A 57,671-nucleotide genomic window follows, 5' to 3' on the forward strand; every position below is an offset into this window, starting at 1 on the left:
CCCCTACAGAATTTTTTCACAAATCCTACACGGATTGCTATATATAAGCTGTCCCAACTACAAACTTTTAGACCTGAAATAAAATTGAAATCGCTGCTGCATTTGTTCAATTGAAAGCTTTTGTGTCCAATATTCCACTAACGCATGACCAAAAGCCCAAGCATTTTTTTCGGGGGGATTGGGATTTTCTAACAGTAACGGCCAGAGAGCCAATAAATCAAAATTAATCGAATCAGATTCTCCTGAATTTAATAACATAAACAAATCATAAGCCATTTGCAACTTACCAATCACAACGGGTAATTGTTCGACGGGAATTTGTTCTGCAAGTAATAAAGCTAAGGTAGGAGAACCTGTTGTTAATGTGGAAATAAATCTGAGAATTGGACTTTTTAATAATGCCGTTAATCCTTGAGTTGTTGCCATTTGAAAGGTATAATGATCAATAATTTTAGCCGTTGCTAAAATCCGGGCTTCTCGATTTTTCAAAAACCGGGCTAAACGCAATTGTTTAGCCGGATTAATCGTATCTAAAAGGGCAATCGATAACCCATCAATTCCCCAAGCTTGACGCTGAGTTTGACGATCTTGGGTGACAATCGGTAAAACGCGATCGCAATAGTCTCCTAATTGTTCAATCCGATATTCTGTAGCTTCTCGAATTGCTTTTTCCTTGGGGCGATTTCCCGATTTCCAATCATAGGGCGGTTGCCATTCTCGCATCGGACGTAAGCGATCAACTTGAGTAACAATGATAATAATGGGTAACTCTAACCCCTGCTGTTTAATCTCCTTCAAAAAATCCCCATCCATTTGTAAAGCGGGATCAAGGGCTGGAGTTACTAATAATAACAAATCTGCGTTGGTTGCATAATCTAAAACTTGTTCTCGCAACTCAGGACGATTCACTTGTTCATAACCCGGAGTATCCCATAAATTCAAGCTTTCTCCCGTTTCTATTTGCCACTGATAATTTTGAATTTTATCGGTACTCGGTAACACATCCACAAGGGCTTTATCCGTTTGAAATAGCGTATTAATTAAACTACTTTTTCCCGCGCCTGTGCGTCCCACTAACAGCAAATTAACAGGTTTTTGTTTTAACGTTTCAACGGATTCAGTTTGGGTTAAAATCTCTCGTAAGGTTTGGGTTTTAGCTTGGGGAAGGGAAGGATTTGTAACCGCAAATTCTGTTACGGGTAAAGTATTTCCACTGTACAGAATAATCGCTTGACGACACAAGTTTCTTAAGGCTGATTCTCGTAAAGATTGACCTAAATTAACTAATAATTGTTGTGTGGCTTGATTAGTTGATTTTTGAGTGGTAACTCGCGCTAAAGCAACCGTTGGATTTAATAGCCATTGCGCCCAATTCCACACCCGCCAAAGTTTACGGGCCGAGGGTTCTAATTTCTGATAAACTTGATAAGCTTCATAGCCTTGTCCAACGGTAACTTGATTTAAAACTGGAGATAATTTTTCCATCCATTGATCTAAATCATCCACAGTTCCTCGCATTAATTGATACGCTTGAGGAATATAAATACTGAGGAGAGGATATTTGACTTCAGGATGATAAATATTAGCAACGGTCGTCACCACATCTTGACAGCGTTTCCAAAAGATTAAACTATCTTCCCAAATTGGCGGATCATTTTGGGAGGCTTTTAAAATGTCCTGTAGGGCTGTTTCTACTTGATTAATTGCCTGATTTGCAGTCGATTGAGATATGGGTTGATCAAAGGAGGATTCTAGTTCCTGATTGACTTCAGCAACGACGGTTTCCATCTGTTTAACCAAGGGTTGAGTCCATTTCACTAACAACCAACGCCAACCCAAAAATATCAAGGTAAATACCGCCCAAATCCAATTAATTCCCCAGTCATGAATGGTGACTCCCGCCGCCATTAACAAAAAAATCACCATGATTGTAATCGGCGTGATTAATACAATCCATTGCCATTGTTTAAGTCGAATCATAGTTACACCTTATCAAAAATTTATAGACTACTTTTCAAGCTACATCATTAAATAAGATTTTAACAAATCAAGAAAATGGTATCCCAAACAAACAAAATCCGCTAAAATGTCAACGTCGGCAAAAATTGAGTCATCCCAATGGATAATTTACCCCCAGATTCCCAGGATAACGCCTTGTGGAATCGCGTTAGTACCAATAGTTTAGTGCGGTTTTTATTATTTTTTGCCTCTGGATGGGCATTGATTCTGATTTTTAACTATTTTGAAAACATCTTTTTTACATTTATATTAGCCGCAATTTTAGCTTTTCTTCTCAACTATCCCGTGCGCTATTTAGAGCGATATTTGGGTCGAGGATTAGCCTTGGGAATTGTTATTTTTCTGAGTCTATTTCTGGTTGTGGCTACAGGATTAGCCTTGGGAACGATGTTTTTTAATCAATTTCAACAGCTTCTCAGCCTCGTTGTTGAAAATTTAACCTCAGCCGATAATCCGTTTGACCGCTTACAAGAGTTTTTGACAAATCGGAGAATTAATATTAATCTCGCTCCGATAGAAGCCGAATTTAATAAATCTCTGGGTTCGATGGTAAGCATTTTAGTAGGAACTTTTTCTTCATTACCTAATGCGTTGCTTTCATTTATTATTATTTTTGTGATTGCATTTTTTATGCTGGTTGATGGCGAAAGACTTTGGTTTTTATTGTTAAAACTCATTCCTTATCCCCATCGCAGTCAGTTTTCTGTAGCCCTGCAAAAAAGCTTTTTAGGTTTTTTTAGAGGTCAACTATTACTCTCCTTTTTCTTGGGAATATCTAGTTTTTTAGTTTATAGTACCTTGAGAATTCCTTTCTCATTATCCCTGGCGATTATTGTTGCCTTTTTTGATTTTATTCCAGGGATAGGAGCCACTCTAGGGATTTTAATCATCAGTTTAATTGTTTTAATTCAAAGTGGCTGGTTTTTGACGGTACAAGTATTGTTTGTTAGTGTAATTTTACAACAAATTCAGGACAATTTTATTGCCCCTCGCATTATGCAAAGTGCAGTTAATATTAACCCTGTGGTTTTGTTTTTTGCTTTACTGGTTGGGGCAAAAATTGCTGGAATTCTAGGGGTATTTCTCTCAGTTCCCATTGCAGGGGTAATTGTGAATTTATTAGATATTGAAGAAATGCAATCGAAAGAAGGAAGTAAAGATTCTCTTGAAACAAAAGCCTAAACCCTGGTTTTTCCGTACTTTGTATGTCAAAATATTATCAGTACGGAAGACCCCTTTCTCAAATTTTATACATAAGTTCTGCCTTTCCAACTTCCCCCTTTTCCTTGCCAATATCTTAAGGCTGAATCTAAAGTCATCAACGCATATAAAAATCCAATCAACGGTAAAGTTAACCCCCAAACGGGAGAAAGTCGATAGAGTTTTAAGGTGGGATAATAAGCAATTTCCATCAATAATCCTATTGATGCAGCTAAAAGGATAATTAACCCGTTTCCATGCAGAATTCCCCAAACTAAACCCACAGGAAACATTAAATAAATCAGAATCATTCCAATTAAGGTTAATCCTAATAAAATCATCGAAAAATTAAGTTGGCTAAAGGCTGTTCTAGCAACCATATCCCAAATACTTGCTAAATTCGGATAGGGTCTTAAACTCTGAGTTGTTTCTGTTAGTCCTAACCAAATTGGATAAGAGGATTTAGAGGTAAAAGGAAAGATAAAACGCTTCATAAAAAAAACTATTTTTTCCTCCTTATTAAGGGAGTTTGGGGAGATTAATTTCACAGCTTGTGCTAAAGAACAATCATCAATTAACGCTTGTTTTAAGATTTGTAAGCCACCAATACGAGTTAAGGCTTCCTGGCGAATTAAAATACATCCTCCTGCTGCGGCTGCGAGTTGACTTTGAGGATGATTAACCCACCGAAACGGATATAATTTTTGAAAGAAAAATACAAAGGCGGGAATTAATAATTTTTCCCAGAAACTTTGACATCTTAATAATACCATTAACGATACTAATTGTAATTGTTCCGTTTCGGCTTTTTCTACTAATTGCTTTAAATTATTAGGAGAATGTTCAATATCAGCGTCGGTAAATAAAATATAATCGGGAGGTTTTATTAATTGTTGAGTAGATTTAACGCCCTGTTCCATCGCCCAAAGTTTCCCTGTCCATCCCGCAGGTAAAGGTTGAGATGTGATAATCTTTAATTGGTCTGTTTGATTTAATTTTTTAGCAGTTTCTAGGGCAATATTGGCTGTTCCATCATGGCTTTGATCATCAACTAAAATAATCGAAAATGAACCCGGATAGTTTTGATTAAGAAGCGATCGCAAACTAATTTCAATTAACTCCGCTTCATTTCTCGCTGGCACAATTATAGCAATAGAGGGATAATTTAATAACGGTTCTTGAACTTTTGGAAGTCGTTGATCGGCTTGCCAAAACTGTCCTCGAAACCTTAATAATACAATCCATATTATTAAGGATAATAGCGTTAAAACTAAAATTATATTTTCCATTTTACTATTAAGAAATGCTGGGAGTTTTTAACTGTATTGGTTGCTGGGATAAATAGGAATACAATACATCAGGATCTAAGTCAGCACCGCTATCCCAATAAATAGTTCCCCATTCACTAGAAAGTTTAACTTGATTAAAGTAATCAGGGTTTTTTAAAGGTTCAAATACTCCAGTAAACTGAACGAGTTTAGACACATCAATGATCCCTTCTACTCCATCTTCAAAACGAAGTTTTAGCTGGTAATTTGTTAAGGGATGAACTTCAACAATATCTTTAAGCATGATTTACTCCAAAGGGTCAATTTTATTTAAAATTAGATTTTTTTGAGCTAATTCCCAATTTATGAGTAGATTATATAATAAAATTCTGATTAATTCAATAAAAGACATGATAGAATATTTATAACCTCTTAAAGAAATAATATTCTCAAAAACATTAGCAGGAGTTGAACGGTTAACAATGGAAGCGCAAAATCCAGTTTCTCTAACAACATTAAAAAAGGTGATCGCAGCCAGCCAAAACTTTCTTTTATCTCAACAATATCCCGAAGGCTACTGGTGGGGAGAATTAGAATCTAATGTAACTATTATATCAGAAATTATCCTATTACACAAGATTTGGGGAACTGATAAAACTCGCCCTTTATATAAAGCTGAAACCTATCTGCGTTCTCAACAACGAGATCATGGCGGTTGGGAATTATTTTATGGAGATGGCGGGGAACTCAGTACAACCGTTGAAGCGTATATGGCGTTAAAAATATTAGGGGTATCAGAAATTGATCCCGCCTTAATTAAAGCTAAAGAATTTATTTTAAAACGGGGTGGAATTACTAAAACTCGGATATTTACAAAGCTACATTTAGCTTTAATGGGGTGTTATGACTGGCGCGGGATTCCTTCAATTCCCCCTTGGATTATGTTGTTACCTGAAGGTGCACCTTTTACTATTTATGAAATGTCTAGTTGGGCGAGAAGTAGTACCGTTCCTTTATTAATTGTTTTTGATAAAAAGCCAATTTTTCGGTTTAACCCTAGCCTAAATTTAGATGAATTATATGTAGAAGGAAGACAAAATACTATTTTTGAATTGCCTAAAAATAACGATTGGACGGATATATTCTTAGGGTTGGATAACATCTTTAAATTTGCAGAACTCTTTAATGTTGTCCCCTTACGAGAACAAGGGTTAAAAGCGGCGGAACAATGGATTTTAGAACGACAAGAAGTAACGGGAGATTGGGCAGGAATTATCCCAGCGATGTTAAACTCTTTATTAGCTTTAAAATGCTTAAATTATTCGGTGTCTGACCCCATCGTTCAACGGGGTTTAGAAGCTATTGATAACTTTGCCATTGAAACAGAAGAAACCTATCGGATGCAAGCTTGTGTATCTCCTGTTTGGGATACAGCCTGGGTTATTCGAGCTTTAATTGAGTCAGGAATTACCCCAGATCATAATACTATTGTTAAAAGTTCAGACTGGTTAATCCGCCAACAAATTTTAGATTATGGAGATTGGATTGTTAAAAATAAACAGGGAAAACCCGGAGGATGGGCGTTTGAGTTTACCAATCGATTTTATCCTGATTTAGATGATTCAGCCGTTGTGGTGATGGCGTTAAATCAAGCTAAAATTCCTGATGAATCCTTGAAAATCGCAACTATAATTCGAGGCATTGATTGGATGATCTCAATGCAATGTAAAGCCGGAGGGTGGGCTGCTTTTGATATTGATAATGATCAAGATTGGATTAATGCCGTTCCTTATGGGGATTTAAAAGCCATGATTGATCCAAATACGGCGGATGTTACGGCAAGAGTTATTGAAATGTTAGGAGAATTAGACCCGAATTGCTCAGAATTTCAATTTAAAATTCAATCACTCAAACCTGCAATTGAACGGGCAATTTCTTATCTAAAACAAGAACAAGAAATTGATGGCAGTTGGTTTGGACGTTGGGGAGTTAATTATATTTATGGAACCAGTGGGGTATTGTCAGCATTATCGGTCATTCATCCTGTTTATAAAAAGTGGGGTCATAGTTCTCTTAAACCTGTGATAAAACGGGGGGAAAATTGGTTAGTGAGTTGTCAAAATATTGATGGGGGTTGGGGGGAAACTTGCCACAGTTATAATGATCCACAATTGAAAGGAAAGGGGGTTAGTACCGCCTCTCAAACTGCGTGGGCATTAATTGGTTTAATGGCGACGGGACAAGCAACAGGAAACTATGAAATGCAGGCAATTACAGGGGGAATTAACTATTTAATTTCAACCCAACTTTCCGATGGTCGCTGGGATGAATCAGAATTTACGGGAACTGGATTTCCCGGTCATTTTTATATCAAATATCATTATTATCAACATTATTTCCCGTTGTTGGCATTAGGTCGTTATCAAAAATTACAACAACTTTAACTTAATTGGGGGTGGGTTTGACTGATTAAAACCTTAATATTTGTCAGGACGGGATTAAGGGTTTATAATTTTTGGGATTAGGGCTAAAGCCCAACAAGGAGCTAATTTGAAGGAAAAATGGGGAATCGAGAAAAGGTGATTGTTGCATTGGGTGTGATAGCATCGATTACATCTTTGGTGATTGGAATGGCAAGAACAGCTACAGTGTCGGAAAAAATTAGGGTGAAACCGGATTATGAACGATTAGCTCATTTATTAGCAGCAAAACAATTGACTAAAGCTGAACGTCAAACCTATAGAATGATGTTATTAGCTTTAGAAAAAAATACGAAATATTCTGATCCAATTGAGTTAAATCAACAGGATATTGCTAAATTTCCCTGTCAAGATTTAAGGAAAATAGAAAAAATTTGGCATCCTTATACCCAGGGAAATATTCATTTTAGAAATAAAATCATGAGTTGGCAGAATGATCAACAAAATTTAAGTTCCGCTATTACTTCTCGATTGGATATTTGTAGAATTGAAGATATCAAAAATTCCACTGTTAAGCAACACAGTCCCGAAAAGTAGACAATTGGATACAATTAGGGTTGAGAGGAAAAACTGGGGAACGGTTTACGGTTAAAATAGGATTAGGAGATGTTAATATTGTGGAATATTTCGTTATCTGAACGCAGGAGGTTGTGATGTCTGTACCGTTACTCAGACGATTATTCACAGTCAAAGAATATCACAAAATAGTTGAAGCAGGTGTTTTTTCTCCTGACGATCAAATCGAATTAATCCAAGGAGAAATTATTAAAATGTCCCCAATAGGTAAACGACACGCGGCTACTGTTAATCGCTTGGTGAGACTATTCACTCAACTGTTAGGAGAAGATATTATTCTTTCTCCTCAAAATCCCATTGAGTTGAATAATAATTCTGAACCCCAACCCGACATCGCACTTCTATTACCTCGTTCAGATTTCTATGAGTCAAAACTTCCTCAACCTCAAGATGTTTTATTATTAGTAGAGGTAGCAGATACAACGGCTAATTATGATCGAGAAGTCAAAATTCCTATTTATGCTCAAGGGAGTATTCTTGAAGTTTGGTTAGTGGATCTCAATCAGCAATGTGTAGAAGTATATCGAGAACCGATTTCTAATCGTTATCAAAATATGCAGAAGTTAAGGCGAGGTGATTTTTTATTTATACAATTTTTTCCTAATTTTAGTATTAGCGTTGATCAAGTTTTAGGGAAAATAGTATGATTGAGAAAAGCGGATGTTTTCTATTACCTACCATTGACCCTGACTGATTAAGAGATTCTTAATGATTTTCCGGCTCTGAGTCAATAGAATATTTGAGCTTGCTTAAGTTTTGTAACAAATAGAGTTTAAAATAGATGATGGGAATAGTTTAGTGTTTAAATAGGATTAGAAGATGCTAATATTGTCGAAAATTTTGTCATCTAATCTAACCAGGAGAAGGCGATGGCGAAGTTAGGAGTGCTGACTTTTGCAGAGGGAGACTTCGATAATAGAGGTTTTTCGGTAACGTTACAATTACGGGAAGAGGGGAAACCTGCGACTATTCAGGAAACCGGAGCTTTACCGCCAGACCCAGAACTGATTGAATATTACAACAGTTGGAAAGTGACTTATTATGGCTTTCTGGGGATAAAAGTTAGAGTATTAAAGCCAAAAGCAGGACAAATAACTAACTTTTCAATTGGTGATGTTAATACAAAAGCTGATAATTTAAGCCAACATTTTAATCAATGGTTAAAATCGCCACAATTTAGTCATGTTAGAGAAGAATTGATTGCCCATTTAAAAGAAGATGATGAAGTCAGGTTTATTATCCAAACTGCAAATAGGGATCTCCGCAAACTTCCCTGGCATCTTTGGGATATATTAGAACGTTATCCTAAAGCAGAAATTAGTGTCGGTGCGCCCAAATTTAAACAAGTAACAGCAGCCAAAGTTGCTAATAATCACGTTAATATTTTGGCAATTTTGGGCGATGATGAGGGGATTAATGTTGAAGAAGATCGAAAATTTTTAGATTCTATTCCGGGTGCTAAAGTTGAGTTTTTAGTTAAACCTAACCGCCAAGAACTTAACGATAAACTCTGGGAACAGTCTTGGGATATTCTCTTTTTTGCCGGACATAGCCGCACTGAAGGAGAGACAGGAATTCTAGATATCAATAAAACTGAGAGTTTAACGATTCCTGATTTAAGATATGCGTTAAAAAAAGCTATTGAAAAAGGTTTACAACTGGCTATTTTTAACTCCTGTGATGGTTTGGGGTTAGCTCAAGATTTAGCCGATTTGAATCTACCTCAAATGATTGTTATGCGAGAACCTGTTCCTGACAAAGTAGCACAGGAATTTTTAAAATATTTTCTGGGTTCTTTTTCGGGGGGTCAGTCGTTTTATTTAGCAGTTAAGGAAGCGAGGGAAAGATTGCAAGGTTTAGAAAGTCATTTTCCTTGTGCGAGTTGGTTGCCTGTTATTTGTCAAAATCCCGCAGAACAACCTTTAACTAGGCAGAATCTTCAAGAGCGACGACTTTATCCTGGCTGGAAGGAGAGAATTACTACATATATCAAAAAATACAGGTTGAGGGAGTTTACTATAGGATTTTTGGCTATTCTTATTGCTATTTTAACTCATTCTTATAATGCAGGTAAAGCTCCCTCTATTTCATATCGACATCTGACAGGAATCAATGGCTATCCGACTTTGACTCTATCTTTGCTCAAACCTACTCTGGAAGATAAGGTTATTAAAAAAATTCTCTCTGAGGTACTGCAAATAGAACACCCACCTGTTGTCTATTCGGATAACCCTGTATTCGAGAGTGTTGAAAGATTCAAACACGAGAGTGGCAACGATGGGTTTATCTCGGAAGTTAATAATTTGCTTGACACCCCTAATAATTTTGCTATGAACTATAGTATAAACGAAAGTAATGTTACAAAAAAGGGTAATATTAGTTTGCACGGTTCTGCAAACTCTGAAAAAATTAGCCAAACTAGACAAAAACACTTTGATAATACTATGGAGGCAGAAAATTATGCTTATACGCTGCCGCCTTATGCTTCATTTTTCATGCCTTTCCAAGATTCTATCGAGGATGCTCCTTATACTTCTCTCGTGAAGGAATCAGAATCACCCCAAAATTTTATACTTCAGTATCCTAAATTTTCTGAAGTCAGCAAATTAGCAAAATATTATGGATTGTTTGATAATCAAACAAATATTTGGATTCAACGAATTATTAAGAATAATCCTAACGCTAGGGGATTCTTTTCTTTTTTGTATTTATTTCAAGAGCAGCCTAATTATAGTATATTTAATGGTAATGATTGGAAAGATGATTCTTGTATACCCTCTCCTATCCAGAACTATAACCTACTTTTAAGCCAATTAGACTCTGTTCCATATATTAAATTGATGGATGTTAAAAACTTGAAAAGCTATCCTATTAATCTAAAATCTATTGGTTATAATTTATTGAATAAATCTCCCTATGAATTAACGATTATCGATCAACGTGAGTTGGTGTTTAAAAAAGCATCAACAAAAATTGATAAAGACATAAATATTAATTTAGATCCTGGCCAGCATTTATTTATACCCATAGAGTTTGGATTTTATACAATTCCTCTAAACCTAAACAAAACATTTGGCAAATATATAGATTTAGATGATAGCCAAAAAATAGAAATATCTCAAAAAGGCAAACCTTTGTATATAAGTCAACCCTTACCAGAAAGCATTTATAAAAAACTAGAACAACCACCTGATTCTGAATTAGAACGCGCAAAAATTAATAAATATTTACTGGTTTCAAAAAATTTATCTAAAAATTTTGTTGCCAAAACTAGCACTTTAGAAGAATTACTTAATAAGATCCCGAAAAGATTTGCTGTTGGCTCTATACTCAATGTAAGTTACCTGGAAATTAACGATACGAAGATTATGATTAGTCCTCCCAAGGATGAGCCAATTTTTTATATATCATCTTCTTTTGGATTAGGATGCTGACACTGAATTAATCTGGTGTTGTGAAAAAGCGATCTCCATCAACTCAAGACCAAACCTGTAATTTATCATCAATAATAATCAAATTGATCTCAACTGCAAACTCACAAAATATGCTATAATTTTACTAAATTCAGTAACGAGGCAAACTCTATGAACTTGACTACGACACAACACAAGTATATAGAACTGAATGAAAACAACGTTCCCTACATTGCTGGAACAACTATGAAAGTAATTGAATTAGTTTCCGGTCATCTTGCTTTTGGCTGGAGTCCCGAAGAAATTAAATTTCAACATCCCTATTTAAGCATGAGTCAAATTTATTCTACCTTAGCTTACTATTGGGATAATAAAGAAGAACTAGATGCCGATATACAGCGACGATTTGAGAATGTTGAAACGTTACGTCAACAAGCAGGTGAATCTGCTTTAGTTAAAAAACTTCGCACCCAAGGGGACTTAGAAATAATTGCCAAAGCCAGTGAACCAGAAGATTTAGTTAACCAAGTTCAATACTTACCTTTGTAATGAATTCTTGAATAAAGCGATTGAAAAATAGAAACCGGGTTTTTGCAGTTAACTTGAATTCACAAATTGAGTTTTGTTGAAAAACCCGGTTTCTTGACTGCATTTCTACTTAGCTAAATTTCTGTGTAATCGATTATTAAAATCAAAATCTACGCTGGAATTTACCCCACAGCAAACTCAGTAAATTGACGAATATAAGGGGCTTTAAACGCTAAAACAATATCTTCTTTAGCAACTCCCGCAGCGACCAACTCATTCGCTATTCCTGTTTCTGTTCTATCCCTCTGAATCCAAATTTTACCATCTTTTATATCGACGTGAATCACACAACCATAAACCCGTTTTTGCTCTTCCCAACCCAAATGAACAACTTGATAATGCTCCCTTTCCGAGTCAAATAGTAATTGTACTTCTGTCTCAGTATCTAAATCATTTCTTGAGTGTTGAGTCAAAATTGTTTGGACTAATTCTCTGTAGTTTATTCTTTCCATAAAACGATTTCCTCTTGAATAGCATCAAAAATAAGTAACTTGAGTTGATGTTCAGCAATTAATTCTTGAATAAATTGATTGCTGAAAAAATCATGATACACATCTTGGTTTATTGCCAAATACAAAATCCGATTAGCTTGTTTCTTTCTAAGAGCAGAACGATAGCTAAGGAATTGACCTAAAGCTATATAAAAGCTGGCTAAATCTGATGCACCAATAAAAGATTTAATTTCTACAGCAATCTTGAAACCATCTTTCTCAGCCGCGAGAATTTTTTCCCCTGCTAAGTCAATAAAAAAATCAAGTTCCTCTACTTTGATAAATAGAGGGTCATGAGTAATTATCCATCTCTCCTTTTCTAAGGCTGAACGAACAGCATTGTGAAATATATCTTTAGCTGACATATATAGTAGCAAACTACTGGGATAATAATGAATTGACAAGGCAATTGCTAAAGCTACTCATAACCCTAACCCACAGAAACCGGGTTTTTGCAGTTAACTTGACTTCTGCAATTAAGGTTTATTGAAAAACCCGGTTTCTTGACTTTTTGTTGTTAACTTGACTTCACAAATTGAGTTTTGTTGAAAAACCCGGTTTCTTAATTAAAGCTTGATTGTCACCGTCTTAATTTCGGTGTATTGTTGCAAACCGTATTCCCCTAATTCACGCCCGATTCCAGATTGTTTGAATCCGCCAAAGGGTGCAGCCGCATCGAAAACATCATAACAATTTACCCACACTGTACCCGCCCGGAGACTGTTAGCAATGGTATGAGCTTTAGTAATATCTTGTGTCCAAACCGCAGCAGCCAGACCATAGATTGTATTATTAGCCCGTTCAATCACCTCGTTGATATCTTTAAACTTGATAATACTCATCACCGGCCCAAAGATTTCTTCTTGAGCAATCTTCATCTCATCCCGAACATTTGCGAAAATAGTAGGCTCGATAAAGAAACCGCGATCGCCCACACGATGACCCCCGCATAACATCTGGGCATCTTCTTTTATACCCGATTCAATGTAACTCATCACCTTATTAAACTGCTCTTGATCCACCTGCGGCCCTTGCTGAGTTTGAGGATCAAACGGATCGCCGACGACTCGTTGTTTAGCACGTTCAACGGTTTTGGCAACAAACTCGTCATAGCATTTTTCTTCCACGAACACCCGCGACCCCGCACAGCAGCATTGTCCTTGGTTAAAGAATAGACCAAAGTGAGTTCCTTCGATGGCTGCATCCATATTGGCATCGGCAAAAATAATATTAGGACTCTTACCACCCAATTCCAAAGTCACACGCTTGAGATTGCTTTTGGCAGCAGCTTCCATAATTAAATGTCCCACTTCCGTTGATCCCGTAAAAGCCACCTTATCAATGTCATTATGGTGAGAAATTGCTGCCCCGGCTGTTGGCCCGTAGCCCGATAAAATGTTAACGACGCCGGGAGGAAAACCCGCTTCAACGATAAGGGAACCGATCCGTAACCCGGATAAAGGAGTTTGTTCGGCGGTTTTAAGTACAACGGTATTCCCGGTTGCTAAGGCTGGAGCTAACTTCCAAGCCTGCATTAACAGAGGGAAATTCCAGGGGATAATCTGACCGACTACACCGATAGGTTCATGGCGAGTATAACAGAAATAAGAACCGTTAATCGGAATGGTTTTGCCTTGAATTTTATCAGCCCACCCAGCATAATAACGATAGCAAGCAATCACCAAGGGCAAATCAATATTCAGTGAATCCGTAAACGGTTTACCATTATCCAAGGATTCTAACTGTGCTAATTCTACAATGTTTTGTTCAATTAAATCTGCTAATTTGTACAGCAGTTCGCCCCGTTTCGTCGCTGACATTTGTGGCCAATTGCCACGAGTAAATGCCGTTCTTGCCGCTTTAACAGCCTGATCAACATCAGCGGCGTCAGCCTCCGCTACATCACAGATGATCTCACCTGTCGTGGGGTTAATGGTCTGAAAGCGACGACCCGAAACGCTATTCACCCATTCATTATTGATCAGTAACTGAGTTGGCCCAATTTTCACTTTTTGATCGGGTCTGATGGATGTCACCATGATTTATTCCTTTATTAAAATTGAAGTTTTGATCTCCTATAATTTTCGTTAATTGAAACCCCTTTTTGGCAAATCTTAATACAAATTTCATGATGTTTAATGAATAAAAGGTCAGTATTTATGCGGATATAAGCAGATTAAATGGGTAAAAAATGCGTCATCCTTTATCCTCTATTTAGATTCATTAATTCCTTTAAACCGTTCTTTTGCTGTTTTGAATGCTTCTTCCATAACAACTTGAATTCTTTGCGGATCAGGTTTTTTTCCTCCCATTAAATCCCCAAAATAAACACAAGCTCCTTCCCCTAATGCCCAAGTATAAGCAGCAGCCCAAGACGCAGCAATAACACTGCCAAAACCGGGAATAAATTTAATTAATTCTCGACCGATCATTTGGGCTAAAAATCCTCCGGCGATCGCACTAACTAAGCCCCCTGCTTGAGATAGATTTAAAGTTTTTCCATAAAGATTTCCTAATAATACCACCAGAGAAACTTGCAGGGTGGTTAAGACAGGCATTGTAGCAAAGGGAATCGGAACAGCCGCAACGGTCGCAGCCATAATACTAAAGGCTAAAATATACCGTCTTCCTACATCTCGATAGATATTTCCCAGTTGATTGTTAACTTCTCCATTTAATAATTGATGAATGGTTCTTGCTTCGGCTTCAGGAAGTAAATTGGCTAAGGTATCCCGTAACGCTTCTAAGCCATAATATACAGGGGTATAGCCATCTTCTTCTAAGGTAAAATCAATTAAAACAGCCTGATCATATAACCCTTTAAAGGCTAATTTTAATTCTGCAAAAGCTCGATTAATATCTTCAAAATTGGGGGGATAAATCGGATGGTTATCAATTTGGGGAGGATAAAGTTCATGGACACAAGTAACCACTAATAAACAAGGAATATTAGGATATTTTTTCCGTAAGCTTTGGGCAATTGTTCGTAATGTATTCGTTGCAAAATCGTTAATTTTAACCGTTAGAATTAAAACCCTTGCTCCTTGGCTTTCTTGTTGTAAATCCCCAATTAATTCTTGAATAATTAGATCAGTATTTTGATTAATATCTCCTAAACCAACGGTATCTTTAAAAATCAGTAAGGGTAAGTCATTAGAGGGGTAGGCATAACGTTGAGTATGTTGAGTATGGGGGCGAAATCCTTGACCAACAATTTCGGCTGAAACCCCCGTTAACCCTCGAACAATTGAGCTTTTTCCCGCTTGCGGTTTGCCAATTAATAAGGCTTCTGTAGTGGGAAGTTCTGCCCGAACCTTTTCTAAAATCTCAGCAATTTGAGTTTCATTAACACTAAACCATTGGACAACGGTTTGAGCTATTTGGTCAGTCGGGAAAAGTCCTTTAAGTTGTTGGGTTGTCCAACTCCAACCGGCTGCAATTCCATCCATCCAAGAGGAATTAACAGAGGTTGATTGATTGGGCGTTTCAGGCACCGGGGAGGAGATTTGAGAATCCGGGATTTCAGTCATAGGTCAAGTTTGATATTCTCTACTTTGATTCTAGTTTAAGGTTAAAATCCTATTCCTCGGTTTCGGTTATCCTCCCCTGTTTCCCCTCGAATTCAGACCCATAAAATAAAATCAGGGTAGGTATCACCTACCCCGGCTTTTTAACCCTACAATTTCTTATTTAAACAATATTGATGATTTTATTCTCGATAGCCGGGACGAGTGGTAACGTGGGGATCACGATAGGTTTCGTGATGGGTTTTGGGCTGACGAAATAAGTTTGCTAAACCAATTAACCCCAGAAGTCCTAACCAACCCCAGTTATTATTATCATCTCTTGTTTCTTGAAATGGAGTTGTATCAATAGTAGGACTATTAGGATTAGTTTGAGCTTGAGCCGGTAAGGAAGCCGGAAATATAGCTAAACTTAAAGCAATTATTCCTGTACCCAAAAGCTGTTGCACAGACGGTTTAATTCTCATGAGTAATCCTCTATTTTAGTAGCGGTTTGGTGCTTCATCGGTGGTGCGATAACGGGGTGCTGGATCTTCATTTTTACGAGCTAAACCAGCTAAACCAATTAAACCGAGCAGACCCAACCAACCCCAATCAAAATCTCGATCTCCTGCGGTTTGGCTGTAGGTTGTATTGGTGTTATCTGTGCCTGTTGTGCCTGTATCTGTGGGTGTGGTTTGAGCAGAAGCAGACAATGTAGAAGGCAGAACTGCTAAACTTAAAGCTAAGGCAGTAGCACTGACTAATTTGGGTAAAGAATTCAGTTTCATGAATTAATCTCCTTGGATATTCGCTCGGTTAAGATGTGAATCAACGATTTAGAATTAAAATCGGGCTTCAGCAATGTAAGCGATGTTTTAAATGTAGGGGATTTGTCTGCCTATTTCCTCCCTCTTTAGCCATAACATAAAGTCAAGTACAGTTAACACTAAAGAGATAGATTCCTTCTTAATGGAGAGTTTAAATTTATAGCTTCACCTTTTTAATACTTTTGAAGTTAATCTCAATCCTAAAATCCTTCTATTCCATAACAAATTCTTTCTTAAACCAGTTTTTGTCAGATCATAAAAGCCTTAAAGTTAGAGGTCAGCTTAATTGAGCAACCCCAAACCCCTAAATTGATGAAGGAGAGTACAAATCCCAAAATTTAAGGTAATATAGCTAAATCAAGAACCCTGAATTTCTGTTGGTATTGGCAAAATTGAGATATCACTATAGTTAATTTTCAATGATACATCAACAAGCTTAATGAGGGACTTTAGCTCCAGACTGGGGTTTGTACCCACAAAACAACAGCTTTGTTTGAAATTCAGTTCCCAATTTTACGGTGATGCCTTTTTCCGAGTTAGTGGGCGGAATATCCGGGCGGGGAAGAATCTCAGGAAAGAGCGAATGGGTTTAAGGTGAATAGTATGCTAATAGTAGCGTACTTGTTGGCAAGTTATGTTAGTGTTGAGGTAGCATAATTTAACATACTTATGGTAACAAAGAATATTAGGGCCGTTACTTACGTTCCCCCGGACTATCATAAAAAACTGCGTCAGTACATGAAACGGCACAACTTAACGGAAAGTGCAGCGTTAGTCCAAATGATTAAACAGTTCTTTGATGGGGAACAGCCTCAACTCAATTCTGAACTGCGAACGGAGGTCGAAGAAATTGTACAAGACCAAGTAAAACTGTTAAAAGGAGATATTGACCTTTTAAAAGGACAAATCGCCTTGATGCAGCAATTATTAGACAAAACTGTCACGACTGAAACGACTCGTCGTGGAGCTAATTCTACTAATAATAATAATCCTAGAAATTTATTGAGGTTGACACCCAAAACAGAAGAAGAATTAACTCGCCGCTTAGGAGTAAATACAGGAAGTGTTGCCAAAGAATTTTCCAAAGGTGCAGAACATTTTAGCTATTGGAGTCAACAAAAAGATCCCAGTGGTATTGGTTGGCACAGACGGGGGGATGGTTTGTACTATCCGGTTTAAATAATTACACTTCCTTTTCGACCCAAACTGTTACCGCCGCAACGGCAATTAACATCTCATCATTTTTGTCTTGAAATTCTTCAATTGCCCGTCCTTGTACCACCATTCCCCCAGTCTCAACGGTAATTGTTTTCTGTCCAAAGGGTAAAACGGCCAATACTTCTTCGGTTCTGACTTGTTCAGGATAGGGAACGGCAATTTGCACTTCTACAATCATTTCATTGGGATGATTTAATCCTGCTACTTCCCAAATTCCGGGTAAGGCATTATGGGCGATCGCATTTCTAAGCGCCCTAGCAGCGGCAACCGTAGGTTCCTGTCCATGTTGATCAACCCCCATCCCCATTTCAATGACAAACCGTTTTTTAGCCATAATTCTCAAGCTTTTTTTACTGAATTAATTCTACTACACAGGGGAATTGTTCTCAGAAACTTGATGACTAATGGCCTGATAAGTATATTCGGGACAGTCAGAATCTGAATGAGTTTCTAAACATTCAACTTCCACTTTCATTTGGTTCATTTCTGCCATTCCAAAAATAGTGGCAAAGGCAATATCCGCCGCATCTCGTCCCGTTCCAATTCTAATTAATCCATTGCGGGGAGCGAGACGAGTGGCATCAAATAAGTACCAGCGATCGCCTAAATACGCCTCAAAATAAGCATGAAAGTCCGGGGGTTGGAGTTTATAAGCATAACCCGATGCAAACCGAGCCGGAATATTTAAAGATCGACAAAAGGCAATTCCTAAATGGGCAAAATCTCGACAAACTCCCGCCCGTTCTGTTACCGTATCAAAGGCAGAGGTATGTTGATCACTGCTCCCCGATAAGTAAGTGACGTTATCATAAATCCAATTACAAATTGCCGTTACTCTGGAATAATCGGGCAATAAATGACCGAATTCTGATTGAGCAAAACGCATTAATCGGTCAGATTGACAATAGCGACTTGGATAAATATATTGTAATAATTCTAAGGGAAGTTGAGCAATCGGAACTTCATTAATCGTTGTGGGATTTGTTTCATCATAAATGACATCAACAAAAGCTTGATAGGATAAGTGTAAATTTCCCGAAGGGACATTAATCCGAATATAACGATTATCTAAAACCGGAGCAATATATTCCTCATGATTTAGATCAGGTTCTAAACAAAGATATTCTTCTAAAATGTTTTGATTTGGGGTTTTAGCAACATTAACATTGAAAATAAACGTACTATTGGCACTGACCTGATAATCTAATTCACAACCGACTTTAAATTTCATAATGACCCCCCTTTTAATCAGTCGTTGTTACCCTTTATTGCCCCCGAAAAACCCCAATTTTGGGGTCACTGCTTCTGGACTAACTTTAATTGATATCGATATAACGCCACAGGATGACCACTAGCCGTGAAGAAATTTGGATCTTGAGGAGATAAATAAACCGCCGTCACTTGCTCTCCTACAATCGATTTTACCGGAGCGTCCAATTCTGCCTTGTAAGCCGTTGTTGTTTCCACTTCATTAAAATAAATTTGAGATGAACTTTCAAACACTTGCTGACTAATTTCGCAGGCAATAAATTGATCCTCACTAGGAATTTCACGACTCCGACCTGTTACCGTTGAAACAAGTTCTAAATTTCCCGGTAAAGCAGTGATCAGGCGATTGAGATTTGTTGGATCAACCTTAACAGATAAAATCCCATTTTCTCCTAAGATGGCTCTACCCATATTAAACCCATTAAAAGCGCGATCGCTCACTATCTTAGGATAGATTTTTCCATTTTCTTGTTCCTCTGAACCTGCTTGGGTAAAAAATAAAGTTAAGGGAAAAATTTGTAGCTTAGGTAACGATTGAACCGTTTTAAATCTAACCTTAAACTCAATGGGTTCATTCATAAGGGTAGAATTTTTTTCAAACCCAGGAGTGGTGATTTGCGGTGCTAGAGGAGCAACTTTATCGACTAATGTACTGGTAACATCCCACTCTCCTTCCATCCACTGAGGATAATATAAATCCCCTTGCGCCTTTTGAATCATGGGTTTATGATTCCAGTCGGGAAATTCGGATAAACGCTCGGCTAATTGTCCGGCTTCAGCATCAGTTTTTCCGAACATTAAACCCAGAATTAAACCCGCAATTAAAATAATTTTTTTCATCTTTTTATAGTTAGAAATAGGGAACAGGGAACAGGAATTGACTAGAAATTGTAATGTTTTACCGTAGGGGTGGCGTCCCTCCCAACCCCTACAGGTTTTGAACACCCATCATTTAGACTTGCTATATTGACGGTTATTGATGTTTTTTGAAGATTTTGGGGATGAGGGCGAGAGAACCTCGCCCCTACATTTTAAGGGGAGATTAACCTTATAATGTTTCAACTGGAATAGGTTCCCAAACTTCGCCATATTTTGCTTTTAACGCTTCCCAATTTTCCACCTGTCCGGGTTCATATTCTCCGGGTTTTCCCCATTGTAAAAACGCACTTAATACCACTTCCTGCTGTTCACTCAGAAAGCGAATCGCATAGGTTGTAAAATTCCCCCGTTTGGCTTCTCCGGTTTCAAATTTAACCTGTTTAACATGATCCATATTCAAATGAAATTCAAATCCCTCGGTGTGCATATTTGCATATTTGCCTTTAGGTAATTCGGCATAAAATAGCTTTTCAAGTTTTCCCCTGGCTTCTAATACGGCTGCACTACTGGTGACAATTAACCGTAATGTTCCTAAACTTTCGCAGGCTTCTAAAAATTCTTTGAGATTACTCATGGTCTAAAATCCAGTTATAAATTCTTTTTAATTCTAAATTTTACTAGAATTCTGTAACCTTTGGCTGAATTTTTTTGAACCTAGAGGTTAACCCCCTGATTTAGTTGATTTTCTCATGTTTTTCGTAAGCAGCAACAATGCGTTGGACGAGGGAATGGCGCACCACATCCGCTTGGGAAAATTCACAAAAAGCAATTCCTTCCACATTTTTTAAGATTTTTAATGCCATTGTTAATCCCGATGTTTGATTGGGTAATAAATCCGTTTGGGTAATATCTCCCGTTACCACCATCCGAGAGCGAAATCCTAAACGAGTTAATACCATTTTCATTTGAGCCGGGGTGGTATTTTGGGCTTCATCTAAAATAATAAAAGAATTGTTTAACGTCCGACCCCGCATATACGCCAGGGGAGCCACTTCAATCACTCCTCGTTCCATTAAATTTGCGGCTTTTTCCGGGTCAATTAATTCATACAGCGCGTCATATAACGGCCGTAAATAGGGATTAACTTTTTGTTGTAAATCTCCAGGTAAAAAGCCTAATTTTTCCCCAGCTTCTACCGCCGGACGAGTTAAAATTAATCGCTCATATTGATCGGATAATAACGCTTGTAACGCTAAAATTGCAGCTAAATAGGTTTTACCCGTTCCCGCAGGGCCAATACAAAACACTAAATCTTGAGTCCGCATCGCCTGAATATATTGACGTTGGCGAAAGGTTTTAGCCCGAATTTCTAGTCCTCGCCGTGTTTTCGCTAAAACATCACGCTGGATTTCTTGAAAAGCATCCTCTTGATGGGTATTAATGGCATGACGCGCCGTGAGAATATCTACAGAAGTAATCGGTTTTCCGTCTTTCCAAAATTCTTTTAAAGATTCAACTAATTTTTCACACAATTGAATTTGACTGGCGGTTCCACTCACGAGTAATTCCTGTCCTCGCATCACCAGTTGAGCGCCTGTTTGTTGAGATAGAACTTTTAAATTATCTTCTTGATAGCCCGAAAGCGCCATCGCACTTTCAATACTCGGTAACTGAAGGGTGAATCGCTCAGTCATGATAGTATCAACTTTCTCTCAATCAATGATCAAATGCCAATATATTAACAGTCACAACTAACAGTCATTAACAAAAACGAATCCAGCAAATCTAAACCGTACACCCCTGTTTTTGTCAATTTTTTTATATGCTATTCCCAATTCGTAATTCGTAATTCGTAATTCCCTTCTAAAAAATACTGAGAAGAGGTTGGGCAAAACTATTGAGGTCAATTTACCCCCAATTCTGCCCAACATTAAAAAATTCGTCTAACCCTTAATCTATCCTGAGCCGTTGGTTTTACTGCTTAGGACAGACTGGGGTAACGTTATTCTTCATATCTTCGGTTCAAACGAGGCTTAGAAGGGGATGAACGTGTGGGTGGACGAGTACGTCCTTCCCCCCCTGCATATCGCCCTGGAGAGCGATGACTAAACGACTCTCTAGGTTCCCGTTCCCGATGAGACTCATCGGATTCACTATCGTTATAGATATCCAAATAAATCGTTTCACCGGACGCTGCGGCTAGTGCGATTAAAACCATCCGAATGGCTTGAATATTGCGTCCGCCACGACCATAAACCCGCCCCTTGTCTTCGGCTTCCACCGCCAACCGAATCCAAGTTTTACGCAGACTCGCAAAATGCTCACAATCGACCCGCAAGGACTCTGGGGAATCCAGAAACGGCTCGATTAAAAACCGCACCAGTTGGTCATAATTGGGATTAGACTGCGGATTCTGCAGTCGTGGCTTCGGGTTGGACTCCAGACTTGAGTTGTTCAAAAACATTGGCTTTTCTCAGGATGCTACGCACGGTCTCAGTCGGTTGCGCCCCTTGCTGTAAGCGGCGGACAATGCCAGGGACATCCAATCGGACTTCATCGGTTCTGGGATTGTAGAAGCCCAGTTCTTCTAGGGGACGACCATCTCGGCGAGAAACGCTATTCATCGCCACAATGCGGTAACTAGCTTCCCGCTTTTTTCCGAATCTCTTTAAACGCAGTTTGATCATTATTGATTCAAAATACTCCTCTATGAATTTTGACATCCTCCACTGCTTAAAGGCGAGTGGATTCTTCGCCACGCCACAAGGGTCGTTGAATGGGGTTGACGTTTCATCGATTACAGCCTAAGTATTTAGGTCTTATACAATCTCCTCGTCCGATTAAAGTCTCCGAATGCCCTCCGGCGACTAAAATTTATTGAGATTTAAAGTGCATTCAAGGTTGGATTTCCATTGCCTTACATCTGCTTCCCCGGTCTCCTTCAGGCTCGGTTTCACACCGCTATCAGTGGTATATCGACTGCAAAGTTGGGTGGGTTTTTTCATACCAACATCATCCTACCACAATACTCAATAAAAAGCCTAAGTGGAACTTAGAGGCTTTAAACCCAGAATTTTCGGTAAGCTATTTTTCAACAGCCGAGTCATTTGTTTAGGGAAACTTTAGCCAACAATGGCTGGATGGGCGATTAACCCCCCTACCCTGACTCACCCCTTAGCTTAAACCAGCCAACATCTACCCATGTCCTTATCCCGATTATCCGATTGGATTAACCTGAAAAAAAATAGTCGTAAATTTGTGATCCCTGCCTTGGGTATTTTGATCCTGATCTTAAGTTTACAGTTTGGGAACAGTTTTCACACTCCAACCCCTGAAAAAAATTCACCGATTTATCAACCGCTCACTGAAATTCCCCCCACAGCCCAAAAAGTTACCGTTGGAGTTTATGCTCAAAATATTTATGAACTGAATGCGTCCAGTAATACCTATTACTTGGATTTCTATTTATGGTTACGTTGGAAAGGCAAAATTGACCCCGTTACTAATTTAGAATTTATGAACGGTGTTGAAGACTGGGGAAGAATTATCGAACCCGCCTATGAAGAACCGAAAAAACTCAAAGATGGCAGTTTCTATCAAATTATGCGGGTCGAAAGTCGGTTTCGAGAACCGTTTGAATTTTCCCGCTATCCCCTGGATGAACAACGTTTAGGAGTTACGATTGAAAATGCAGTTTATCCGTTAACTGAATTAGTCTATATAGCGGATACAAAAGAATCCGGCTATGCTGCGGATTTAACCGTTCCCGGCTGGAAAATTAGAAATTCTGAGATTAAAACCTTATTCCATCAATATCCCTCTAATTTTGGGGATTTAGACGAAGGAAAAAATAACTGGATTTATTCGACCGTGCGGTTTGAAATGAACATTTCCCGTCCCTTAAGTTTCTTTACCTGGAAATTATTACTTCCGTTATTTGTCGTTTTATTCTCCAGTTGGGGTTCCTTATTACTCTATCCTATCTATGTTGATTCTCGGATTATTCTTCCCGTTACCGCTTTATTAACGATTGTTTTTCTACAACAATCCTATTCCGATGCTTTACCCGACGTAGGCTATTTGGTTTTAGTAGATAAAATCTATGCTTTAGTTTACGTTTTGATTATTGCAGGAATTTTAGAAACCATTATTACGGCAGATTGGGCAAAAAGCGAACATCCTGAATCCATTCTCCGAGTCAAAAAGCTTGATCAATTGTTCTTAGCTACAAATATAGTAATTTTAGTCTTAGGAGTCACACTAATCTTACTGTTGTAAATCAGATTAAATTCAGAAAAACCTGGTTTCTATTTAATATTCAATTCTGCAAAGAAACCAGGTTTTTTGTTATAAGCATTTTAAAACCCAATTCTTAGTAAAATTCCCTAAATTTGGGGTACAGAATAAGAATCAATTTCCTCTGTTGTATGGGTTTTGACTTCATCCCGTTGACGTTGAACTAATTCCACTAATTGACGGCGTGCGGCTTCAAACGCATCTCGAATCACAGCTTCTAGGGATTCATATTGAACTCCTTCTTGAGGGTTCTCAGAAGCCGCTAACTCATGTCCTGGGGGTACAGTAATATCTAAACGAACTCGATAGGGAGAACCACTTTTTGGACGATCATGGATTTTTTCAACCACAACCCGGCAACTACTCATATAATTACAATATCGCTCTAACTTCGCCACTTTTTTGTTAATTAGCTCATCCAGATAATCGGTCTTTTCCACATCTCGATAAGTAATTTCAACAGGAACTTTCATAGATATTTCTCCTATTAATTTCCATTCAATATAAAGGCTTATTTTCCCTTAATTCCTCTATCAGAAGTTGGAAATTGTCTTTACCCTTACCCAAGCATTCTCAACTTTATTTCTTCTTCTTGTTCTTTTAATGCTTGTTCAATTTCTTCAGAATACGCTTCTGCATAAACCCAAACATTCAACAAATCAGCCGCCGTTAGATGCGGATATAATTGCAAAATTTCTGCATCCGTCGCACCTTGACGGCGTAAACTAACAAATAGCCAAACCGGAAGACGAGTATTAGCAATACAAGCATCCCCACCCATTACCCCAGGAGTTTTGGTAATTCCCAGTGAACCATTACTTAAAGTCTGAGTTAATGCTTGAATGACTTCCGCTTTTTCAATTAGAGTCAGAGACAAAAGTTGAGTTTGGAATTCCGTTAATGTCATATTAATATAATACAGCACAGTTAAGGATATTTTATCATTTTTATCCTGTTATCTGTCCTATTTCTAAATCCGTTGAGTTAAAATGCGATCGCTTAGTCTTCATCAGCTAAATAATCAACCTTCAAAACTGTTTCTAAATTAAACGGACATTCATCAGGAAAAACACTAATTTTTAATTGAGTTTCCGTTGCTGCATCCTGACGCGCATCTTGATAACATTCTACAAAAATTTCTTGACCATATCCCCTTAAACTGGGGCTATCTTTATACAAAATCAATAACCGTCGTCGATGTTCAACAATTGTACTCCTCCAACTTCGAGATCGTTTATTGGGTTGATATTTATATTTAAGTAAGTGCATTAACAAAACCGTTAAATTACTTTGAACTGCTCGTTTTTCACTCCTTCCCATCGTTTCTAACTCTTCAATTAAGTTTTCGATATCAATTTCTTGAAATTGGTTTTGGCGTAATTGTTCTACGGTTTTCTCAATCCATAAATAATAATCTTGGTCATAAAGCGTTAATTGATTTAGATTGGGTTGATAGAGTTGAGAATTCATAATAATATTTTTTGCTAAATTTAAGCTAAAAACAGTAATAAAATGATACTTTTATGTGATCTATTATTGCATGATATTCCATGCTTCCCGATTGAGTTCACGCAAAGGAGGTAAGTCATTAACAGCATCTTTAAAGGTTTGGTTTTCTTCAAATATATCTCGTAATGTTAGTAGATGAATTGTGAAACGTTCAATATCAGGAAACTCAAGAAGACGATTTTTAAAACCCGCTTTAGGATTGGATCTTGTTGGTGATGTATAACCCACTCCAGCTAACATTACACCAATATCATAACTACCTCGTATTAGACAAGAATGTAAAACGTCTGCTTTTTCTGCTCCTAAATTTTTGTTTTCTAACTTTGATTGAAAATAAATTTTTAACCCATTAATATAACCTTCTCCATCAACGCCACCATCAGGCCCAGGAGGGCCAGGATTTAACCCTAAACAATACGCAAAACGACGACCTAATTCTCCTTTTGTAGCCGTATCACTAGAAATAATACCCTGAACTCCAGCATTTATAACTTTATAATTGCTCATTATTTCTCCTTTGAACTTTCACTCGCTTTCCCCGACTCTGTTACAATACAGTTATTTTGATAGAGTAAACGAATTCCTAAAATTGCACAATCATTAACCCTTCCTTCCATTCCAATTTTTTTTATATTTTGTATTATTACTTGAGATAAATTGAGAGTATATGGAATTGAATTATCTGAATCATAACTCTCTCCTAATTTACCCATTTGTTTAATAAGTTGATCACGATCTATTTTTAATCTATCAATAGAATAATAAACAAAATTCATTGCTGATTCTATCATAAGTTCACGATTAATTCTCAACGCTGATGTTAATTCCATCAACTTTTGATTATCTGTATTGCATATTTTAATGGTAAATTTGTTGATATCATTATCTTGTTCTAATTCGTTGAGTTGTTTTCCTTGACTAATAGCTGCGTCTACTTTTTTGCTTTCGCTCTTGGTTTTTGACACTTTTTTTTCTGATAAATCTTGGTTAACAAAGGATTTCAAATTTTCTGAATTCATTGTCTTACCTCTTTTCTAAATAGTAATTAAGTCTTCAAAATAGTTTTCTAGCTCTTGGTATTCTGGATATTCCCAAATATATTTTCTGGTAAAATATACAGCTTTTTGCATCGGATCTTGAACGTTAATCATCTCTGAAGCAACACTGCATTGGCTAGGCTTATCTTCTATACTATTAACTTGTTCTTGTACTTCATCAGCATTAATTCCTAAAGGTACAACAAAAACTTCCGGTGGAAAACTGGCTTTTGCTTCAATCTTAGAAATAACATTTAAAGTGGGTTGAAGATTATTAAAGCCTGCTTTATACCTTGAGGATGAACTGATTGGAACGAATATAACATGAGGATCACTTCCTAAAATAACTTGAACAATATTAGCTAAAGGTGTATCCATATCAAGAACAACATAATCATATTGTTGTGGTTTAACAAGCCTTTTAATAGATTTTCGATTAGGGTTTGTCATAACTGATATCCCTGGTCTTGTATCTACTGAATTAAAGTCAAGTTCTTCATTAGGTTCTGCACCTACATAAAATTTCCAAGAATCTGCTTGATCATCGCAATCTATTAGTAAAACATCTCCTTTCTTAGAAAGAACTCCTGCTAAATGAACAGCTAAGGTCGTTTTACCCACACCACCACTATTATGTGTACAGAGAATGACTTTCATTACAGTATTACTACGTTTTTAGTAAACATACTATCTCGTTCAGTATAACATCAAATGATATTAATCGTTTAGATAGAGATTTATTTTATAGTTTAACTGTTTTTGTTGAGATGCAGGGCGATCGCTATCTATTAACTTACAACCGTAGCTTGACCAAGGCAATAATTTGTTCTCTACTAACAGTTGGAAATCCCTCTAAAAAATCATCAATAGACTCTCCCGCCTCTAAATAGTCAAATAGTGTTTGTATGGGAACTCTTGTCCCTAGAAATACTGGAGTTCCCCCCATGATTTCAGTAGATATACTAATTATCGATGAATTCTCAGGCATGATTTTAGCCTTAAATTAGATTAATTCTTTAAGCATCGCTTATAATTAAACTAACTTTATCCTCTCAACTGGCTATGACTTCCATTATCCTAGATGATAATAAGCTCAAAGGAGCTCTAAAACAGGTGATTCGAGAAGCTCTAAAACAGGCGATTCGAGAACTTATTCAAGAAGATCAAGCAATGATTTCTAATTTAATTGCTGAAGTGGTCGAAGATGTTGTCCTTGAAAATCTGCTTCAAGCAGCAGATCTTTCAAATTTTCACCGAGAAACTGAAACATCATTAAAACTTAAAGTCACCCTTAAAAAACCATCTCAACAGCAAGTTGAACAAGCACTAGATGACTTGAACCAAGCCGTTAAACAATTTTTAGAGGAAACAGACATAACAGAGGAAGAATTAGCTGAAGCTTTAGATTTAAGTCAACCCTTAAGTAAGTGGGCGTAATTAAGCGTAAAATCCCAAACGCTGTAAGTCTCTGTGTGTAAGGAATTCACTTTTTCAGTTTTACCGTTTATTTATGACTACCTACTGAAAATGATGCAGTTAGTTGTTGATGCTAATATTTTAGTTTCTGAGCTATTAAGACAAAGAGGGAAGGAGTTGATCCAAAATCCTGATTTAATTTTATATGTGACCGAATCTGTTCTATCAGAAACTTCTCATGAATTAAGGAAACGGATTAATGCTATTATTAATAAAAACGGTGCATCTGAAGAACTAGGCGAAAAGTTACTACAAGCTGCACAAAATTTGATTAATACTAAAATTAATATTATTGAAGAATCAGTTTATATTTACCGGGAAACAGAAGCCAGAAATCGTATTCCTAGAGATCCCAAGGATTGGTCAACGGTTGCTTTAGCATTAGTAATGAACGTACCAATTTGGACGCAAGATTGTGATTTTTTAGGTTGTGGTTGTCCAACGTGGACAACAGAAACATTACTTACTCAATTACGGACTCAAGTTATAAATGCGTAAATAATAATCAATAAAAATAAACCCGATTTCTTGAAGAAATCAGGTTTATGAAATCAATATTTGATGACTAACTACTTGCCAATTTTAGGCGCACTCAAAGAGAAGAATTTCCATTTATTCGGTTTAACTTCTGGGGCTTTTTGCGCTAAAGTTGGGACAGAATGACGCAATAAAGCCGTTAACTGTGTGGTAGTGGAATCATAGATTTGGGTTAATATTTTCGGATATAACCCAATGCCAATAATGGGCACTAATAAACTGGCAATAATGAACACTTCACGGGGTTCTGCATCCACCAGTTCTTCATGTTCTACTAACTCTTTATTTTCGGGGCCGTAGAGAATTTCACGCAACATTGACAGCAGATAAATGGGCGTTAAAATTACCCCAACGGCTGCTAATAAAATCACGATAACTTTAAAAGTGGAGTTATAAGCATCGCTGGTTGCAAACCCGATAAACACCATTAATTCGGCAACAAATCCACTCATCCCCGGTAAGGCTAAGGATGCCATACTGCACGCTGTCCACATGGCGAAAACCTTCTTCATCTTGACGCCAACGCCGCCCATTTCATCCAACATTAAGGTATGGGTGCGGTCGTAAGTACAGCCTACCAGGAAGAATAAACTTGCTCCAATTAACCCGTGAGATACCATTTGTAACATCGCCCCACTTACCCCAATATCGGTAAAAGAGGCTATCCCAATTAATACAAACCCCATGTGGGAAATTGACGAATAAGCGATTTTCCGTTTCAGGTTTCGTTGAGCAAAAGATGTTAACGCCGCATACACAATATTAACCACACCCAAGATAACTAAAATTGGGGCGAAAGTTGCATGAGCATCGGGTAACATTTCCGCATTCATTCTTAATAACCCATACCCCCCCATTTTTAATAGAATTCCTGCGAGTAACATATGGGCGGGGGCGGTGGCTTCTCCGTGAGCATCGGGGAGCCAAGTATGGAGGGGAAAAATTGGTAATTTTACGCCATAAGCTATCAGGAACCCACCATATAATAACAGTTGTAAATTCAGGGGATAATGTTTAGCCGCGATCGCCTGCATATCAAAGGTAACGGTATCTCCATAGAATGCCATCGCTAGAGAACCGACTAAAATAAATAGGGAACCTCCTGCTGTATAGAGAATAAATTTGGTGGCGGCGTAGAGACGTTTTTTCCCGCCCCAAATGGATAAAATGAGATAAACCGGAACTAATTCTAATTCCCAAACTAAGAAGAAAAGCAACATATCTTGAACGGCAAAAACGGCAATTTGTCCGCCATACATTGCCAACATCAAGAAATAGAATAATTTGGGTTTGAAGGTGACAGGCCAAGCCGCTAAAATGGCTAAAGTGGTGATAAATCCGGTTAAAATTATTAAGGGCATGGATAAACCATCTGCCCCCACAGACCAATTTAAGTCAATTTGGGGAACCCAAGCATATTTTTCAGCCAGTTGCAAACCTGAAGTATGAAGATCGTATCCCGTATTAAAGGCATAAACGATCATGGCAAAATCGATCAACCCCACAATTAAAGCGTACCATCTCACGGTTTTTCCGTCTTTATCGGGAATAATCGGGAGAAATAACGAGGCTACAATGGGGAATAAGATGATGGTTGTTAACCAAGGAAAATGTTCCATAGATCAAGTTATGAATGAAGAACTTTGAATTAAGAATTAAGTCGAATTTGTCTTAATTCTTAATAGAAATTTGTGCGGTTTTATGCTGTAAATGAAGTCCTTATTTGTAGAATTCAGAATTTAGAGCATTAAAGGGAAGATCAATCTTAGTTGTTCCAAAACTGGAAAACTTTTGAATTAACCTTCCCTCTAATCAAGTAAAGTTGAGAGAAAGATTCAATTTTTTCCTTTCTAAATTTATGATTTCTATTGTTAAACAAGAATCAATATTTAGAACAGAAATTAAACCTTTCTTAATTTCAGGTGTGAGTTGACGGTTGACAGGTACGGGCGGGACAACCCCACCCCTACGACGATTTATCCGGTAATTCCTGAGAACACAACAAAGCCGAGGACGGCGACGAAGACAATCAGAGCGTAGAATTGGGCTCGACCGTTTTCCAGGTATTTTAAGCCTTCTCCCGTAACTAGAGTGACTAACCCCGTCAGGTTAACGGCCCCATCCACAACGCGATAGTCTACTTCCATCACTTGTCGGGCTAACCGACGGCTACCTTGAACGAATAGCACCTCGTTAATATCGTCGAGATACCATTTATTTTTGGAGAAATTGTAGAGGGATTGATATTGTTTGGCGATCGCAGCCGGATCAATTTTACCTGCCAAATACATTAAATAGGCAATCGTAATCCCCACTAAGGCAATTCCCACGGAACTTCCGGCCATAATCAAAAATTCCGTTAAGTCAAATTCAGCTAAATGTTCCTGAACTTGTTTAAGACTTTCCCCAGGAGCATGAACAAACATCTCAAAAATATTATTAAAGGGCGTTCCCACCAACCCAATTAATACAGAAGGAACCGCTAACAACATTAACGGTAAGGTCATGGTAATGGGGGACTCATGGGGTTCATGGCTATGGCCGTGATCGGTGCTGTGGGCTAACTCGTCCGGGTTCATTGCCCCAGGGCCAAAGGCAAATTGGGGGCCGTTGGCTTCCGCTAACAAACTGTTTTGAATCGTGTTATCATTGCCTCGGAATTTGCCTTCAAAGGTCATGAAATACATTCGGAACATATAGAAGGCGGTCATCCCAGCCGTTAACCAACCCACTAACCACAACATCGGGTTCGCGGCAAAGGCATTACTGAGAATTTCATCCTTAGACCAAAAACCCGCAAAGGGGGGAATCCCGCATATCGCTAAAGTTCCGATCAGGAAACAGGCGGAGGTAACGGGCATATATTTGCGTAACCCGCCCATCAAACGCATATCTTGGGCCAGAATCGGGTCATGTCCAACAACGGCCTCCATGCCGTGAATGACTGAACCGGAACACAGGAATAACATGGCTTTAAAATAAGCGTGGGTCATCAGGTGGAAGAGTCCAGCACTGTAAGCTCCTACTCCCATCGCCATCACCATGTAACCGAGTTGGGAAATGGTGGAATACGCTAACCCTTTCTTAATATCATTTTGGGTTAAAGCAATGGTGGCGCCCAAAAAGGCCGTAAAGCAACCCGTAAAGGCGATGATATTCATCACCGTCGGAAATCCTTCAAAGACAGGATACATCCGGGCGACTAAAAACACCCCAGCCGCCACCATCGTGGCGGCGTGAATTAATGCCGAAATCGGGGTTGGGCCTTCCATCGCATCGGGAAGCCAAACGTGTAGGGGAAATTGGGCGGACTTAGCAACGGGGCCGAGGAACACTAACACCCCTAAAAATGTAGCTAAACCCATACTGAGGGAACCCGTTTCTACCGCGTGTTCGAGACGTTCTCCCATCAAGCCAAAATCAAAGGTATTGGTGGCCCAATAAATTCCTAACATTCCTAAGAGTAAGCCGAAGTCCCCAACCCGGTTAACGACAAATGCCTTTTGACAAGCATCGGCGGCAGGTTTGCGGTCATACCAGAACCCAATTAACAGGTAGGAACACATTCCCACCAGTTCCCAGAAAATATAAACCTGAATTAAGTTCGGGCAAATCACTAGCCCCAACATGGAAGAACTAAATAAACTCAGATAGGCATAAAATCGTACATAACCGGGGTCATGGGCCATGTAACCATCGGTATAGATCATGACGAGAAATGCTACCGTCGTTACAATCGCCAGCATTACCGCCGCTAGATGGTCAATGGTATAACCCATCGTCAGTCTAAAGTCCCCTGCTGCTGCCCACTCAATGATATGAGTGTAGGGCGCGTGACCTTGGAGTTGACTCCACAGTAGGGCGAAAGCGAGTACCGTTGATGCGCCTAACAGCGAGACGAGAAAGGTTGAACAAACTTGTCTCAAATTGTTAGTGGCGGTGTTGAAGGAAATTAGCCCAATTCCAACCAGCGCTGCACCTAATAGGGGCAACACGGGAATTAACCAGGCATATTGATAGAGAGGTTCCATAACAATGTCAACTTTATAGTTCTTAATGAACTTGCCAAAACTGTTGATAATTTTGACATAGAGTATGAACCTTATGGGTAAAAATTCCTGAAATCTTTCTGAGGAAGTCTTAACTCAGGATGTGTAGGGCAGACTTCACCAAACAATAGACTAGGGTTTACAGGAGTTGAAAGTTAGGTATTGCCTTAATAACTGATAACTGATAACTGATAACTGATAACTGATAACTGATAACTGATAACTGATAACTGATAACTGATAACTGATAACTGATAACTGATAACTGATAACTGATAACTGATAACTGATAACTGACAACTGATAACTGATTCAAGCTTCCAAGGGTAAAACTTCTTGGGTTTGGCGAGTTTGTTGACAATTTTGATAACTCACCATGAATGTATCCAGACTACGACGTAAATCTTCTCGTCCTTGGAAATGGTCGAGTCGATATAACACTTGGCCTCGATCAAAAACAATCAAAGTTGGCAACGTTTGTAGGCGATAGGTGGTGGCTAATTTTAAACTTTGATCTGCATTAACAGCAACCAGCTTGACTTTGCCCCGCCAGTCCTCTTGGAATTGACGCAGTTGAGGCATAATCAGCTTACACAGTCCACACCAAGGCGCCCAAAAATGCACAAGCACGGGAGTAGAAGCTTCGAGAACTTCTTGCGTAAACATCTGCTCACTGACCGACAATAGCATGATCCCTCGAATTTTATTAATGAATGTTTTTATATCCCTGGGATCATGCTACCAGTCTACGTTACCTGTGGCACGAATTAATAGTGGATGAGCTTGCCAGAGTAAGAGGATAAAAAGACCAACTCCTAAATAAGCCCAGCGAAAAAACTCCTTCCATTCAAAGGTTTGACGACCTTGGACAATAGCTAAGAAGGGAATGATAGAAGTCCGAGATTTCACGGTTTCAAAGGATTGTCCATAACGAGCGAACAAACGGCGATCGCCATGCCAAACTGCAAATAAATGATGTAAAACTAACCCTAGGGAGGTTAACAAAGTGAAACTGGTTCCCATCCACAGGGTATGACCGATACACCAAATCACTTGACCCACCATTTGCGGATGTCTGGTAATCCTGATAATTCCCGTTTCATACAGATGAACTTCCGGTTTCGCAATGGCGGCAATTTCTAACAAATTAAAGGTGGCTGGATAGAGAAAAATAAAGGAAATCGCCGATAACACCCAAACAATGGGTTTAACAACGGGAACATCCTGCACAGACCACAACTGTAATCCATCGTAACGGTGATTAAAAAAGTAGATAATCAAAATGGTGGCGAAGGGAATACTCACCAACGCAAATAAAATTCGATAGAATCGCGGGCCAATTTTCCCTTCTCCCCAAGGCCGTAATGCTGCTAACCCACTATGGGCGATCGCAAATCCCAACAGTAACCCAACCATGACAAAATGGCTCGGAGTCAGCCAATTCTCGGACATTTTTACCTCTTCTCGATTTAGTTAGATAATAAAGTTAATTTCAATACAGATCATCCCGGAGTATGCTGAAAGAACTTGATCCCCAAACCTAACAGCCATCACGCTTCCTGATTTTACCGAGGTTGAGGAATATGTCTGACCTTCCATTCACTTTAGATCAGTTACGCATTCTCAAAGCCATTGCGGCTGAAGGCAGCTTTAAACGCGCTGCTGATAGCTTGTACGTCTCCCAACCGGCTGTCAGTCTCCAGGTACAAAATCTGGAACGACAGTTAAATGTACCCTTATTTGATCGGGGAGGACGTCGCGCTCAACTGACCGAAGCAGGTCATCTGCTCCTCAGTTATGGTGAAAAAGTCTTGTCCCTCTGTCAAGAAACCTGTCGCGCCATTGACGATTTACAAAATCTGCGGGGCGGAACGTTGATCATTGGGGCGTCTCAAACCACCGGAACTTATTTGCTTCCCCGGATGATCGGTTTATTTCGGGAAAAATACCCCGATGTTTCGGTACAGTTACACGTTCATTCCACGCGACGCACCGCTTGGAGTGTGGTGAATGGACAAATTGATTTGGCAATTGTGGGGGGTGAAATTGCCCCAGAACTGGCTCAGGCGTTGGAAATTGTTCCCTATGCTGAGGATGAACTGGCGTTGATTGTTCCAACTTCCCATGAATTTGCCCAACAAGAAACCATTCTCAAAGAGGATTTATATCAGTTAAAATTCATTACTTTGGATTCTCAATCCACCATTCGTAAAGTCATTGATCAAGTTTTAACGCGGTGTGGAATTGATACCACCCAGCTTAAATTAGAAATGGAACTGAGTTCTATTGAAGCGATTAAAAATGCCGTTCAGTCGGGATTAGGGGTCGCGTTCGTGTCTATCTCTGCCATTGAAAAAGAATTGCAAATGGGAGTGATCCAAAGCGTTAAAATTGATCAAGTCATTGTTAAACGAACCTTATCTGTGATTTATAATCCCAATCGCTATCGCTCAAAGGCGGCTGAAGCGTTTACCAATGAAATTTTACCTAAATTTGCCAGCCCTAACTTTAACCAACATTCTATTGATATCCAGCATCCTCTGGACTATACGGCATTGCCTTTATCGGATTAATTTTATCCCATTTTTTCTAACTGGTGAGATTTAATCCTGAGCTAATGCTTTAATTTTCTACAGGATTTTAACCTAAATTTTCTACCCTTTTTAACAATGACAGATGTTCCTTTTACCTTAGATCAATTACGCATTCTCAAAGCGATCGCGGCTGAGGGAAGTTTTAAGCGAGCGGCTGATAGTTTATATGTTTCTCAACCCGCCATTAGTTTACAAGTGCAAAATTTAGAACGACAGTTAAGTGTTCCCTTATTTGATCGGGGAGGACGAAGAGCTAAATTAACAGAAGCCGGACATCTACTTTTGAATTATGGCGAAAAAATTCTGAGTTTATGTCAGGAAACCTGTCGCGCCATTGAGGATTTACAAAACCTTCAAGGGGGAACATTAATTGTCGGTGCATCCCAAACCACCGGAACCTATTTACTCCCGCGCATGATTGGATTATTCCGAGAAAAATATCCTGATGTGGCGGTACAATTACACGTTCATTCAACTCGAAGAACGGCTTGGAGTGTATCGAATGGACAAATTGATTTAGCCATTATTGGCGGAGAAGTTCCACCAGAATTACAAGATGCGTTAACCATTCAACCTTATGTTGAAGATGAATTAGCCTTAATTATTCCTCCGTCCCATCCCTTCGCCCAATTAAATACAATTCAAAAAGAAGATTTGTATCAACTGCAATTTATTGCTTTGGATTCTCAGTCTACCATCCGCAAAGTCATTGATCAAGTTTTAACCCGATGTGAAATTGACCCCCGTTGTCTGAAAGTGGAAATGGAGTTAAATTCTATTGAAGCAATTAAAAATACCGTACAAGCGGGATTAGGGGCTGCATTTGTTTCGACTTCAGCGATTGAAAAAGAACTACAAATGAACGTTTTACACCGAGTTATAATTGAAGATGTTGTGGTCAAACGGATGCTTTCAGTTATTGTTAATCCTAATCGTTATCAATCCAAAGCGGCTGAAGCCTTTAGTCGGGATATTTTACCGTTATTTACCCCCGAAGATTGGATGTTAAACACTCAAGAGTTTTCTCAAAATGCAGCTAAAAAATCGACAGCGTTTGACACCTTTATTCCCCCTTCTGATTTAAACGATCCCCAGGAACGAGAACTTTAATTCTGAAAATTGCTAGGGTTTTCCGAAATCTCCTTTTAAAACAGCATCCTGAATGATCATTATTTTTATCAAAAAATGGAAAAGTAACAACGATTTCCTGTTCCCTATTTCAGCAGAATCCTATGAAACTTTACTGTACTCGTCCCGGTTGTTTGGGTGCTGATCGCAATAATTTTACAGATTTAGAGGATCAAATGACCCTCAAAACGGTGCAGCAAAAATTTTGTACAACCTGTGGAATGCCGTTAATTTTAGATGGTCGGTATCTCCCAGAAAGATTATTAGGAAAAGGAGGATTTGGGACGGCATTTCTAGCCAAAGATCGTCGATCTCCCACCCTTAAATATTGTGTTGTTAAACAATTTCAACCTTCCTCGGATTTTAATCCTCAACAATTAGCAACCGCACAAATGCTCTTTGAACGAGAAGCTCATGTGTTAGAACAGTTGGGTAATAAACATCCCCAAATTCCCGATTTATTTGCTTATTTTCCCTTAGAAGCACCCGGATGGCATTCTTCAAAACCCCAACAGTTTTTTTATATTGTTCAAGAATATATTAATGGCGAAAACTTAGAAACGGAACTCGCTGCAAAAGGTCAATTCTCAGAAGCAGAAGTTCAAGAAGTGTTAGAAGAAATTCTCAAAATTCTGGAATTTGTTCATGATCATGATGTGATTCATCGAGATATTAAACCGTCTAATATTATGCGGGATCGCCAAGGTCGTTTGCATTTATTAGATTTTGGGGCGGTGAAACAAGTTACCCAAAGTCCGGGGGGAACCTCGACGGGAATTTATTCATTAGGGTTCGCTCCCCCTGAACAAATGCGAGGATATACGGTCTTTCCTTCAACGGATTTATATGCGTTGGCGGCGACTTGTTTGGTATTATTAACCGGAAAAGAACCCCAAGAGTTATTTGATAGTTATAGTGATCAATGGAAGTGGAAACAATTTGTTTCGGTTTCCGATGAATTAGCTGCAATTTTAGATAAAATGTTATTACCGACACCGAGCGATCGCTTTGGTTCCGCCCCCCAAGTTTTAAGCGCTTTAAATCCCCCTTCTATTCTAGCGATTCCTCAACCTTCCCCAGTTCCCTCTCCTGCGGTTTCTCCGGGCACAACCCAACTACAACCTGCTGTCAGTAATCGTTTTGCTTCTCCCTTAGAATTGCTATCAGGTGCGGCGTTTACCGGGTTTGAATTAGGGGTTTTCAGTTGCTTAGGATTTGCCTTGTTTAAGGTTTTTAATATTAACCCTATTCTACTATTAGTTGTAATTTTAGTTGGTTTGAGTGGATTAATATTCGCTCAATATCACCATTGGATTGAAAGAGGAATTGATTTTATTATTATCCCTTTTATTTCGGTGGGAATTTTATATTTTATTTTATTAAAACTCAATTTTTATGTGATTTTAACCATAGTTCCTTTAATAACAGCTATATTCGCTGTGGCTGTTACGGCTTTATTTCGGTTAGTTTATCTGATTCTTAAACGAATTTTATAAACCTAGGATGACAAAAACTAGACTAAATAAAACAAAAATGAATAATCGTAGGGGCGAGGCACGCCTCGCCCCTAAACACGGAATTTGTACCCATTTTTTAGGGTTAATAATCTTGATATCATTATGAGTGTACAATTCATTTAGAATTGCTATAGAATTCTCCAAAAGTGCTAAAATTTTCCTTAATACCTGAAATCCCTTAAATTTATGGCTCAAAAAAATGATGCTACAACTTTAATCTTAGCCTTACTGATTAGCGGTGGATTAATAACCGGGGGACTGTGGTGGTTTAGCCGCAATATGAGTTTATCAAACCTGTTTAATTCTAATTCTTCTCCTTCTGCTTCTCCTACCCCCAACTCGACACCCATTCAATCTTCAGCAACACATTTTAAAACCTTTGCAGAAGTTCCTAATGTTCCGAATGGACTTTTTACTTACGGGGGAAGTACCACCTTTGCACCCCTGCGTAAAGTTATTAATTCACAAATTCAAACTGTTTTTCCTCAATTTCAATTAAGATATTTCCAAGATCCTAGTCAATCTCCCGGTTCAGGGAGTGGAATTAAATTATTAATTGAAAATCAAATTACCTTTGCTGAATCTTCCCGCCCGTTACTAGAATTAGAATATCAACAAGCTAGACAACGGGGATTAAATTTAACAGAAATTCCGATTGCAATTGATGGAATTGTAGTCGCTGTTAATCCTAATTTAAAGATTCCAGGGTTAACAATTAATCAATTAAAACAAATTTATACAGGTCAAGTTGATAATTGGAATCAACTCGGAGGCGAAAATATTCCGATTTTTGCTTATTCTCGCCCTCAAGAATCTGGGGGAACAACAGAATTTTTTATAGCAAATGTATTAGGAGGAGAAAAATTAGGAAATGCTGTAAAATTGATTCCGACGACCACAGAAGCCTTAAGAGCAATTGCTAATCATCCGGGGGGAATTTATTATGCGTCTGCGCCGGAAGTGGTCGCACAATGTACTATTAAACCTATCGCTATTGGTTTAACACCCGATACTTTAGTTCAACCGTATCAACACCCGTTAATTCCTCCTGAAGCTTGTCCTCAACAACGTAATCAAATTAATCCTGCGGTCTTTAGAACAGGAGACTATCCTCTAACCCGACGTTTATTTATTATTGTTAAACAGAATAACCCTATAGATCAACAAGCCGGAGAAGCCTACAGTCAACTTTTATTAACCTCTCAAGGTCAAGATTTAATCGAAGAATTGGGATTTATTAAAATCTATTAAGCCGAGCTTTCTGTAGGGGTTAAAAATTCCTAAAGCTGTTAAAATAGAGGATAAGCTTTAATTTAAAAAAAAATTATACCCTTTAAAATCCCATGTCTCAAAAAAATGAATCTCTAATCTTTATCTTAGCCCTTATAATTACAGGAGCATTATTAGGCGGCGGTTATTTTTTATTTTTTAAGCCTTCTTCTTCTTCCCTATTCAATCAAAATTCCCTTCCATCCCCCTCTGGAAACTCTGCCTCAACCTCTTCTTCTAATCAAACGATTGAAACTCGCATCAGTCAAGGAGAAAAAGTTTTAATTCCATCAGGAGATTTAGCTCTAAAACAAGGCGGTGTAGCTGCTTTAGCTGCGGGTCAATATCAGAATGCTGTTCAACAATTTAATGCAGCTTTACAACAAAATAAAAATGATCCTGAAGCGTTAATTTATAGAAATAATGCTCAACTTCTCCAAAATAATCAATCCTATTCTACCATTGCCGTCTCGATTCCCATTGGCACTTCAGTCAATACCGCCCAAGAAATTTTAAGAGGCGTTGCTCAAGCTCAAACAGAAGTTAATCAGGGAGGGGGGTTAGGGGGAAAATTATTAAATGTGATTATTGTTAATGATGATAATAGTCCTGAACTCGCTCAAGAAATTGCTAAAAAATTAGTTAATAATTCTGAAGTTTTAGGGGTAATTGGTCATTTTGGCAGTAATACAACTTTAGCAGCAGCACCCATTTATGAAGCGGGAAAATTAGTCATGATTTCTCCCACCAGTACCTCCACAGCCATTTCTAATGCAGGAGACTTTATTTTTAGAACTGTTCCCAGCGATCGCTTTGCAGGAAGTACCTTAGCCCGATATCTGTTAAATACATTAAACTTAAAAAAAGCAGTTCTCTTTTTTAATAGTGCCAATGATTATAGTAGTTCTTTACAAACAGAATTTACAACCGCATTCAGTGGAGATGGGGGAGAAGTTGTCACGGTTTTTGATATTGCTCAACCCAACTTTAATCCAACTCAAGCCTTAGAACAAGCTCGTCAACAAGGAGCAGAAGCTATTGTTTTAACCCCTGACTCTTCAACCATTGAACAAGCGTTACAAGTGGTACGAACTAATCGCAAACAGTTACCTTTATTAGGGGGAGATAGTTTATATCGACCGGAAACTTTGAAGGTAGGAAGTGATACAATGGGGATGGTGATTGCTATTCCTTGGCATATTTTAGCTAACCCTAATTCTGAGTTTGCTCAAGCCGCAAATCAACTCTGGGGAGGAGATGTTAACTGGCGCACTGCAACAGCTTATGATGCGACAAAAGCTTTAATCACTGCGATTAGTAAAAATCCGACTAGAACCGGGGTTCAAGAAGCCCTTTCTGCCTCAGATTTTACACCAGAAGGAGCAACGGGAGTGATTCGTTTTTTACCATCTGGCGATCGCAATCAACCCTTACAATTAGTCAAGGTTGAACCCGGAAATCGTTCAGGATTTGGTTATGATTTTATTCCCGTTCGTTAATATGATCCCGAAGCAATGGATAATAGGCAATAGGTAAAGATGAGTAGGATTAGGCTTATGATGATTGCAGACGAAAACCGTCTAGGTTAGCAGTAATTGAGTCGTGCGGGAAGTGAGTTAACCTTCAAGAAAAAGGATCAGCCAAGAAAAATGACAGCTTCCCACAATGATGTATTAGAAGCCGGACGCATCTACAAATCCACTGGAGCCATTCCGTCTCGGATGTTGCGCTCAAAAATTTATCGAGCTTGGGAGCGCTCACATTTGCAAGGAGCTAACCCCTATGCGCTCCAAGCGGAAAAACTATCCCGTTCAGATACCGAACATCTAATCACAAAAAATAGTGATTTGATGCAATTGGCTAAACCTTACATCCGTATGCTCTCACAGGCGGCGGGTACAGAACGTCATGCTGTTATGTTGAGTGATAACCAAGCACTCTTACTGGATGTCGTCGGTGACCAGCAGACTGTACACGGGACAGAAGCTTTTCCAGAACCGGGTTCTTGGTTATCAGAATCTGTCGCAGGTGCGAATGGAATTGGTACACCCCTAGCAGAAGCAGATTATGTAGAAATTATTAGCGCCGAGCATTTTATTGAGGGGTTTCATCCATTCACCTGTCAAGGAATTCCTTTGCGGAATGACAAACAGGAAATTATTGGTGTGCTCAGTATCTCTATGCGTTGTGCAGATGCTGGACAAAGGCTCAAAGAGATATTGCTCTGTGCCTCTCACGGCGTTGAAGCGGACTTATTGAGCGCCAACTTAGAAAAAGATGTTCGTCGTGTATTAAAGTCTAATCCTGATGAATATCAGCCATTGGAAGATTTACGTCAGGATATCATTCAAGCCCATCATGCAGCCCGGTTAAAACTTGAAGTGGTATCACGGATGGTAGCGGTTAACCGTTTAGACTATGCGATGCAATTGGTAAGACAGGCTGAAGACTCAATTGAACTGTTTCGTCGTCGGGCCGAAATTTGGCGAAATCTCGCATCTTTTGAGATGGGCAGAGTTCAGCCGGTGTCACTCACAGATCAGATCTCCAATTTAATTGATCTTCTCTCCACGGAAGTGGCTATCCGTCAGGTAGAAATTGTTACCCAATGGGACGAGCCTATCATAGTTATGGGTGATCCTAGAAGCCTTTTACGTTATCTCCTGCGTTATTTTCTCCAAGCCTTTGAACAGGCAGGGAAGGGTGGAAAAGTAGAATTGGTGGTTAATAAAACCTCGGATTTGGAGTTAGTTAAAGTCAGTTTTATGGCGATTTCAGCCCTTCAACTTGCTGCATCAGCACCCCAGTTACAGTTTTTTTATCTACCTATTAACAGGACTTAGAAATGAACAATCAGAATATCAGAACGCGGAAAGTCGTGATTGCTGATGATGATATTGATAGTAGAACAATGTTGGCATTGATTCTGGCAGATGAAGGATGGGAGGTCAAGGAAGCTCAGGATGGGAAGGAAGCAATAGAAATAACGCTTAAGGAAAAACCTGATTTATTGATTTTAGATAATAGAATGCCCGAATTAACGGGGGTAGAAGTGTATCAACAACTTCAATTAAAAGGGATTAAACAAACAGTAGTATTAGCCACAGGTTACGGTGATCTAAAAGATCTGGCTTTATCTATGGGAATTACCCATTTTATTTCTAAACCCTTTGACATTTTGGAGTTATTAACAATAATAGAATCTGCTTATGAAAGTTCACTAAAATAGGAAGATTCACCAGCTTCAGTTTAATTTAATTTCCCTCCTCCAATTAAATATAACAGTGCCATTCTCACTGCTATTCCACTGGTCACTTGTTGAGAAATTAAACTTAATTCTGGATCATCCATTAATTCTGAACTTAATTCTACCCCTCGATTCACTGGCCCTGGATGTAATATTTTAACATCCGGTTTACAGGATTTTAACCGTTCATGGGTGATGCCAAATAATTGATGATATTCGCGTAAACTGGGTAATAAATGGGCGGTCATTCGTTCCTTTTGTAACCGTAACGTCATGACAAAATCGGCATTTTCTAAAGCGGGTTCTAAATTCCAATGTAAAAAGAGTTTTCCGGGGCGATTTTTGCCAAATTCTGCAAACAGTTCGGGTAATAACGTCGGAGGTGCTGCTAAATGTAATTCGGCTTCAGTTGCGGTCAAACTCCAAATATTAGAACGGGCTACCCTAGAATGTAAAATATCTCCAACAATTGCTATTTTTTTACCTTGTAATAATTCAATTTTAGGTTGATCAGAATCCAGAATTCGGCAAATGGTGAATAAATCTAATAATGCTTGAGACGGATGTTCGTGTTGACCATCTCCCGCATTCAACACCGCTACTTTAGCATTTAAACGGTCTAATTCAGCCGCGATCGCAAAGGGAACTCCCGCTTCTTTATGACGAATTACCATCATATCCGTTCCCATGGCTAAATAGGTTTTAGCTGTATCAAGAATTGTTTCGCCTTTCGTCAGAGAAGAGGTTCCCGGCGCAAAATTTAATGTATCTGCGGAGAGTCGTTTAGCCGCGAGTTCAAAACTATTCCGAGTGCGAGTTGACGGTTCAAAAAATAAATTTGCCACCACCTGACCTTGTAAAGCCGGAACTTTTTTAGTACGACGACCTAACACTTCTTGAAAGCTTGTTGCTGTTTGCAAAATTGTGTTATATTCCGTCGGCGTAAAATCAGCTAAGGATAAAATATGACGGCGAGTCCAGGGAGCAGTAGCCATTGTCAATCCAAAATGATGAGGATTTTGATCCAACATTTAATCATACTAGGTGCTGGTTCAAAACGGAATAGGAATCGCAAGCCTTGAATAATAAGGTAATTGTTATTTTCAGAATCCACTTTAAACCATGAACCGTATCCAACATTTTTTAACTCGTTGTCTCGTTGGCGTTACTATTCTTAGCTTAAGCAGTTGTGGTACTCCTCCTGTTGACACCCCAACTCAACCGCAAGCCTCTCCTGAAGCCACAATTTCTCCTTCAACCCCACCTGAACCTCAAAAACAAGCTCTTTCCCCGGCTAACACCGTTTCTGTAACGATTTATCAGGTCGATAATCAATGTTCTGAGTTAGTTCCTCGTCAAATTACGGTTCCTAAAGAACAAGCCTTAGAAACCGCAATTTCTGAGGTTTTAGAACAACAAAGCAGTTCTGATTTCCCCTTAAATTATCGCATAAATACCGATAAAAATCAACAAATTGTCACGATTGATTTTCGGGTTCCCACAACGGCTGAACGGACGTTCAATTCTTTATCGAGTTGTGAACAATTAGCGTTATTTGGGAGTTTACGCCAAACCATTACCAGTAATCCTGACTGGCAAATTAATGATGTCATTTTTACAGAACAGGGGGAAGAAATTACCTTATAATAAAAGCTTCATAGGTTTAATTAAGCTAGAGGTTTGTCTACAAATCAAAGAGTTGCTATAGTAAGTTGTGAACTTTTTATGCAATTAAATTTTTTGTGAACCAACTTCGCCGCTTAGATTGGTCTTACCTCTACGCTTTCTTAGGAGAAGCTACTCTTGCTTTAACCTTTGTATTTTATATTCTGATCGCTCGGGTTCTGGGGCCAGCAGAATATGGAATTTTTGCGGCTGCGATCGCCCTAGCTGCGATTCTCTCTCTATTGATTCAATTTGGTTTCCCCACCCTGATTAACCGTGAAGTCGCAGCGAATCCCATTGAAGGGCCTAAATACACCATTCGTTTTCTACTGTTAGAGGGTTTAACTTCTATCCCCGTTCTCTTGCTGTTGCTGCCTTTAGCATTAGTCTTAGGTTATGAAGGCAATGGATTAATTGTTTGTTATTTAGCCGTTCTCTCAGAAATAGCCCGTGCTGCCAAAATGACGCTACGGGGAACCCTCAAGGGGATGGGATGGTTTAGAGCAGAAAGTATCTCGGTCGCCATCGAACGTTCTGCTGTTGTTGTGATTTCCACAGCAGTTTTGTTTTTAACTCGCAATTTAGTATTTGTCGTTGGCACAATCGTAATTGTCCGTTTTTTAGACATTTTAGGACTGCTTTACTTCCTGAAACGGAAGGTCAATCTTTGGTCTGGCTTGAACTTCAATACAGGTCTAGCCTCCCTGAAAATGGCTTATCCCTTTGCCATGTCGGGTCTTCTCTGGATTCTCTACTACCAGGTTGATTTAGTCATGATTAAAGGCATGGGTTTGGATGAACAAGCGGGACTTTATAGTGCTTCTTATCGGATTTTAGAAATTTTTTCTGCATTACCCCGTGTAATTTTTTATGTCATTTTTACGCGCCTAGCTCGTTATCACGTCAATGAGCCTCACCGAGTTCCAGAACAAATTTACAAAGCCACACGTCTTTTATTAGTGGGAGTTTTGCCCATTCTCTTAGTTGCTATCTCTATGCAGGGAACTTTAGTGGAAGTGCTTTATGGCGCGAAATTTTCAGGTTCTGTTGCTTCTTTAAGAATTCTGCTTTCGAGTTTGAGTGTGAGTATGTTTGGTGTTTTTACTCAAAATTTTTTACAAGCAACAGGCCGGGAGCATTTTTTACCCCGAATGCTATTTTTAACAGCTAGTATAAACATTTTTCTCAATACCCTTCTCATTCCTCAGTGGGGCGCAGCCGGAGCCGCTTTTGCCACCTTAATGAGTGAGATTATTTTGTGCGCTGCTGGGTTCACTATTATGATTCGAGAGGGGTATCAACGCTCTACAACACGTCTGGCAATCATTGTGATCTGCTGTTTGGCTTTAAGCACGAGTCCTTCTTTTATGTTGATGGGTTTATCTCCTGTTATTGGAATTGGAGTGATGGGAATTAGCTTAATTACCATTCTGTTCCTCATGCAACCTAAACAATTTTTAGGAACATCACTAGCTCAATCAACGCCCAATGAAAAATGAGAAATGGGGAATCAGAACCAGGTATTAGCTAACCCCTCCCTTATCAGTTGTAAACCGTTAAAGATTTTATCTAAATCGGTAGGCAAGAGTATTCCTACCTTTAAGCCTACCGATTTAAACAGGTCAGAACTTACGCACAAGGGGATAAAAAACCCGGTTTCTCCTGAAGGCTAAGAGCTATAAACTTAATTTTGGGTTCAGAAACCAGGTTTTTGCGTAAGTCCTAAAGGTCTGTTGGGTTGTTTCAAAAACCTCTTAAAGACAGTCTTAATTTATTGAGAAAGTTAGAAAGTTGTTGAGTCATCTGCTCAGGAATTGGGGATTGATCAAATTTCCACAGCAGTCTACTGGCTAAAATCACACTAATAATGAACAAAGTTAGATAGATTAATTGTACAATAAATGTAGGAAAGATATTCAATCCGAGGGAAAGCCAAAGGGTTTCAAATTCAGGGTACAAACGAGTCAAGGGTTGATGGCTGAGATAGATATAGTAAGACCAAATGCCTAAAAAGGTTAATCCTTGAAACGCTAAGGGAATTCGAGACTGTACAAATGCCGCTAAGTTAATTGTCCAGAGAATTAAGCCAACCGTAATCACAAAATCTGAGAAAATCCACCCCCATAATCCGATATAAAGCAAGGTTTGTCCCAGTAACCAAATGCAAAATCCTAGCCATCCTGTCAGGGGGTTAAGAATGATCTGATTGAATTTTTGGGGAGATTGAATTAAAGTTAATCCAGCTATCATTCCTAATGTAAATTCTGCAATTCGGGCGGGAAGGAAGGAAAAGGGTGATCTCGCTTGTAATAAGCCAAAAAACTTATCTTCTTGCAGTTCTAACACTGAAACCGGATCAGGAATGAAACCGAAAAACTTATGATCATGGGCGGTTGGTAAACCATCTAAATAATAAATTGAAATCCCCCGATAGATAAATTCAATCCCTAAAGTCGCTAAAAGAATTAAACTATAAGATCTCAGGGTTGGAGATTTTTGTAAAGCTTGATATAAAATTGGGAAAGCCAAATAAAATCCAATAATAAAAGGGACATACCAAAATGCTCCTGTTGGCCCTCCTTGGAAAGATTCAAAAAAATTAGTTAAGAGTAAAGTATCTAAAATTGTCCGCACTAAGGCAAATTTAACAGAAGTCAGATAAGCTAATAAGGGAAAAGAAAGTAAAACAGCAAACCAATAAACGGGTAAAAGGCGACGGAATCGACGATTAAACCATTTTTTCCAATTGAGGGCTGATTGTTTTTTATAACAGGAATAACTTAATCCGAATCCACTTAAAATCACGAAAATATGAATCCCTTGCCAGCCAAACCAATATCCTTTCAAATGGACTAAAACAATCCAGGCGATCGCTAATCCCTTACAGAAATCAGTTAACTCAAGAACATCTTGCTGAGGTCGTATTTTATTCATAAGTAGATGTCTAATTAAGTTACCAAGAGTCGGTGAGAAACCCTCAATTTACAGTTGAGATTAAAAACCCCTTGAATATCGCCTGTCCTAGATCTTATCTGGTTTTTATAATTTTAGCGGGAACTCCAGTGGCGATCGCATATTCTGGTAAATCTTTTGTAACCACTGCACCCGCCCCGACAATACAACCTTTGCCAATTTTTACCCCATCTAAAACCGTTGAACCTGCCCCTAACCAAACATCATCCTCAATCACCACTGCACCTTTAGTATAAACCCCCTGTTCCATCATCGGAATATCCAAACGGTCTGTAATATAACGTCCGCCACCAATATAACAATTTGCTGCAATTAAAACGGAACGACCTATCAGAATTCCCGCCCCAGATGTAATCACGGTATTGCATCCAATATCGGTTTTATTTCCGATGGTAACTCCCCCTGTTTTGCCTTGAATCACGCAATTTCGAGAAATAATCAAATCATCTCCCAAATTAATCCCCTCATCCCCTGCACCACTGGCATCTAAAAGTACATAATCATCAATCGCTACCCGATTTCCGAGTGTTATTTTGTTGGGATGACGTAACACAATACCTTGCCCTAAAATCAAGCCTTTTCCAGCCTGTTTAAACAAAGAAGGATAAAGCAGTTTACGGGTGATATAACCGAGACTTCCGGGGAGGTTACTGCCCAGTAATAAGGCAAGTTCATAGGTCAGAAAAGGTAGGAATTTTGTTGTACCAACAGCCTTTTCTTGATAGCGTTTCAAAGCCGAGGACTGACTTTTATTGAGTTGTTCCGAAAGGGGAACTTTACTTATTTTTTGTTTATCTTCAGGGGCAACCATAATTTATTGTTCAAGAATAGGTTTAAGTATTTTTGAGAGTAATCCAACCTTGATCGAGATACCATTGAGCCATTTCTTTTAATCCTTCTTCGTCGGAATGACGAGGTACAAAGTCTAATAGATTTTTCATTTTAGACGTATTAAAGGATCGATCTTTGGTATAAAAAGCCAGCCGTCGTCGATAGATGGGGGGTTCAATTCCCAAGGGTCGGAAAATCATCTCAAACAGATCTCCAATGGCAAAAATCGGAGCCGCCGGAAATTTAATAAATTTAGGAGAAACGCCGTAATAATCTCCTATTAAATTAACCATATTTTGGAAGGTCATGGCTTGGGGGCTGCCACAAATAAAGACTTCTCCAACAGCACGGGGATGTAGGGCTGTTAAAATAAAAAAGTCGGTTAAATCATCAACATGGATAAAATGGAGTAAATTCTGAGCATTTCCAATCACAGGAACCCACTTTTTAGCGACCCATTTATAGATTTTTAAGAGTCGTTTCTCTCCGGGGCCATAAATTCCAGCAGGTCGAACAACGGTAACGGGTAATCCTTCAGTTTGACCAAATTCTTTAATCCAAATTTCTCCTTCTAATTTGCTTTGCTGATAAATATCACCTGGATCAAAAGGGGCATTTTCATCTCCTGGGGGATTTTCAATATGACCATGAACCCCAATGGTAGAAACATGAACAAAGCGCTTAAAATCCGGTTGTTTTAATGCTGCTTTTGCTAACAGTTGGGTACTCAAAACATGAACATTATAATATCCTTCATCGGGAGATTTTGCTTCCCGAAAGGGGGTAACCATGTGAAAAATATAATTAACATTTTGGATGGCTTGATTAACCAGGTTAGGATCAAAAACGTCACCCTGTAACCATTCAATGGGCATTCCCTCGAAGGGTTTGAGGTTGGAAGTCGGGCGGGCAATTGCCACAACACTGACTCCTTGATTAACTAATTTTCGTAACAATACTGAACCTGTAAATCCAGTTCCCCCAGTGACTAAAACGCGAGAACCAGGTGGTAGTTTATAGTTAGATTCTTCCATTTTTTTTCCCCTATAGGACAATCAAAAATTCAATTTTTGGTAAATTTAGCAATGACGGGTGAACCTAAAAGATGAGTTAACCCAGAGACTCGAAAGGGCTGTTCTAAAACAGATGAGACTGTAGGTGATTTTAACGCACGATGCAGCACCATTGGGATAAAAAACTGGGGATAACGTTCCGTTTGTTTTAATCCCAAGGATTTAAAAAAGTCTATTAATTCCGATTCATCATAGGTAATATAGGTTCGAGTATTGCCTTCTAAACCCTTTTTAAACTTAAATAAATAGGGGGCAATGGAATTAACACTCCGTAGGGTAGGATAGTCAATAATGACGGCTTTTTTAGCAACGCGGCTGAGTTCAGAAAGAAATTTTTGCCACTGGGTAACATGAGCTAAAAATCGATAACTAATCACCACATCAAAGGCATTATCGGGATAGGGTAAATCGAGAACATTACCCACTTGGAAGGAACATAAATTGGCATCAATGAGGGTTTGAATGCGGTTTTTACAGATTTCATCGCTCCCTAAAACCGTGACTTGATAACCATTTTCAATCAGGGGTTTTGTAATTTGTCCGTGTCCACCTCCCACATCTAATACCGTTGCTTGGGGATAGGCTGCTAACAGTTTTAAAGTGGCTTCTTCTTGAACTTTTAGTAACCATTGTCCCAATTCTCCCGCAAAACGTGAGGCGTAGCCGTCTGAAGAAGTTTCAATATCGGCAGTTTCAGCAAAGCCATTTTTTGAAACGATAGTTTGTTCTTGGGGTGGCATTTTTGCAGAGGAATTAGAACGAATTGCTAACTGATTTTGAATAAACCGTACAGGATTTTCTAAACGGCCATAGGGTTGAATTTTTGTCTGAGAATTAAGTAAAATTTGCTTGATGCTATTTCCGGGTTTTTGGGGGTTAAATTCTCCCTCAATATTAAACCCAAAACTTCCGGGTCGAGATGCTTCTGTGGCTAAGGATAAGGGATCAGTTCCGGGTAAAACTTGCCATCCTTTCTGTTCGGCTAGTTTAAAATAGGGAGGTCGTAACCAGAAGATAGGACGAGCGGAATTATCCCCTAAAAATAGTAAGGGAATTTGATCAGAATTTAATAAATGATTCAGTAATTTGCCTCGTTTCCCGATCCATTTTCCCACGCCCCAAGGCAGAACTGAAATTCCTCCCATTGCTTGAATTGCAGTTAAGGTTGTTTCTAAGGGTAAACCATCCTCAACGCTTTTGTCTGTAATTAAAGCCAGAACTTCTAATTTTTCGGCAGTTACGATTTGGCGACCTGCAATAATAAAAACACTTTGATTTTGTTGATTTTTAGCTTCTATTGAAAAGGGTTCTTGCGTTTTGTGAAATGTCCATCCTGCAATATTATTGGGTTGAGATTCTGCATAGATTAGGAGTTTTTTAAACTCATTGATTCCTTGAATTTCTGTCAAAAAAAGTAGAGAAATTGGAGATTCGGTTTGGGAAACCTGTTGAAAGTTTTTTAAAGCTGAGTTTAGCAGTTGATCAAGGGGAAAACAGTCATGGATATGAACATGAGCATCAATCCATATCTTCTGGCTATTTTGGGTAAGCGTTTGAGTTTTAAGAGGGTTCATTTTTTTCTTGGCTATCGTTTATACTTTAGAAAAATATTAAATCTTCGCTAAAGATTGTATTCCATTACTCAAATTAATATCTTTTATTTCCTCCTCAATTTGGGTTTGACTCCATCCGAGAGCTTCACCCATCGTTTTAGCACAAATATTAAGGGTTTCCTGGGAGATATCTCCAGCACTCCCCAATTCTGTCCGACGAAAAACAACATCACTTAATTTTTGTGCCATTTCCTCATGAATGGCATGAAGCACTTCTGCTTTGATCAATTCTGTCTCATTCAGAATTCCTTGAGAATCTGGGGAATCCTTGAGATAGTTTAACACATTAGGATAACTAGAACCATAGTTATAAACTAATCGATGAATTTGACTTTCTGTTAATCCTTGATTTTTTCCCTCTAAGATGGCTTGATGTAAAAAATCATTAAAACTTTCGATTTTTCCGCCGTCAATTGGTGTAATCGCTGATTTAGATTCAGGGGGGTATTGATCCCAAGTTTTAAACACAAAATCAACAGCTTTTTCAGCTACATCTCTAGCAGTTGTATATTTAACACCTAGCACGGAAATTAATCCGGGACATCCATCTTGAGTATGATCTCGGAGTTGATATTGATCTGCTAATTTGGGTTCTCCTGTTTTGGCATCAATTCCAATTCTAGGCAGCAGTCCCCCATGCACAAATGAAATGTCTTCTCGTTGTAATTTTGCGGCGGGATAAACTTGATTAATTTCGCTAATAAACTCTTGAATTTCTGCTTCTGTAATTTTAAACTGATTGGGATCTTGATCGTAAACACTGTACCAGGTTCCAATCATAGATTTACCGCGCCAAGGAGCTATAAAAAAGAAGCGACTTTTCTGAACTGAACCGTTAGCTAATTGACGTTTTGCACCGGAAAGACCAACGGCATAGGTATCAAATAAAGGTCGAGTGATTAAATTCATCGCTTTTGCCAAATTCAGGGGCCGTAGCGGTGAGTTTCGGGGTAAAAAATTGAGAATTTGATTCAACCAAGGGCCACTGGTATTAACAACGGTTTTGGCGCGAATCTCTAGTTCTGATGCGGTTAATTCGTCTTTAACTTTAACCCCAGTTACTCGATTTTCTGTGAATAAAAATCCGGTGACTTCTACATAGTTGGCTAGGGTTGCTCCTTGTTGTTCAGCAGACTTGAGAAACGATAGGGTTAAACGTTCTGAATTGTAAACTTGAGCATCACAAAAAATTGCTCCCCCAGTCAGTCCAGCTTCAGGAATATTAGGAAGCAATTCTTGACATTCAGCTTGAGAAATAATTCGACCATTGGGGATATGTTTTTGGGGGTCATTCAGTTGATTGCGATCGCTACTGATAATATCATTAATCAACAGTCCCAGAGTTAGGGCTTCTCTCCCCTTGGTTCCGTGTCCGTAGGTGGGGACTAAAACGGGTAAAGGATGGATTAAATGCGGCGCAATTCCCATTAATGTAGTGCGTTCTTTTATTGATTCTCGCATTCGCTTAAAGTCGGCTTTTTGCAAATAGCGCAAACCGCCATGAATAATCTTTAAGCTATTAGCAGAAGTCGCACCTCCAAAATCGGCTTTTTCGACTAAAGCAACGGATAAACCTCGTAAACTGGCATCCCAAGCGATACACGCCCCATAAATGCCTCCTCCAATAATTAAAAGATCATAATTATTTTCGGTCAAGGCTGTTAAATTTCTTTTCATAACCCCCTTACAAGGTAACTGAAACGGTGACAAGTTACTCCTGGTTATATCCGACTGACACGGAGTTTGGCAAGAGTTCCTGTGTCAATTCATCATAGAGGCGATTTGATTGTTGACGGAATGCACTATAACTATATTTTTCTTGAACTAAAGCTTTTCCAGCTTCACCAAGTTTTGTTCTCAAGGTTTCATTGGTAATTAAATTCACCATCCCTTGAGCAAATGCTTCGGGTTCGGGTATTGCGAGTTGAGCAACTTCAGGATTTAAAACTTGAGTATGGGTAAATAAATCAGTAGCTAAAACGGCTTTTCCACTATCGAGGTAGGAATAAATTTTCATCGGTGTATTCTTGCCTTTGGTGCGGGGAGAAACTAAAATATCGGCTTGGAAAAGATAGATATCGAGTTCGCTGGCAGGTTTTTTACCCAGGAAATGAACCTTATGATCAATACCCAGTTGTTGAGTTTTTTGTTGATAGAATTCAACGTCTTCTGGTTCTCCTCCAACAATGACTAAATCTGCTTCTTGAGTTTGTTTAAGAGTCAGGGCAAAGCTATCGAGCAATAAATCAATCCCTTGATAACTTTCTAAATTCCCCACATACATCATCAGGAGGTGATTAATGTTTAAATTCTGTTTCAAGTCTTCAGTGAGTTGATTGGGATTTGATTTCAACAAAGAAACATCGGGAAGCAAAACGACTTTTTGTGGCTTATATTCAGCAATATCATTTGCTAAAGCTTGACACACAGGGACAACCGCTTGTGCGTGTTTAACGGCTAATCCTTCAAAGGTATTGAAAACTGATTTCAAGGGAGATAATTTTGGATATTTTTCGATCATCTGTTGGGCGACAGATGAATCCATATCATAAACATAAGGAATTTTAAATAGAAATTTAATCAGGAGAGCAATAAAAGCGGTTTCTTCAACGGCATGAATTAAATCATATTTTTTTTGAACTGTTAATTGTAAAACTTTAAATATCATCAAAACATCATAAACTAACTTTTTCCCAGAAAACCCTGGTCGAACATTGCTACATCCTGGAACTTTGGCAGCGCGATATAAGGTGGTATTACTATAAGTTACATCTCGCCCTTCAGGATAGGCAACAACATCAATCTTATCTCCCCGTTCTGATAACACTTTTAGAAGCATATCATCGGCAATGGGAGAGCCTCGATCTTCGTAAAAAGGGTGAGGAATTAGAAATAATATATTAAGATTCATTTTATTGTTAAAAGCGGGTAATGGGGAGGGAGTTTGAAAGAGTATGCTATCAACAGGACTTGTTTGATTGAACTCCAATTCTTTATTTAAGTTCATAAGCTTCCCCTAGATCGTTCAAATTTATCACACTATAAGGCAATATTAACCTTGGAGTAGAGAGAAGTCACGCGGGTTTTGTGAAAAATGACCGTAAATTCTCGGATCATTTGTAAAGATTAGGTAAAAACTGGCGATACTCCCCGGAGTTTCACGGAGACAAACAGCCTAAACCTTGGCTTTGCAAAGTTTCAATGGCTCAGTTCTAATAATGAGTTTTGCCCCATGTCAAATTCTTTAATTTGGACTTTTTTACACAGTCAACTTCACCAAACTTTACGAGATCGTCAACTGTTACCGAAGTCTCAACGGCTGTTGGTGGCGGTATCGGGGGGTCAAGATTCTTTGTGTTTACTGAAATTGTTGTTAGACCTACAACCGAAGTGGGGATGGGAATTAGGGGTGGTTTACTGTGACCATCGTTGGCGGTCTGACTCCAGTGCTAATGGGGACTATATCGCACACCTGGCCCAGTCTTGGCAACTCCCGTTTTATCGACGGGTGGCGACGGAAATTCCCAACAGTGAGGCAACGGCTCGGCAATGGCGTTATCAAGTTTTGGCTGAAATTGCCGAAGAACATCATTATCCAGTTATTGTTACCGGTCATACAAAAAGCGATCGCGCGGAAACCCTACTTTATAATTTAATCCGGGGTAGTGGTTCTGATGGTTTACAAGCTTTAACTTGGCAACGTTCTCTACAGTGTAGAGACGTTGCATGCAACGTCTCTACACTTCAACCCAATTTAACCGCTTCTATTCAGTTAGTGCGTCCCTTATTAGAGATTTCTCGTGAACAAACCGGGCAGTTTTGTCAAGAACATCACTTAAAAATTTGGGTTGATAGTACCAACGATGATTTACATTATGCTCGTAACCGAATTCGTCAAGAACTGTTACCTTATTTACAAACCCATTTTAATCCTAAAGTTGAATCCCATCTTGCCCAAACAGCCGAATTATTACGAGCAGAAGTTGACTATTTAGACTCATTAACAGAAACCCTTTTTCAACAGATTGTAGTCTTTGAAAAAGAAAGTCAAAAACCCTTAAAAATCAATCGATTGATCTTACGTCAAACCCATGAAGCGTTACAACGTCGAGTTAGTCGAAAAATTTTACAACAGGTTCTGTCAACAACTCCTAACTTTGAACAAATTGAAAAATTAAACGCTTTAATTTCAGCCCCCAACCGCAGCCAAACCGACCCTTTTCCTGGGGGGGTCATTGCCCTTGTAGATGGGGAGTGGATCGTCTTTACTCTGAGATCAAAAGAGACTTAAATTCCCCTCAATAACTTTTACTCTCGGCAATTTCTAATACAATTGTTAAGAACTGTTCTCCTTTGCAAAACACAACCCTACAATGCACAGTAGAACAATAACTTGACAAAGGAGCCTTCCTATGGCGTATGTATGCGAACTAGGGGCGGGTCAAAGAGTGTATTTAGAAAATCAGGGTGTGCAAACCGTTATCACCTTGATTAGTAGTAGTCCAGGGCAACAACAACAGGCCAGTAGCAGTTTTGCGACCGGAGTTTGGAGTTCACCTCCCCAGGTGTTCCAAACTCCTTATGGTATGATGCTCAAAATCCTATCCGAGCAAGGGGAAAAAACCTTACAAATTCAAGGGAGTAGTGTCAGTGTCATCAGTGGAACCCCTTCGATGAACAACTCTGAACAACTACCTGTCCATGAAGTCACCAGTTTACCTGTGTCCCCGATGCCAGGAATAGAAGTGATGAAACCCATGAAACCCATGAGTTCGATGGAGCCGATGACTCCGATGACCATGAGTCCGATGGAACCGATGAAACCCCTAGAACCCATGAACCTAAAAATGGGAGATATGCAGATGAGCATGAACCCGATGGAAATGCGAATGGGGAATATGGAACTGCGAATGGGAGCATCTGCACCGAATAAACAAAATTTTTGTAGTCAATGTGGAGCATCGGTCAAACCCGAAGACCGATTTTGTTCGAGTTGTGGACATCAGTTATAAGTCATCCGTCAACGGTCAACAGTTAATACTTGAAAATGTCTATTAAAGTTAGTTTAAACCACCAGATTTCCTATCAGTTTGAACGTTCTGTTATTCTAGGGCCTCATACGATTGGGTTGCGCCCCTCTCCCCATTGTCGGACACCGATTTTGAGTTATTCTCTCAAAATTGCCCCCTCAGACCATCAACTGACATGGTTACAAGATCATGATGGAAATTTTTTGGCGAGAGTTAACTTTCCTCAAAGCACTGATTCTTTAAAAATTGAAGTGGATTTAATAGCTAAAATTCAACCTATTAATCCCTTCAATTTTTTTATTGAACCCGATGCTTCCAACTATCCCTTTCAATATCAACCTCGTCTGGCTCAAGAATTAATTCCTTTTTTAGAAATTCGAGAATCAGGAGAATTACTGAATCAGTGGGTTAAAATTAATCATAAAAATAATATTTATACCCTTGATTTTTTACTGGATTTGAATCGAAAATTAGCGGAAATAATTAAATATCAAGTTAGATTTGAACCGGGAATCCAGACCTGTGAAGAAACCCTGGAGAAAAAAATCGGTTCCTGTCGAGATACCGCTTGGTTATTCGTACAAATTTTACGACATTATGGATTAGCAGCGCGATTTGTTTCGGGATATTTAATCCAACTCAGTAATGATATTCCCCCTCTGGATGGCCCCAGTGGGCCATCGAAGGATAATGCTGATTTACACGCTTGGGCGGAGGTTTATTTACCCGGTGCAGGTTGGCTGGGATTTGACCCGACGTCGGGTTTAATGGCCGCAGAAGGTCATATTCCGTTAGTTTGTGTTGCTGACCCCTTAGAAGCTCGTCCGGTTTACGGAACTTTTGAACCTGCGGAGTCAAAATTAGACTTTTCGGTAACGGTTTCTCGTTATCATGAAATTCCTAGGGTGACGAAACCTTATACAGAAGAACAATGGCAAAATATTAATGATTTAGGGGAAAAAGTTGAAACGGATTTACAGCGTTTAAATGTGGGTTTAACGATGGGAGGAGAACCGACTTTTGTTTCCATTGATGATTTTGAATCTCCCCAATGGCGAATTGCAGCACTCGGAGAAGAAAAACGTCAACTGGCTGGACAATTGCTCACCCGTTTACAAGATAAATTTACTCAAAAGGGGGGATTACTTCATTATGGATTAGGTAAATGGTATCCGGGGGAAGTGTTACCCCGTTGGGCGTTAGGCTGTTATTGGCGAACAGATGGAATTCCTTTATGGCGAAATCCCGAACTTTATGCCCAAGAGGATCAAGATTATGGTTATATTCAACAAGATGTTTTAACGTTTATTGAAGCTTTAGTTAAAAATTTAGGTGTAAAATCAGAGTGTATTATTCAAGCGTATGAACCTAATTCTAATATTATTGCTGGATATACCTTACCGATTTTAGCCCTTGTTAAAAATGATGCTATTCACTGGAGTAGTTGTCGTTGGCGGTTGCCTAACTCCAATAAAATTGAACTGTTAACCGGGAATTCTCCCATTGGATTTCGCTTACCTTTAAGCTCTTTAAATTGGCACGCAGATGAACTTGAACAAGAAGCGGTTCTCCCCTTAACTCATCCCCCCATTGTTCGCAGTTCTGAACCTTTAGAATCTCCGATTAATTCGATTCGAGTGGCTTTAAGTGTAGAAGCAAGACAGGGCAAAATTCACGTTTTTTTACCTCCTGTAAGCTCGGCGCGAAGTTTTGTAGATTTAGTCGCCACGATTGAAAATACAGCCGCCCAGGTTCAATATCCTGTCATTTTAGAAGGATATACACCCCCAACCAATAGCGGGATTATTGGGTTTCAAATTACTCCAGACCCCGGCGTGATTGAAGTTAATATTCATCCGGCTTCTGATTGGAAAGAATTAGTTGAAATTACCACAACGTTATATGAAGAAGCGAGATTATGCCGTTTAGGAACAGAAAAATATCTCTTAGATGGGCGACGAATTCCAACGGGGGGCGGTGCTCATGTCACCATTGGCGGAAAAACGGTCTATGATAGTCCCTTATTACGCCGTCCTGATTTATTAAGAAGTTTAATTACTTATTGGCAAAATCACCCCTGTTTAACGTTTTTATTTGCTGATTTGTTTGTTGGGCCAACCAGTCAATCGCCGAGGGTGGATGAAGCCAGACAT

56 protein-coding genes (1 of these 56 running past the window's edge) are annotated in these 57,671 nt (G+C 38.9%); 22 read left to right on the forward strand and 34 right to left on the reverse strand.

Annotated features, from left to right (window positions below; all coding sequences use genetic code 11):
* Positions 1-57 precede the first annotated feature (57 nt).
* Positions 58-1,980 (reverse strand): GTPase family protein, encoded by a 1,923-nt coding sequence (locus IQ236_RS09615; protein ID WP_193869060.1) that lies wholly within the window; start codon positions 1,978-1,980, stop codon positions 58-60.
* A gap of 138 nt (positions 1,981-2,118) precedes the next feature.
* Here IQ236_RS09615 and IQ236_RS09620 point away from each other — a divergent pair, with 138 nt between their 5' ends.
* Positions 2,119-3,201 carry an AI-2E family transporter gene (locus IQ236_RS09620; RefSeq protein ID WP_193869061.1) on the forward strand — a complete coding sequence of 361 codons (1,083 nt, stop codon included), beginning with the start codon at positions 2,119-2,121 and terminating at the stop codon, positions 3,199-3,201.
* Between the two features lie 65 nt (positions 3,202-3,266).
* Here the strand turns inward: IQ236_RS09620 and IQ236_RS09625 are convergent, their stop codons facing one another.
* Positions 3,267-4,508, reverse strand: a complete 1,242-nt coding sequence (locus tag IQ236_RS09625; protein WP_193869062.1) for a glycosyltransferase — start codon at positions 4,506-4,508, stop codon at positions 3,267-3,269.
* 7 nt (positions 4,509-4,515) lie between these two features.
* Positions 4,516-4,791 carry a DUF2442 domain-containing protein gene (locus IQ236_RS09630; protein WP_193869063.1) on the reverse strand — a complete coding sequence of 92 codons (276 nt, stop codon included), beginning with the start codon at positions 4,789-4,791 and terminating at the stop codon, positions 4,516-4,518.
* 178 nt (positions 4,792-4,969) lie between these two features.
* Between IQ236_RS09630 and shc the strand changes: the two genes are divergently transcribed.
* From shc to IQ236_RS09655, 5 genes are all read left to right on the forward strand, one after another.
* Positions 4,970-6,931 (forward strand): squalene--hopene cyclase, encoded by a 1,962-nt coding sequence (gene shc / locus IQ236_RS09635; RefSeq protein WP_193869064.1) that lies wholly within the window; start codon positions 4,970-4,972, stop codon positions 6,929-6,931.
* A 117-nt stretch (positions 6,932-7,048) separates the two neighbouring features.
* Positions 7,049-7,504 carry a GUN4 domain-containing protein gene (locus tag IQ236_RS09640; RefSeq protein WP_193869065.1) on the forward strand — a complete coding sequence of 152 codons (456 nt, stop codon included), beginning with the start codon at positions 7,049-7,051 and terminating at the stop codon, positions 7,502-7,504.
* Positions 7,505-7,620: 116 nt separating this feature from the next.
* Positions 7,621-8,190: a Uma2 family endonuclease gene (locus IQ236_RS09645; protein WP_193869066.1), complete on the forward strand. Its 570-nt coding sequence runs from the start codon at positions 7,621-7,623 to the stop codon at positions 8,188-8,190.
* Positions 8,191-8,412: 222 nt separating this feature from the next.
* Positions 8,413-10,977, forward strand: a complete 2,565-nt coding sequence (locus IQ236_RS09650; protein WP_193869067.1) for a CHAT domain-containing protein — start codon at positions 8,413-8,415, stop codon at positions 10,975-10,977.
* A 150-nt stretch (positions 10,978-11,127) separates the two neighbouring features.
* Positions 11,128-11,505 carry a DUF433 domain-containing protein gene (locus IQ236_RS09655; RefSeq protein WP_193869068.1) on the forward strand — a complete coding sequence of 126 codons (378 nt, stop codon included), beginning with the start codon at positions 11,128-11,130 and terminating at the stop codon, positions 11,503-11,505.
* A gap of 161 nt (positions 11,506-11,666) precedes the next feature.
* Here the strand turns inward: IQ236_RS09655 and IQ236_RS09660 are convergent, their stop codons facing one another.
* From IQ236_RS09660 to IQ236_RS09685, 6 genes are all read right to left on the reverse strand, one after another.
* On the reverse strand, positions 11,667-11,996 hold the full coding sequence (locus IQ236_RS09660) for a XisI protein (protein ID WP_193869069.1): 330 nt from the start codon (positions 11,994-11,996) through the stop codon (positions 11,667-11,669).
* The gene (locus tag IQ236_RS09665) at positions 11,984-12,400 is read right to left on the reverse strand and encodes a XisH family protein (RefSeq protein ID WP_193869070.1); all 417 of its coding nucleotides are present in this window, start codon (positions 12,398-12,400) and stop codon (positions 11,984-11,986) included. Before IQ236_RS09665 ends, IQ236_RS09660 begins: the two co-directional genes overlap by 13 nt.
* Positions 12,401-12,601: 201 nt before the next feature.
* Positions 12,602-14,074 (reverse strand): aldehyde dehydrogenase family protein, encoded by a 1,473-nt coding sequence (locus IQ236_RS09670; RefSeq protein WP_193869071.1) that lies wholly within the window; start codon positions 14,072-14,074, stop codon positions 12,602-12,604.
* 171 nt (positions 14,075-14,245) lie between these two features.
* Complete coding sequence (locus tag IQ236_RS09675; protein ID WP_193869072.1) at positions 14,246-15,565, reverse strand: YcjF family protein; 1,320 nt, start codon at positions 15,563-15,565, stop codon at positions 14,246-14,248.
* Between the two features lie 179 nt (positions 15,566-15,744).
* Entirely contained in the window at positions 15,745-16,026 is a 282-nt protein-coding gene (locus IQ236_RS09680; protein ID WP_193869073.1) for a WGxxGxxG family protein, read from the reverse strand.
* Positions 16,027-16,041: 15 nt separating this feature from the next.
* Complete coding sequence (locus tag IQ236_RS09685) at positions 16,042-16,329, reverse strand: WGxxGxxG family protein (RefSeq protein ID WP_193869074.1); 288 nt, start codon at positions 16,327-16,329, stop codon at positions 16,042-16,044.
* A gap of 708 nt (positions 16,330-17,037) precedes the next feature.
* Between IQ236_RS09685 and IQ236_RS09690 the strand changes: the two genes are divergently transcribed.
* Entirely contained in the window at positions 17,038-17,547 is a 510-nt protein-coding gene (locus IQ236_RS09690) for a hypothetical protein (RefSeq protein ID WP_193869075.1), read from the forward strand.
* A 4-nt stretch (positions 17,548-17,551) separates the two neighbouring features.
* On the opposite strand, the gene IQ236_RS09695 is transcribed toward IQ236_RS09690, so the two are convergent.
* The 7 genes from IQ236_RS09695 to rpsP form a co-directional block, all read right to left on the reverse strand.
* Positions 17,552-17,920: a Lin0512 family protein gene (locus IQ236_RS09695; RefSeq protein WP_190519558.1), complete on the reverse strand. Its 369-nt coding sequence runs from the start codon at positions 17,918-17,920 to the stop codon at positions 17,552-17,554.
* Positions 17,921-17,953: 33 nt separating this feature from the next.
* Positions 17,954-18,817: a transglutaminase-like domain-containing protein gene (locus IQ236_RS09700; RefSeq protein ID WP_193869076.1), complete on the reverse strand. Its 864-nt coding sequence runs from the start codon at positions 18,815-18,817 to the stop codon at positions 17,954-17,956.
* Between the two features lie 65 nt (positions 18,818-18,882).
* Entirely contained in the window at positions 18,883-19,695 is an 813-nt protein-coding gene (locus tag IQ236_RS09705; RefSeq protein ID WP_193869077.1) for a DUF6816 family protein, read from the reverse strand.
* 208 nt (positions 19,696-19,903) lie between these two features.
* Positions 19,904-20,308 carry a ChuX/HutX family heme-like substrate-binding protein gene (locus tag IQ236_RS09710; RefSeq protein ID WP_193869078.1) on the reverse strand — a complete coding sequence of 135 codons (405 nt, stop codon included), beginning with the start codon at positions 20,306-20,308 and terminating at the stop codon, positions 19,904-19,906.
* 100 nt (positions 20,309-20,408) lie between these two features.
* Positions 20,409-21,368 carry a PhoH family protein gene (locus IQ236_RS09715; protein ID WP_193869079.1) on the reverse strand — a complete coding sequence of 320 codons (960 nt, stop codon included), beginning with the start codon at positions 21,366-21,368 and terminating at the stop codon, positions 20,409-20,411.
* A gap of 308 nt (positions 21,369-21,676) precedes the next feature.
* Positions 21,677-22,054, reverse strand: a complete 378-nt coding sequence (locus IQ236_RS09720; protein WP_254172899.1) for a KH domain-containing protein — start codon at positions 22,052-22,054, stop codon at positions 21,677-21,679.
* 19 nt (positions 22,055-22,073) lie between these two features.
* Complete coding sequence (gene rpsP / locus IQ236_RS09725) at positions 22,074-22,361, reverse strand: 30S ribosomal protein S16 (protein ID WP_072722716.1); 288 nt, start codon at positions 22,359-22,361, stop codon at positions 22,074-22,076.
* Positions 22,362-22,875: 514 nt separating this feature from the next.
* On the opposite strand from rpsP, the gene IQ236_RS09730 reads away from it, so the two are divergent.
* A complete protein-coding gene (locus IQ236_RS09730) occupies positions 22,876-23,952 on the forward strand; it encodes a ligand-gated ion channel (RefSeq protein WP_193869081.1) in 1,077 nt (358 codons plus the stop codon).
* 107 nt (positions 23,953-24,059) lie between these two features.
* Here IQ236_RS09730 and IQ236_RS09735 read toward each other — a convergent pair whose 3' ends face one another.
* The 7 genes from IQ236_RS09735 to IQ236_RS09765 all read right to left on the reverse strand — a co-directional run bounded on the left by IQ236_RS09735 (position 24,060) and on the right by IQ236_RS09765 (position 27,504).
* Positions 24,060-24,443, reverse strand: coding sequence for an HPF/RaiA family ribosome-associated protein (locus IQ236_RS09735; RefSeq protein WP_193869082.1), 384 nt, complete (start codon positions 24,441-24,443; stop codon positions 24,060-24,062).
* An 86-nt stretch (positions 24,444-24,529) separates the two neighbouring features.
* Positions 24,530-24,877: a DUF433 domain-containing protein gene (locus IQ236_RS09740; protein WP_193869083.1), complete on the reverse strand. Its 348-nt coding sequence runs from the start codon at positions 24,875-24,877 to the stop codon at positions 24,530-24,532.
* A 92-nt stretch (positions 24,878-24,969) separates the two neighbouring features.
* Positions 24,970-25,440, reverse strand: a complete 471-nt coding sequence (locus IQ236_RS09745; RefSeq protein WP_193869084.1) for a DUF29 domain-containing protein — start codon at positions 25,438-25,440, stop codon at positions 24,970-24,972.
* A gap of 63 nt (positions 25,441-25,503) precedes the next feature.
* A complete protein-coding gene (locus IQ236_RS09750; protein WP_193869085.1) occupies positions 25,504-25,986 on the reverse strand; it encodes a restriction endonuclease in 483 nt (160 codons plus the stop codon).
* Positions 25,986-26,498, reverse strand: coding sequence for a hypothetical protein (locus tag IQ236_RS09755; protein ID WP_193869086.1), 513 nt, complete (start codon positions 26,496-26,498; stop codon positions 25,986-25,988). Before IQ236_RS09755 ends, IQ236_RS09750 begins: the two co-directional genes overlap by 1 nt.
* Positions 26,499-26,513: 15 nt before the next feature.
* Complete coding sequence (locus tag IQ236_RS09760) at positions 26,514-27,173, reverse strand: ParA family protein (protein WP_193869087.1); 660 nt, start codon at positions 27,171-27,173, stop codon at positions 26,514-26,516.
* A 136-nt stretch (positions 27,174-27,309) separates the two neighbouring features.
* Positions 27,310-27,504 (reverse strand): DUF433 domain-containing protein, encoded by a 195-nt coding sequence (locus IQ236_RS09765; RefSeq protein WP_193869088.1) that lies wholly within the window; start codon positions 27,502-27,504, stop codon positions 27,310-27,312.
* A 74-nt stretch (positions 27,505-27,578) separates the two neighbouring features.
* Between IQ236_RS09765 and IQ236_RS09770 the strand changes: the two genes are divergently transcribed.
* Both IQ236_RS09770 and IQ236_RS09775 read left to right on the forward strand, forming a co-directional pair.
* On the forward strand, positions 27,579-27,953 hold the full coding sequence (locus IQ236_RS09770) for a hypothetical protein (protein ID WP_193869089.1): 375 nt from the start codon (positions 27,579-27,581) through the stop codon (positions 27,951-27,953).
* 90 nt (positions 27,954-28,043) lie between these two features.
* Positions 28,044-28,490: a PIN domain-containing protein gene (locus IQ236_RS09775; protein WP_228041520.1), complete on the forward strand. Its 447-nt coding sequence runs from the start codon at positions 28,044-28,046 to the stop codon at positions 28,488-28,490.
* Between the two features lie 71 nt (positions 28,491-28,561).
* Here IQ236_RS09775 and IQ236_RS09780 read toward each other — a convergent pair whose 3' ends face one another.
* From IQ236_RS09780 to IQ236_RS09795, 4 genes are all read right to left on the reverse strand, one after another.
* A complete protein-coding gene (locus IQ236_RS09780) occupies positions 28,562-30,148 on the reverse strand; it encodes an NAD(P)H-quinone oxidoreductase subunit 4 (RefSeq protein WP_193869090.1) in 1,587 nt (528 codons plus the stop codon).
* Between the two features lie 357 nt (positions 30,149-30,505).
* Positions 30,506-32,560 (reverse strand): NAD(P)H-quinone oxidoreductase subunit 5, encoded by a 2,055-nt coding sequence (locus IQ236_RS09785; RefSeq protein ID WP_193869091.1) that lies wholly within the window; start codon positions 32,558-32,560, stop codon positions 30,506-30,508.
* Between the two features lie 330 nt (positions 32,561-32,890).
* Positions 32,891-33,268 carry a thioredoxin family protein gene (locus IQ236_RS09790; protein ID WP_190519585.1) on the reverse strand — a complete coding sequence of 126 codons (378 nt, stop codon included), beginning with the start codon at positions 33,266-33,268 and terminating at the stop codon, positions 32,891-32,893.
* 48 nt (positions 33,269-33,316) lie between these two features.
* Complete coding sequence (locus IQ236_RS09795; RefSeq protein WP_190519587.1) at positions 33,317-34,030, reverse strand: NnrU family protein; 714 nt, start codon at positions 34,028-34,030, stop codon at positions 33,317-33,319.
* Between the two features lie 131 nt (positions 34,031-34,161).
* Here IQ236_RS09795 and IQ236_RS09800 point away from each other — a divergent pair, with 131 nt between their 5' ends.
* The 7 genes from IQ236_RS09800 (at position 34,162) to IQ236_RS09830 (ending at position 42,315) form a co-directional block, all read left to right on the forward strand.
* Positions 34,162-35,151 carry a LysR family transcriptional regulator gene (locus IQ236_RS09800; RefSeq protein WP_193869092.1) on the forward strand — a complete coding sequence of 330 codons (990 nt, stop codon included), beginning with the start codon at positions 34,162-34,164 and terminating at the stop codon, positions 35,149-35,151.
* Between the two features lie 96 nt (positions 35,152-35,247).
* Positions 35,248-36,282, forward strand: coding sequence for a LysR family transcriptional regulator (locus IQ236_RS09805; RefSeq protein WP_190519591.1), 1,035 nt, complete (start codon positions 35,248-35,250; stop codon positions 36,280-36,282).
* 122 nt (positions 36,283-36,404) lie between these two features.
* Positions 36,405-37,796, forward strand: coding sequence for a serine/threonine-protein kinase (locus IQ236_RS09810; protein WP_193869093.1), 1,392 nt, complete (start codon positions 36,405-36,407; stop codon positions 37,794-37,796).
* 207 nt (positions 37,797-38,003) lie between these two features.
* Complete coding sequence (locus IQ236_RS09815; protein ID WP_193869094.1) at positions 38,004-39,068, forward strand: PstS family phosphate ABC transporter substrate-binding protein; 1,065 nt, start codon at positions 38,004-38,006, stop codon at positions 39,066-39,068.
* A 92-nt stretch (positions 39,069-39,160) separates the two neighbouring features.
* Positions 39,161-40,585: an ABC transporter substrate-binding protein gene (locus tag IQ236_RS09820; RefSeq protein WP_193869095.1), complete on the forward strand. Its 1,425-nt coding sequence runs from the start codon at positions 39,161-39,163 to the stop codon at positions 40,583-40,585.
* 150 nt (positions 40,586-40,735) lie between these two features.
* Positions 40,736-41,929 (forward strand): sigma-54-dependent Fis family transcriptional regulator, encoded by a 1,194-nt coding sequence (locus tag IQ236_RS09825; RefSeq protein ID WP_190519599.1) that lies wholly within the window; start codon positions 40,736-40,738, stop codon positions 41,927-41,929.
* A 2-nt stretch (positions 41,930-41,931) separates the two neighbouring features.
* Positions 41,932-42,315, forward strand: coding sequence for a response regulator (locus IQ236_RS09830; protein ID WP_190519601.1), 384 nt, complete (start codon positions 41,932-41,934; stop codon positions 42,313-42,315).
* Between the two features lie 20 nt (positions 42,316-42,335).
* Here IQ236_RS09830 and IQ236_RS09835 read toward each other — a convergent pair whose 3' ends face one another.
* Positions 42,336-43,328, reverse strand: a complete 993-nt coding sequence (locus IQ236_RS09835; protein WP_193869096.1) for an aspartate carbamoyltransferase catalytic subunit — start codon at positions 43,326-43,328, stop codon at positions 42,336-42,338.
* A gap of 127 nt (positions 43,329-43,455) precedes the next feature.
* On the opposite strand from IQ236_RS09835, the gene IQ236_RS09840 reads away from it, so the two are divergent.
* Together IQ236_RS09840 and IQ236_RS28170 are read left to right on the forward strand one after the other, a co-directional pair.
* Positions 43,456-43,980, forward strand: a complete 525-nt coding sequence (locus IQ236_RS09840; protein WP_190519605.1) for a GerMN domain-containing protein — start codon at positions 43,456-43,458, stop codon at positions 43,978-43,980.
* Positions 43,981-44,075: 95 nt separating this feature from the next.
* Positions 44,076-45,497 (forward strand): oligosaccharide flippase family protein, encoded by a 1,422-nt coding sequence (locus tag IQ236_RS28170; protein ID WP_193869097.1) that lies wholly within the window; start codon positions 44,076-44,078, stop codon positions 45,495-45,497.
* Positions 45,498-45,741: 244 nt separating this feature from the next.
* Here the strand turns inward: IQ236_RS28170 and IQ236_RS09850 are convergent, their stop codons facing one another.
* The 6 genes from IQ236_RS09850 to IQ236_RS09875 form a co-directional block, all read right to left on the reverse strand.
* Entirely contained in the window at positions 45,742-46,932 is a 1,191-nt protein-coding gene (locus IQ236_RS09850; RefSeq protein ID WP_193869098.1) for an acyltransferase family protein, read from the reverse strand.
* A gap of 94 nt (positions 46,933-47,026) precedes the next feature.
* Complete coding sequence (locus IQ236_RS09855; RefSeq protein ID WP_193869099.1) at positions 47,027-47,782, reverse strand: acyltransferase; 756 nt, start codon at positions 47,780-47,782, stop codon at positions 47,027-47,029.
* A 22-nt stretch (positions 47,783-47,804) separates the two neighbouring features.
* On the reverse strand, positions 47,805-48,836 hold the full coding sequence (locus tag IQ236_RS09860) for an NAD-dependent epimerase/dehydratase family protein (protein ID WP_193869100.1): 1,032 nt from the start codon (positions 48,834-48,836) through the stop codon (positions 47,805-47,807).
* A gap of 29 nt (positions 48,837-48,865) precedes the next feature.
* Positions 48,866-50,449, reverse strand: a complete 1,584-nt coding sequence (locus tag IQ236_RS27670; RefSeq protein ID WP_228041521.1) for a class I SAM-dependent methyltransferase — start codon at positions 50,447-50,449, stop codon at positions 48,866-48,868.
* A gap of 36 nt (positions 50,450-50,485) precedes the next feature.
* Positions 50,486-52,165, reverse strand: a complete 1,680-nt coding sequence (locus IQ236_RS09870) for a glycerol-3-phosphate dehydrogenase/oxidase (RefSeq protein WP_193869101.1) — start codon at positions 52,163-52,165, stop codon at positions 50,486-50,488.
* A gap of 34 nt (positions 52,166-52,199) precedes the next feature.
* Complete coding sequence (locus IQ236_RS09875; RefSeq protein WP_193869102.1) at positions 52,200-53,399, reverse strand: glycosyltransferase; 1,200 nt, start codon at positions 53,397-53,399, stop codon at positions 52,200-52,202.
* A 321-nt stretch (positions 53,400-53,720) separates the two neighbouring features.
* Between IQ236_RS09875 and tilS the strand changes: the two genes are divergently transcribed.
* The 3 genes from tilS to IQ236_RS09890 all read left to right on the forward strand — a co-directional run.
* Positions 53,721-54,779 carry a tRNA lysidine(34) synthetase TilS gene (gene tilS / locus IQ236_RS09880; RefSeq protein ID WP_193869103.1) on the forward strand — a complete coding sequence of 353 codons (1,059 nt, stop codon included), beginning with the start codon at positions 53,721-53,723 and terminating at the stop codon, positions 54,777-54,779.
* A 121-nt stretch (positions 54,780-54,900) separates the two neighbouring features.
* Positions 54,901-55,500 (forward strand): zinc ribbon domain-containing protein, encoded by a 600-nt coding sequence (locus IQ236_RS09885; RefSeq protein ID WP_193869104.1) that lies wholly within the window; start codon positions 54,901-54,903, stop codon positions 55,498-55,500.
* Between the two features lie 35 nt (positions 55,501-55,535).
* Positions 55,536-57,671 carry the 5' portion of a transglutaminase family protein gene (locus IQ236_RS09890; protein WP_193869105.1) on the forward strand. The gene runs 1,008 nt beyond the window's last position, so the window shows 2,136 of its 3,144 coding nt (coding positions 1-2,136); the start codon lies at positions 55,536-55,538; its stop codon lies beyond the right edge, outside the window.

The organism is Planktothrix mougeotii LEGE 06226 (assembly GCF_015207485.1).
Taxonomy (GTDB): Bacteria; Cyanobacteriota; Cyanobacteriia; order Cyanobacteriales; family Microcoleaceae; genus Planktothrix.

What these genes read in the sequence shown, in the direction of transcription:
- IQ236_RS09800 (WP_193869092.1), top strand. Translation starts at nt 34,162, where the DNA reads ATGTCTGACCTTCCATTCACTTTAGATCAGTTACGCATTCTCAAAGCC.
- tilS (WP_193869103.1), top strand. Translation starts at nt 53,721, where the DNA reads ATGTCAAATTCTTTAATTTGGACTTTTTTACACAGTCAACTTCACCAA.
- IQ236_RS09835 (WP_193869096.1), bottom strand. Translation starts at nt 43,328, where the DNA reads ATGGCTACTGCTCCCTGGACTCGCCGTCATATTTTATCCTTAGCTGAT.
- IQ236_RS09755 (WP_193869086.1), bottom strand. Translation starts at nt 26,498, where the DNA reads ATGAATTCAGAAAATTTGAAATCCTTTGTTAACCAAGATTTATCAGAA.
- IQ236_RS09665 (WP_193869070.1), bottom strand. Translation starts at nt 12,400, where the DNA reads ATGTCAGCTAAAGATATATTTCACAATGCTGTTCGTTCAGCCTTAGAA.
- rpsP (WP_072722716.1), bottom strand. Translation starts at nt 22,361, where the DNA reads ATGATCAAACTGCGTTTAAAGAGATTCGGAAAAAAGCGGGAAGCTAGT.
- IQ236_RS09620 (WP_193869061.1), top strand. Translation starts at nt 2,119, where the DNA reads ATGGATAATTTACCCCCAGATTCCCAGGATAACGCCTTGTGGAATCGC.
- IQ236_RS09715 (WP_193869079.1), bottom strand. Translation starts at nt 21,368, where the DNA reads ATGACTGAGCGATTCACCCTTCAGTTACCGAGTATTGAAAGTGCGATG.
- IQ236_RS09730 (WP_193869081.1), top strand. Translation starts at nt 22,876, where the DNA reads ATGTCCTTATCCCGATTATCCGATTGGATTAACCTGAAAAAAAATAGT.
- IQ236_RS09760 (WP_193869087.1), bottom strand. Translation starts at nt 27,173, where the DNA reads ATGAAAGTCATTCTCTGTACACATAATAGTGGTGGTGTGGGTAAAACG.
- IQ236_RS09875 (WP_193869102.1), bottom strand. Translation starts at nt 53,399, where the DNA reads ATGAATCTTAATATATTATTTCTAATTCCTCACCCTTTTTACGAAGAT.
- IQ236_RS09825 (WP_190519599.1), top strand. Translation starts at nt 40,736, where the DNA reads ATGACAGCTTCCCACAATGATGTATTAGAAGCCGGACGCATCTACAAA.
- shc (WP_193869064.1), top strand. Translation starts at nt 4,970, where the DNA reads ATGGAAGCGCAAAATCCAGTTTCTCTAACAACATTAAAAAAGGTGATC.
- IQ236_RS09850 (WP_193869098.1), bottom strand. Translation starts at nt 46,932, where the DNA reads ATGAATAAAATACGACCTCAGCAAGATGTTCTTGAGTTAACTGATTTC.
- IQ236_RS09640 (WP_193869065.1), top strand. Translation starts at nt 7,049, where the DNA reads ATGGGGAATCGAGAAAAGGTGATTGTTGCATTGGGTGTGATAGCATCG.
- IQ236_RS09735 (WP_193869082.1), bottom strand. Translation starts at nt 24,443, where the DNA reads ATGAAAGTTCCTGTTGAAATTACTTATCGAGATGTGGAAAAGACCGAT.
- IQ236_RS09675 (WP_193869072.1), bottom strand. Translation starts at nt 15,565, where the DNA reads ATGACTGAAATCCCGGATTCTCAAATCTCCTCCCCGGTGCCTGAAACG.
- IQ236_RS09680 (WP_193869073.1), bottom strand. Translation starts at nt 16,026, where the DNA reads ATGAGAATTAAACCGTCTGTGCAACAGCTTTTGGGTACAGGAATAATT.
- IQ236_RS09775 (WP_228041520.1), top strand. Translation starts at nt 28,044, where the DNA reads ATGATGCAGTTAGTTGTTGATGCTAATATTTTAGTTTCTGAGCTATTA.
- IQ236_RS09765 (WP_193869088.1), bottom strand. Translation starts at nt 27,504, where the DNA reads ATGCCTGAGAATTCATCGATAATTAGTATATCTACTGAAATCATGGGG.
- IQ236_RS09690 (WP_193869075.1), top strand. Translation starts at nt 17,038, where the DNA reads ATGGTAACAAAGAATATTAGGGCCGTTACTTACGTTCCCCCGGACTAT.
- IQ236_RS09820 (WP_193869095.1), top strand. Translation starts at nt 39,161, where the DNA reads ATGTCTCAAAAAAATGAATCTCTAATCTTTATCTTAGCCCTTATAATT.
- IQ236_RS09740 (WP_193869083.1), bottom strand. Translation starts at nt 24,877, where the DNA reads ATGACATTAACGGAATTCCAAACTCAACTTTTGTCTCTGACTCTAATT.
- IQ236_RS09660 (WP_193869069.1), bottom strand. Translation starts at nt 11,996, where the DNA reads ATGGAAAGAATAAACTACAGAGAATTAGTCCAAACAATTTTGACTCAA.
- IQ236_RS09645 (WP_193869066.1), top strand. Translation starts at nt 7,621, where the DNA reads ATGTCTGTACCGTTACTCAGACGATTATTCACAGTCAAAGAATATCAC.
- IQ236_RS09770 (WP_193869089.1), top strand. Translation starts at nt 27,579, where the DNA reads ATGACTTCCATTATCCTAGATGATAATAAGCTCAAAGGAGCTCTAAAA.
- IQ236_RS09685 (WP_193869074.1), bottom strand. Translation starts at nt 16,329, where the DNA reads ATGAAACTGAATTCTTTACCCAAATTAGTCAGTGCTACTGCCTTAGCT.
- IQ236_RS09815 (WP_193869094.1), top strand. Translation starts at nt 38,004, where the DNA reads ATGGCTCAAAAAAATGATGCTACAACTTTAATCTTAGCCTTACTGATT.
- IQ236_RS09840 (WP_190519605.1), top strand. Translation starts at nt 43,456, where the DNA reads ATGAACCGTATCCAACATTTTTTAACTCGTTGTCTCGTTGGCGTTACT.
- IQ236_RS09625 (WP_193869062.1), bottom strand. Translation starts at nt 4,508, where the DNA reads ATGGAAAATATAATTTTAGTTTTAACGCTATTATCCTTAATAATATGG.
- IQ236_RS09655 (WP_193869068.1), top strand. Translation starts at nt 11,128, where the DNA reads ATGAACTTGACTACGACACAACACAAGTATATAGAACTGAATGAAAAC.
- IQ236_RS09750 (WP_193869085.1), bottom strand. Translation starts at nt 25,986, where the DNA reads ATGAGCAATTATAAAGTTATAAATGCTGGAGTTCAGGGTATTATTTCT.
- IQ236_RS09805 (WP_190519591.1), top strand. Translation starts at nt 35,248, where the DNA reads ATGACAGATGTTCCTTTTACCTTAGATCAATTACGCATTCTCAAAGCG.
- IQ236_RS09705 (WP_193869077.1), bottom strand. Translation starts at nt 19,695, where the DNA reads ATGAAAAAAATTATTTTAATTGCGGGTTTAATTCTGGGTTTAATGTTC.
- IQ236_RS09870 (WP_193869101.1), bottom strand. Translation starts at nt 52,165, where the DNA reads ATGAAAAGAAATTTAACAGCCTTGACCGAAAATAATTATGATCTTTTA.
- IQ236_RS09710 (WP_193869078.1), bottom strand. Translation starts at nt 20,308, where the DNA reads ATGAGTAATCTCAAAGAATTTTTAGAAGCCTGCGAAAGTTTAGGAACA.
- IQ236_RS09670 (WP_193869071.1), bottom strand. Translation starts at nt 14,074, where the DNA reads ATGGTGACATCCATCAGACCCGATCAAAAAGTGAAAATTGGGCCAACT.
- IQ236_RS09695 (WP_190519558.1), bottom strand. Translation starts at nt 17,920, where the DNA reads ATGGCTAAAAAACGGTTTGTCATTGAAATGGGGATGGGGGTTGATCAA.
- IQ236_RS09860 (WP_193869100.1), bottom strand. Translation starts at nt 48,836, where the DNA reads ATGGAAGAATCTAACTATAAACTACCACCTGGTTCTCGCGTTTTAGTC.
- IQ236_RS09615 (WP_193869060.1), bottom strand. Translation starts at nt 1,980, where the DNA reads ATGATTCGACTTAAACAATGGCAATGGATTGTATTAATCACGCCGATT.
- IQ236_RS09700 (WP_193869076.1), bottom strand. Translation starts at nt 18,817, where the DNA reads ATGAAATTTAAAGTCGGTTGTGAATTAGATTATCAGGTCAGTGCCAAT.
- IQ236_RS09795 (WP_190519587.1), bottom strand. Translation starts at nt 34,030, where the DNA reads ATGTCCGAGAATTGGCTGACTCCGAGCCATTTTGTCATGGTTGGGTTA.
- IQ236_RS09790 (WP_190519585.1), bottom strand. Translation starts at nt 33,268, where the DNA reads ATGCTATTGTCGGTCAGTGAGCAGATGTTTACGCAAGAAGTTCTCGAA.
- IQ236_RS09780 (WP_193869090.1), bottom strand. Translation starts at nt 30,148, where the DNA reads ATGGAACATTTTCCTTGGTTAACAACCATCATCTTATTCCCCATTGTA.
- IQ236_RS09830 (WP_190519601.1), top strand. Translation starts at nt 41,932, where the DNA reads ATGAACAATCAGAATATCAGAACGCGGAAAGTCGTGATTGCTGATGAT.
- IQ236_RS09785 (WP_193869091.1), bottom strand. Translation starts at nt 32,560, where the DNA reads ATGGAACCTCTCTATCAATATGCCTGGTTAATTCCCGTGTTGCCCCTA.
- IQ236_RS09650 (WP_193869067.1), top strand. Translation starts at nt 8,413, where the DNA reads ATGGCGAAGTTAGGAGTGCTGACTTTTGCAGAGGGAGACTTCGATAAT.
- IQ236_RS27670 (WP_228041521.1), bottom strand. Translation starts at nt 50,449, where the DNA reads ATGAACCCTCTTAAAACTCAAACGCTTACCCAAAATAGCCAGAAGATA.
- IQ236_RS09630 (WP_193869063.1), bottom strand. Translation starts at nt 4,791, where the DNA reads ATGCTTAAAGATATTGTTGAAGTTCATCCCTTAACAAATTACCAGCTA.
- IQ236_RS09855 (WP_193869099.1), bottom strand. Translation starts at nt 47,782, where the DNA reads ATGGTTGCCCCTGAAGATAAACAAAAAATAAGTAAAGTTCCCCTTTCG.
- IQ236_RS09885 (WP_193869104.1), top strand. Translation starts at nt 54,901, where the DNA reads ATGGCGTATGTATGCGAACTAGGGGCGGGTCAAAGAGTGTATTTAGAA.
- IQ236_RS09810 (WP_193869093.1), top strand. Translation starts at nt 36,405, where the DNA reads ATGAAACTTTACTGTACTCGTCCCGGTTGTTTGGGTGCTGATCGCAAT.
- IQ236_RS09745 (WP_193869084.1), bottom strand. Translation starts at nt 25,440, where the DNA reads ATGAATTCTCAACTCTATCAACCCAATCTAAATCAATTAACGCTTTAT.